The organism is Gordonia jacobaea, from assembly GCF_965344965.1.
GTDB lineage: Bacteria > Actinomycetota > Actinomycetes > Mycobacteriales > Mycobacteriaceae > Gordonia > Gordonia jacobaea.
This window is the reverse complement of record NZ_CBDRLS010000005.1, coordinates 57232-114902: the sequence shown is the minus strand read 5'-3', so window position 1 is coordinate 114902 and position 57671 is coordinate 57232. Positions and strand designations below refer to the sequence as shown.

38 protein-coding genes and 1 riboswitch (2 of these 39 only partly in view) are annotated in these 57671 nt (G+C 61.7%); of the genes, 20 read left to right on the top strand and 18 right to left on the bottom strand.

What is annotated here, in order from left to right; all coding sequences use genetic code 11:
• Positions 1 to 666, top strand: partial view of an NADP-dependent oxidoreductase gene (locus ACRVY7_RS17400; protein WP_431817971.1) — the 3' portion only. The gene continues 276 nt to the left of window position 1, outside the view; the window shows 666 of its 942 coding nt (coding positions 277–942); its start codon lies off the left edge, out of view; the stop codon is at positions 664 to 666.
• Between the two features lie 133 nt (positions 667 to 799).
• Positions 800 to 1192, top strand: a complete 393-nt coding sequence (locus tag ACRVY7_RS17395; RefSeq protein WP_431817970.1) for an excalibur calcium-binding domain-containing protein — start codon at positions 800 to 802, stop codon at positions 1190 to 1192.
• Between the two features lie 30 nt (positions 1193 to 1222).
• Here the strand turns inward: ACRVY7_RS17395 and ACRVY7_RS17390 are convergent, their stop codons facing one another.
• Together ACRVY7_RS17390 and ACRVY7_RS17385 are read right to left on the bottom strand one after the other, a co-directional pair.
• Positions 1223 to 2845, bottom strand: coding sequence for a long-chain fatty acid--CoA ligase (locus ACRVY7_RS17390; protein ID WP_431817969.1), 1623 nt, complete (start codon positions 2843 to 2845; stop codon positions 1223 to 1225).
• Between the two features lie 147 nt (positions 2846 to 2992).
• Positions 2993 to 4288, bottom strand: a complete 1296-nt coding sequence (locus tag ACRVY7_RS17385) for a hypothetical protein (protein ID WP_431817968.1) — start codon at positions 4286 to 4288, stop codon at positions 2993 to 2995.
• Between ACRVY7_RS17385 and ACRVY7_RS17380 the strand changes: the two genes are divergently transcribed.
• The 9 genes from ACRVY7_RS17380 to ACRVY7_RS17340 all read left to right on the top strand — a co-directional run bounded on the left by ACRVY7_RS17380 (position 4277) and on the right by ACRVY7_RS17340 (position 29623).
• Entirely contained in the window at positions 4277 to 4900 is a 624-nt protein-coding gene (locus tag ACRVY7_RS17380; protein WP_431817967.1) for a very short patch repair endonuclease, read from the top strand. The genes ACRVY7_RS17385 and ACRVY7_RS17380 overlap by 12 nt on opposite strands.
• A 194-nt stretch (positions 4901 to 5094) precedes the next feature.
• On the top strand, positions 5095 to 6906 hold the full coding sequence (locus ACRVY7_RS17375; protein WP_431817966.1) for a UvrD-helicase domain-containing protein: 1812 nt from the start codon (positions 5095 to 5097) through the stop codon (positions 6904 to 6906).
• Positions 6903 to 10088 carry a helicase-related protein gene (locus tag ACRVY7_RS17370; protein WP_431817965.1) on the top strand — a complete coding sequence of 1062 codons (3186 nt, stop codon included), beginning with the start codon at positions 6903 to 6905 and terminating at the stop codon, positions 10086 to 10088. Before ACRVY7_RS17375 ends, ACRVY7_RS17370 begins: the two co-directional genes overlap by 4 nt.
• A complete protein-coding gene (drmB, locus tag ACRVY7_RS17365; RefSeq protein WP_431817964.1) occupies positions 10085 to 11827 on the top strand; it encodes a DrmB family protein in 1743 nt (580 codons plus the stop codon). Before ACRVY7_RS17370 ends, drmB begins: the two co-directional genes overlap by 4 nt.
• Before the next feature lie 35 nt (positions 11828 to 11862).
• Positions 11863 to 14676, top strand: coding sequence for a DEAD/DEAH box helicase (locus tag ACRVY7_RS17360; RefSeq protein WP_431817963.1), 2814 nt, complete (start codon positions 11863 to 11865; stop codon positions 14674 to 14676).
• 4 nt (positions 14677 to 14680) lie between these two features.
• The gene (locus ACRVY7_RS17355; protein ID WP_431817962.1) at positions 14681 to 19426 is read left to right on the top strand and encodes an Eco57I restriction-modification methylase domain-containing protein; all 4746 of its coding nucleotides are present in this window, start codon (positions 14681 to 14683) and stop codon (positions 19424 to 19426) included.
• On the top strand, positions 19423 to 25671 hold the full coding sequence (locus ACRVY7_RS17350) for a DEAD/DEAH box helicase (RefSeq protein WP_431817961.1): 6249 nt from the start codon (positions 19423 to 19425) through the stop codon (positions 25669 to 25671). The genes ACRVY7_RS17355 and ACRVY7_RS17350 overlap by 4 nt, the downstream gene beginning before the upstream one ends.
• A complete protein-coding gene (locus tag ACRVY7_RS17345; protein WP_431817960.1) occupies positions 25668 to 27815 on the top strand; it encodes a UvrD-helicase domain-containing protein in 2148 nt (715 codons plus the stop codon). Before ACRVY7_RS17350 ends, ACRVY7_RS17345 begins: the two co-directional genes overlap by 4 nt.
• Complete coding sequence (locus ACRVY7_RS17340) at positions 27812 to 29623, top strand: UvrD-helicase domain-containing protein (RefSeq protein ID WP_431817959.1); 1812 nt, start codon at positions 27812 to 27814, stop codon at positions 29621 to 29623. Before ACRVY7_RS17345 ends, ACRVY7_RS17340 begins: the two co-directional genes overlap by 4 nt.
• Here ACRVY7_RS17340 and ACRVY7_RS17335 read toward each other — a convergent pair whose 3' ends face one another.
• Positions 29624 to 31933: a GmrSD restriction endonuclease domain-containing protein gene (locus ACRVY7_RS17335; RefSeq protein ID WP_431817958.1), complete on the bottom strand. Its 2310-nt coding sequence runs from the start codon at positions 31931 to 31933 to the stop codon at positions 29624 to 29626. It abuts the gene before it with no gap.
• Between the two features lie 294 nt (positions 31934 to 32227).
• On the opposite strand from ACRVY7_RS17335, the gene ACRVY7_RS17330 reads away from it, so the two are divergent.
• Positions 32228 to 34861 (top strand): DEAD/DEAH box helicase, encoded by a 2634-nt coding sequence (locus tag ACRVY7_RS17330; protein WP_431817957.1) that lies wholly within the window; start codon positions 32228 to 32230, stop codon positions 34859 to 34861.
• Here ACRVY7_RS17330 and ACRVY7_RS17325 read toward each other — a convergent pair.
• From ACRVY7_RS17325 to ACRVY7_RS17260, 14 genes are all read right to left on the bottom strand, one after another.
• Positions 34849 to 35967: a DNA cytosine methyltransferase gene (locus ACRVY7_RS17325; protein WP_431817956.1), complete on the bottom strand. Its 1119-nt coding sequence runs from the start codon at positions 35965 to 35967 to the stop codon at positions 34849 to 34851. The genes ACRVY7_RS17330 and ACRVY7_RS17325 overlap by 13 nt on opposite strands.
• A 118-nt stretch (positions 35968 to 36085) precedes the next feature.
• On the bottom strand, positions 36086 to 37237 hold the full coding sequence (locus ACRVY7_RS17320; RefSeq protein WP_431817955.1) for a hypothetical protein: 1152 nt from the start codon (positions 37235 to 37237) through the stop codon (positions 36086 to 36088).
• The gene (locus ACRVY7_RS17315) at positions 37234 to 37950 is read right to left on the bottom strand and encodes a hypothetical protein (RefSeq protein ID WP_431817954.1); all 717 of its coding nucleotides are present in this window, start codon (positions 37948 to 37950) and stop codon (positions 37234 to 37236) included. The genes ACRVY7_RS17320 and ACRVY7_RS17315 overlap by 4 nt, the downstream gene beginning before the upstream one ends.
• Positions 37947 to 38471, bottom strand: a complete 525-nt coding sequence (locus ACRVY7_RS17310; RefSeq protein WP_431817953.1) for a hypothetical protein — start codon at positions 38469 to 38471, stop codon at positions 37947 to 37949. Before ACRVY7_RS17310 ends, ACRVY7_RS17315 begins: the two co-directional genes overlap by 4 nt.
• Before the next feature lie 66 nt (positions 38472 to 38537).
• Complete coding sequence (locus ACRVY7_RS17305; RefSeq protein WP_431817952.1) at positions 38538 to 39083, bottom strand: hypothetical protein; 546 nt, start codon at positions 39081 to 39083, stop codon at positions 38538 to 38540.
• Between the two features lie 180 nt (positions 39084 to 39263).
• The gene (locus tag ACRVY7_RS17300; RefSeq protein WP_431817951.1) at positions 39264 to 39743 is read right to left on the bottom strand and encodes a hypothetical protein; all 480 of its coding nucleotides are present in this window, start codon (positions 39741 to 39743) and stop codon (positions 39264 to 39266) included.
• 11 nt (positions 39744 to 39754) lie between these two features.
• Positions 39755 to 40258: a hypothetical protein gene (locus tag ACRVY7_RS17295; RefSeq protein ID WP_431817950.1), complete on the bottom strand. Its 504-nt coding sequence runs from the start codon at positions 40256 to 40258 to the stop codon at positions 39755 to 39757.
• 416 nt (positions 40259 to 40674) lie between these two features.
• Positions 40675 to 41169, bottom strand: coding sequence for a hypothetical protein (locus ACRVY7_RS17290; protein WP_431817949.1), 495 nt, complete (start codon positions 41167 to 41169; stop codon positions 40675 to 40677).
• Positions 41166 to 41690, bottom strand: coding sequence for a hypothetical protein (locus tag ACRVY7_RS17285; protein WP_431817948.1), 525 nt, complete (start codon positions 41688 to 41690; stop codon positions 41166 to 41168). Before ACRVY7_RS17285 ends, ACRVY7_RS17290 begins: the two co-directional genes overlap by 4 nt.
• Positions 41687 to 43027 (bottom strand): hypothetical protein, encoded by a 1341-nt coding sequence (locus ACRVY7_RS17280; RefSeq protein WP_431817947.1) that lies wholly within the window; start codon positions 43025 to 43027, stop codon positions 41687 to 41689. Before ACRVY7_RS17280 ends, ACRVY7_RS17285 begins: the two co-directional genes overlap by 4 nt.
• Positions 43027 to 43317, bottom strand: coding sequence for a WXG100 family type VII secretion target (locus ACRVY7_RS17275; protein ID WP_431817946.1), 291 nt, complete (start codon positions 43315 to 43317; stop codon positions 43027 to 43029). The genes ACRVY7_RS17280 and ACRVY7_RS17275 overlap by 1 nt, the downstream gene beginning before the upstream one ends.
• Positions 43318 to 43327: 10 nt before the next feature.
• Positions 43328 to 43648 carry a WXG100 family type VII secretion target gene (locus ACRVY7_RS17270; protein WP_431817945.1) on the bottom strand — a complete coding sequence of 107 codons (321 nt, stop codon included), beginning with the start codon at positions 43646 to 43648 and terminating at the stop codon, positions 43328 to 43330.
• 96 nt (positions 43649 to 43744) lie between these two features.
• Positions 43745 to 44725 carry an ADP-ribosylglycohydrolase family protein gene (locus ACRVY7_RS17265; protein ID WP_431817944.1) on the bottom strand — a complete coding sequence of 327 codons (981 nt, stop codon included), beginning with the start codon at positions 44723 to 44725 and terminating at the stop codon, positions 43745 to 43747.
• 47 nt (positions 44726 to 44772) lie between these two features.
• Complete coding sequence (locus ACRVY7_RS17260; protein WP_431817943.1) at positions 44773 to 46035, bottom strand: vWA domain-containing protein; 1263 nt, start codon at positions 46033 to 46035, stop codon at positions 44773 to 44775.
• 96 nt (positions 46036 to 46131) lie between these two features.
• Here ACRVY7_RS17260 and ACRVY7_RS17255 point away from each other — a divergent pair, with 96 nt between their 5' ends.
• The 5 genes from ACRVY7_RS17255 (at position 46132) to ggt (ending at position 54400) form a co-directional block, all read left to right on the top strand.
• A complete protein-coding gene (locus tag ACRVY7_RS17255; RefSeq protein ID WP_431817942.1) occupies positions 46132 to 46842 on the top strand; it encodes an NUDIX hydrolase in 711 nt (236 codons plus the stop codon).
• Between the two features lie 513 nt (positions 46843 to 47355).
• Positions 47356 to 47616 carry a hypothetical protein gene (locus ACRVY7_RS17250; RefSeq protein ID WP_431817941.1) on the top strand — a complete coding sequence of 87 codons (261 nt, stop codon included), beginning with the start codon at positions 47356 to 47358 and terminating at the stop codon, positions 47614 to 47616.
• Positions 47617 to 47685: 69 nt separating this feature from the next.
• The gene (locus ACRVY7_RS17245) at positions 47686 to 50133 is read left to right on the top strand and encodes an ATP-binding protein (RefSeq protein ID WP_431817940.1); all 2448 of its coding nucleotides are present in this window, start codon (positions 47686 to 47688) and stop codon (positions 50131 to 50133) included.
• A gap of 398 nt (positions 50134 to 50531) precedes the next feature.
• The gene (locus tag ACRVY7_RS17240; RefSeq protein WP_431817939.1) at positions 50532 to 52355 is read left to right on the top strand and encodes a TerD family protein; all 1824 of its coding nucleotides are present in this window, start codon (positions 50532 to 50534) and stop codon (positions 52353 to 52355) included.
• Between the two features lie 83 nt (positions 52356 to 52438).
• A complete protein-coding gene (ggt, locus tag ACRVY7_RS17235) occupies positions 52439 to 54400 on the top strand; it encodes a gamma-glutamyltransferase (protein ID WP_431817938.1) in 1962 nt (653 codons plus the stop codon).
• 19 nt (positions 54401 to 54419) lie between these two features.
• On the opposite strand, the gene ACRVY7_RS17230 is transcribed toward ggt, so the two are convergent.
• Positions 54420 to 54881: an SRPBCC family protein gene (locus ACRVY7_RS17230; protein WP_431817937.1), complete on the bottom strand. Its 462-nt coding sequence runs from the start codon at positions 54879 to 54881 to the stop codon at positions 54420 to 54422.
• 150 nt (positions 54882 to 55031) lie between these two features.
• A riboswitch (SAM riboswitch) is annotated at positions 55032 to 55149 on the top strand.
• A gap of 22 nt (positions 55150 to 55171) precedes the next feature.
• On the opposite strand from ACRVY7_RS17230, the gene ACRVY7_RS17225 reads away from it, so the two are divergent.
• The 3 genes from ACRVY7_RS17225 to ACRVY7_RS17215 form a co-directional block, all read left to right on the top strand.
• Positions 55172 to 56170 (top strand): amino acid ABC transporter permease, encoded by a 999-nt coding sequence (locus tag ACRVY7_RS17225; RefSeq protein WP_431817936.1) that lies wholly within the window; start codon positions 55172 to 55174, stop codon positions 56168 to 56170.
• 35 nt (positions 56171 to 56205) lie between these two features.
• Positions 56206 to 56991, top strand: coding sequence for an amino acid ABC transporter ATP-binding protein (locus ACRVY7_RS17220; protein WP_431818241.1), 786 nt, complete (start codon positions 56206 to 56208; stop codon positions 56989 to 56991).
• A gap of 88 nt (positions 56992 to 57079) precedes the next feature.
• Positions 57080 to 57671 carry the 5' portion of a transporter substrate-binding domain-containing protein gene (locus ACRVY7_RS17215; RefSeq protein WP_431817935.1) on the top strand. Its footprint extends 347 nt past the window's final position, so only the first 592 of its 939 coding nucleotides appear in the window; its start codon is at positions 57080 to 57082; its stop codon lies off the right edge, out of view.

Genomic DNA, 57671 nt, shown 5'->3' with positions numbered 1-57671 from the left:
GCTGATGGTGCCGACGCTGAATACGTTGTGGTGCCTGCTGATTCACTCGTAGCTGCACCGACCACTATCCCGCTCGCCGACGCTGCCGGCCTACCGTCCGTGGCGCTCACCGCGTATCAGGCGCTGTTCGAGGCGGGGGAACTCAAGGCGGGCCAGCGGGTGCTGATCAACGGAGCCGGTGGTTCGGTCGGTGGATACGCCGTACAACTCGCGAAGCGTGCTGGTGCTCATGTCATCGCGACGGTGAGTCCGCGTAGCGCAGAGGCAGTGACGCGTGTCGGCGCCGACGAGATCGTCGACTACACAACCACTTCCATCCTCGACGTGGTGTCCGAACCGGTCGACGTTCTGCTGAACGTCGGGCCGATTACCGAGGAGGACTTCAAGGCGTTGGTGCCACTGGTTCGCGACAGGGGCGTCGTGGTGTCGACGACGCCGATGGTTCCCACTCCCGGCGACGACGAACGCGGAGTACGTGCGGTCACCATCTTCCTGCACCCCGACGCCGCAGTCCTCACCGAACTGGTGGCCCTGGTCGACACCGGGGATCTCAAAGTCGAGATCGCGCAGCGGGTTTCGTTGCCTGAGCTGATCAAGGTGCACGAAGAGGCCGAGGCGGGCCGGCTGCGGGGCAAGGTCGTCGTGGTTCCGTTGGGTGAGGGCTGAGCGTCGCGCTTCTGAAGTCAACATCGGCCAGTGCGTCAGCAAGATTCGTCTGTTCGGCCGACGCTTGAACCGCCGATGACCTGTTCGTCTTCCAGTACTGTCACTGATCGATATTCGAGAGATTGGGTGCGAGATGAACAAGAAGTACTCGGCCATCGCCGGGCTGGTTGCCGGAGGCGTCGCCGCAGGGTTGGTGGGGTTTGCCCCGGTTGCGTCGGCGGCTCCTGCGCCCACGCCGGTGGCGTACTACAAGAATTGCCAGGCGGCACGTGACGCGGGCGTCGCGCCGATCTACCAAGGCCAGGACGGATACCGCTCGGCACTTGATCGAGATGGCGACGGCGTCGCGTGTGAGACCGGGTCGCGATCAGCGCCGAAGCCCGCCCCGCAGGCGCAGCCCGCTCCCCAAGCCCAGCCCAAACCGCAGCCGAAACCTCAGGCCAAGCCCCAACCCAAGCCGAAGAAGAAGGCTCCGAAGTCGAAGCCGAATCGTGGGGGTTGGGGCTCGGTCGAGTTCTTCTCGTAGCTCGTCCCCGCGACGGAGGACTTGTGTCACCTACAACCGGGTGACGTCGAGTCCTCCGTCGTGGAACGTCGAGCGCAGGCGCTTCTTGTCGAACTTGCCGACGCTGGTCTTGGGAACCTCGCGAATGATGGTCCAGTTCTCGGGGAGCTGCCACTTTGCGACTTTGTCGGACAGGAACTCTCGCAGCGTTTCCGGCGTCGAGTCGGAACCGTCACGCAGCACGACGGCGACGAGGGGCCGCTCGTCCCACTTGGGATCGGGCACGCCGATGACGGCGGCTTCGAGGACGTCGGGGTGTCCCATGACGGCGTTTTCGAGGTCGACCGAGGAGATCCATTCGCCGCCCGACTTGATGATGTCCTTGGTTCGGTCGGTGAGCGTGAGGTAGCCGTCGGGGGTGATGGAGCCGACGTCGCCGGTGCGCAGCCAGCCGTCGTCGAATTTGTCGGCGGCGTCGACGCCGTAGTAGGCGCCGGTGATCCACGGCCCGCGGACCTCGAGTTCGCCGACGGTCTTGCCGTCGTGGGGGAGTGTTTCGCCGTTGTCGCCGATGAGTCGCGCTTCCACCGACGCCGGGAAACGACCCTGCGTGTAGCGGTAGTGCCAACGCTCGTCGCCTTCGGTGCCGGCGGGTGGTCGGGCGACGGAACCGAGAGGCGAGGTCTCGGTCATGCCCCATGCGTGCAGCACGGTGATGCCGTGGTCCTTCTCGAAGACGTGCATCAACGACGGCGGCACAGCCGATCCGCCGATGAGCACGTCCTTCATGGACGAGATGTCCTGCGGATGCTGCTCCAGGTACTGGTGCAGTCCCAGCCAGATGGTCGGGACCGCGGCCGCGAAGGTGGGCTGCTCGGCGGCGAGGAGCGCGGCGAGCGGTTCGGGCTGCAGGAAGCGGTCGGGCATGATGAGCGACGCCCCGATCATGAACGCCGCATACGGCAGACCCCACGACATCGCGTGGAACTGCGGTACGACGGCGAGCGCGCGGTCGCCCTGCTTGAGCGCAGGACCATCCGTCATGCACACCTGCATGGAGTGCAGATAGATCGAACGATGGCTGTACGCAACACCTTTCGGGTCGCCGGTGGTGCCGGAGGTGTAACACATCGCGGCGGCAGAACGCTCGTCGACCTCGGGCCACTCGAAGTCGACCGACTGCTCGGCGATCAGCGCTTCATACGCGTGCACCTGCACGCCGTCGAGAGCGTCGACGCCGTCGGTGGACTCGCCCGTCACGATGACGTGCTTGACCGTGGTCAGCTGCGGCAGTTGCGGATTGAGCAGCGGCAGCAGTGAGGGGTCGACGATGATGACCTGATCCTCGGCGTGGTTGGCCACGTGGATGAGCTGCTCGGGGAAGAGTCGGATGTTGAGGGTGTGCAGCACCGCGCCCATCGCGGGCACGGCGAGGTAGGCCTCGAGGTGCTCGGCGTTGTTCCACATGAACGTCGCGACGCGCTGGTCACCGTTGACGCCGAGGCCGCGCAGTGCGTGCGCCAACTGTGCGCAGCGTCGTCCGACCTCGGCATATGTTCGACGCCGCGAACCGTCTCCGGTCCAGGTCACTACCTCGGCGTCGCCGTGGACCGTGCTGCCGTGGCGCAGGATCTGCGCGATCTGCAGCGGGGCGTCTTGCATGGTGCTCTGCATGGGTGCTCCTGTGTCTCACGTGCCGGGCTGTGGCGCCCGCGGGGTCAGGGCGCCGTCGTGACGCCGGTCACGGTGTCGATTATGCAGGGTCGGGCGCGCGGGGCTGCTGGGTGTGTCCGATTTTGTGGCGAGAGGCTAAAGGCGGCGCTATGCGGCCCGAGCGGGCAGCACCACGAGGGATCCGTCTTTGTGCTGAGCGATGTCGATTGTCACGTCGGGCTGCTGCGAGGGCAACTGCGCGAACTCGCCAAGGCGCTGGAGGAGGCGCGACGTGTTCAGTAGTTTGTCCACCTCGCCGGCCGAGAATACGACGTCACGGATTCCGTGCGAGCGGTCCAACTGGATCGACGACAGGCGTAGAAGTACTGCGCGCAAGCGGTCTTCCAATCGCTCGACTTCTTTCTGCTCTACATCGAGGCTGTGCATGAAGCGTTCGAACGAGTTGCCTTCGTCCATCTGCGCGTGCTCTACCGCCTGAAGCACCAAAATGCGCCGCTTCATGGAAAAGGCAAGCCGTGCCAGCTGCAGGTGAACGTAGAACTCCCCGGAGGGATCGGCGATCGTCGGGATAGCCTTAACGAGATGACTGAACTCGATACGGTCGTCGTCCAGATCGCCTAATGCGTGCTCCCACTTCGCGATTCGTGAGCTGGCCTTCACTACCGCGGTGTCGATGGTGTGGGCGGCGGTGTCGAGGCCGAGTGAGATACCCAATTGGCCGCGGTCGAGAAGGATTGCGGTGGCCTTGGCGATTGAGCTCGCGCAGCCCTCCAGACCATGCTGTTCGTCGGCAAGCATGTTCGCGTCGATCTTCTCGAGCAGCTTGGTTATCCGCTCAAGTGCTTGCTGCCGCTGACGGTCGGCGTGTGCGCTGATCCCAACCGCTACCGCCATGAGCACAAGCGGCGCTGCGACTGTGAGTGCGCCGGCTCCGGCGGCGGCTATCCCTACGGTGCCAGCTGATCCACCGGCCGCGCCTGCGACTGCAGCCTTGCCCGCAACGGGTACAAACGTCGCCTGCGCCGCGATCTTCGAGCCGTTTGTCAGCGCGCTGTGGATGCCCCCGGAGACGGCTTTGGACGTCATCGGCGTGACAATGCCCCCGGTTACCTGCGCCGCGACCTTCGCCGGTACCACCATGCGATACAGCGTTTCACCTCCGTCTGAGACTACTTTCGGTGTCCGACTGACCAGCCTTGATAGCTCCATCGCCAGCGGGCTCAGGCTACCGAGGGGAATGCCCGCTGAACGATCAACGGCCTCAGGAAGGTGATGTGCCTCCAGCGTCGTCAGCGGTACGTCGCTCAGCGTGGCCAGTGCATCTCGCAGCCCGGCCAGCCGATCGGACGTCAGCTCGGTGGTCCCGCTCAAAACGTCGGGGACGTCTGTTTGCTCTGTGACCAATGTCCAGACGGGTACCTGCTGAAGTTCATGGTCGGTCATGTGATCCCCTCGAGCGTGCGCGATGTCGGACTGAATGTATCGGACGTCTCGGACATATTGGATCATCGGTCCGATCGGATGACACGCGGAAACGTCCACCGAGCGCCGCTCATTGCTTCAGGTAACAGTGGCGCCGGTTCGCGCGACAATCTGATGACTTATCCGCGCAGGGAGGCAACCTTGATGAGACCCCCAGCCTCATCCAACGCCGTCAGCGCCAGAATGAGCCGGCAACGATCCAGAGACACCGCGCCAGAAATCGCCGTTCGGAAGATTCTCCACCGAAGCGGCCTGCGATTCCGTACGGACGTCAAGCTCGAGTCTGACCTCCGCACCCGAGCAGATATCGCCTGGAGTGGCCAAAAGCTCGCAATCTTCATCGACGGATGCTTCTGGCACGGCTGCCCTGAGCATGCAACTCGCCCTACGGCCAATCAGCAGTGGTGGGCACAGAAGCTCGACGCGAACATCGCGCGGGATCGCCGAACCGACGCCGAGCTGGAGCGACGAGGCTGGACTGTTCGACGCTACTGGGAGCATCAGCCGCCCGAGGAAGTTGCTGCGGATATCGCGCGGGTCAAGGGACAGATTAGGGTGTCAAGCGAATGGTAGAAACGACCCGATCAACGGCATGGGACTGTGCGTCCCAGGTTGGTTGTGGGCTTGACCGGGCGAGCCCGAATCGTGTCCGATTTGCCGACTAATAAAGTAGAACTTCTGCAGGGTTCCTCGTCGCCGAGGTGGCATCGTCGCGAACCGTCCTGGCTCAGAGGAGCGGCAGAAACGGGAACTTGAACGGAGTGACGATGCCCGATGATGACGCGGTCGTCCCCGAGCTCGACGCCGCGCAGCTCCGGGTGGCACAAGCTCCGTCCGACGAGCGCCTCGTCGTCATTGCAGGTGCTGGTCAGGGGAAGACCGAGGTCGTCACCGGTCGGCTGAGAACACTGATCGAACGTGATCAATTGTCTGCTTCGGCCGAACTTCTCGTGCTCAGTTTCTCTCGAGCTGCCGTGCACGCGGTCAGAACCCGCCTCTCGGAACGAGAGATGGCAGAGGTCAACGTGCGCACATTCGATTCATTTGCGTCGGAGCTTCTGATCGAGGCGGACCAAGAACCCGCAAGCGGTTTCGAGGCGAGGATTCGCCAGGCGACCACGCTTCTTGCCGACGACGATACGATCGCCGAACCCATCGAGGGCCTCCAGCACGTCATCGTCGACGAGGTCCAGGACCTGATTGGTGACCGCGCCGACTTCGTGATGGAGATACTCCGGCACCTTCCTCGGGATGCAGGGTTCACTGTGCTGGGCGACCCACTCCAGGGGATCTACGACTTCGTGCTGGAAGCATCTGCGGGCAAGACCCAATCCGGGGACTTCCTGGATCACATCGTCACTGACCTGGGCGCGACCACGGTCACCCTGGAGAAGAACTACCGGGCGCGAGGGAACGATTGTCTTCGCGCGGCCGGCCTCGGGGCACGCCTCAGAGAAGCGAGCGATGCGATCGATGCTCAATCACAGTTGGATGTGTTCCGGGGCACCCTGCCTCGCATCGATCCCGGGGATTGGGACTTCCTTCGGCATGTCGTCGGATGCTCCGCCGTGCTTTGCCGGACCAACGCCGACGTACTCCGTATCTCGCGGCAACTCGTGGACCACGATATCCGCCACGCCGTCCGTCGCCCTGCCCAATCATTCGGCGCTGCCCGGTGGCTCGCGCCTGTTCTCGGCGGCTTGAATGGGCCAATAGTGCCCCGATCAGAAGTCGAAACACAGCTCGCGCAAGTTCTGGCCAGCGAGGAAGCCGAGGACGCGTGGTACCTGCTGAAGTCGGTCGAAGGACGGGGGCGGAGTTCTGAGCAAATCGACCTCGAGCGGATTCGACGGCGTGTCATGGCAGGGAGCATTCCTCTGACGCTCACCCAGGACGACGCCTCCGACATCATCGTGTCCACGATCCACCGCGCCAAGGGACTGGAGTTCGACAACGTATACATCGTCGAACCCGCGAACTACTACGCCCCTGACGGCGACCCGTGGACCCAGATTCGGCTGGAGTACGTGGCGCTGACCCGAGCGCGGGACACTATCACCCTCGTGAAGGCGCTGCGGACGCGTTCCGCGGTGGCGGAGTTCGGATGGCTGCCCGGCAGATTGCAGGAGCGCGTCGGACGGCAGGGAAGCACTCGCGCAGGATCGATAGAAATCGGAAGTTCTGATTCGTATGCGGCCCGACCTGCCGCAATGGACGGCTGCGATGCGGTCGAGATCCAGCACGCCCTCGGCACCGCTGCGGTCGGGTGTGGGGTCGACGCGGAGCTCGACCTGGAGCACTCCACTCGCGAGCGCCCGATATATGCGTTGACCGTCGACGGCACGCCGATCGGGCGCACGACCGACGACTTCGGCCAGGCGTTTGCGACCGCGTTCAATATCCGTGGAGGACAGTGGCCGGCTGAGCTGGCCGACATGGTTCTGGTGTCGGTGGAAACGACGGCGGGCGACCCGCGTGCAGTCGAGAATGAGGGAATCGGTCCCGGCGGGTTCTGGCTTGTTCCCAGGGTTGCGGGTCTCGCGCGACCGCTGTGGGATGTGATGGAGAAAGTGGGATGAACGTGCAAGATAGTCTGGCCGAGAAATACCGGTTCCGCGAGGAGATGGTCGATGCGCTGAAAGCCGATCTCTTCGGTCCAGGTGACGGCGAACATGAAGTCATCGCAGAAGCGCCGTTGAACCGGTATATTCTTGGCACCCTTTGGCCTAGGCCCGCGGACGAGGAGGATGCCGAGGCCGTTGAGCAAGAAGTCGAGAGTGAACCCACAGGGGCCGAGTCGGATGGCGAAACGGATGAGGGGAGCCCGGTTGCCCAGGCGCGCATGAGGTTTCCATCCTCGGTGGGCATGACATTCTCGGTGCGTGCATCGGCGGAATCTGTCACTATCACGCCAAGCGCGGCTTGGTATCAAGAAGTGATCGACAAGGACGAGGCCGCGCTCGGTTGGCGGCGAATTCCGTTGCACGAGATCGCGGTCAGTCAACAGCTCCAGCGCCCAGGCGTGTATAGGAGCGAAGTCGGCCCTGGGCTCGAACTGTATCGCTACGTCAGGCCGGAACGGGACGGAATCGTGACGGTCACGGTCGCCCTGAACAATAAGGCCCAAGCGGTCAAAGGTGATATGCGCGATGCTATTTCGTGGTTCCAAGTGGGCTTGAGCGCGCGGACGCAGCACTCGGACATCGTTGACAGGTCAATAGCCCACAACATCGGCATGGACGACGATCTCGACACCGCAGCGTTGATGTACCGAAACGCCCATGCGTTTGCCATCGGGCACGGGTGCGCCGCCGACTGGGATCTCGACGCAGTGAAGGACGGGACGGTCGCCGAGGTATCGACTACCTTCATCCCGACACATGAGGTGCATCGCGCGAAGCCCGGTAAGGTCAAGGATCTCGATCTTCGGATGGCAACATTGGCCGATGCTCCAATCGATGTGATCAGCACCAACCTGCGAGGTCTCACCGCCCACTACCGAGCGTGGATTGATGCCATCGAATCCGATGTCCGCAGTGGTGTTGCCATTGCCGACGATGACCTCAAACCCGTTGCAGCCCGGCATATCAGAGACATGCGCACGGCCGCCGACCGGATCGAAGCCGGGATTGGACTCCTTGAGCGCAGCCCAGATGAACTGCGCGCCTTCCGGTTGGCCAACCGTGCGATGCAGTTGCAGCGAGCGCGTCAGGACTGGGTGCGCAGCGGGGCCAAGGGGGCAGTTGGGGATGGGTCTGATGCTGAATGGCGCCCATTCCAGATTGCTTACGTTCTGCTGAATCTGCCAGGAATCGCCGATGCGTCCCATGATGACCGAGAAGTGGCAGACCTCCTCTGGTTCCCCACTGGTGGTGGAAAGACCGAGGCGTACCTCGGGCTCGTTGCATTCGTGATCCTTCTGCGTAGAATTCGGGACTCGTCGGCGATGGGTGTCGCAGTGATCATGCGATACACGTTGCGGCTCTTGACGATTCAACAGTTCGAGCGCGCATCGATGCTCATGTGCTCATTGGAGACGGTGCGAAAGGACAATCCGGATCTGGGCAATCGGTCATTCTCTATTGGATTGTGGGTGGGTGCAGGTGCGACCCCCAACTCGGTCGCGGAGGCCCGCACTTCTCTGAAGAAGCTGGCGATGGGGCAAGACCTTCAGGAGAAGAATCCTGTGCAGCTCACCCAATGCCCCTGGTGCGGAACATTTCTTGATCACGAGAAGTACTCCGCGGAGAAACGTCCGTTCGACCACCTCGTGATTGCATGCGGGACTCCGTCATGTGACTTCAGGGCAGGGCTCCCGGTTCACCTGGTCGACGAGGACGTGTATCGCGAACGTCCTGAACTCATCCTCGGGACCGTCGACAAGTTCGCGATGATGGCCTGGAACGAGAATGTGGGCAAGCTCTTTGCTCGCGACGGAAAAGGTACGCCGCCCGAGTTGATCATTCAGGACGAACTCCACCTGATCTCCGGGCCGCTGGGTTCAATGGTGGGACTCTACGAAACTGCAGTTGACGCGGCTTGCTCGGTGCCTTCCCTGGGGGATGAGTCCAACCGCGCCAAGCCCAAGGTGATCGCGTCGACAGCAACAATTCGTCGTGCAGAAGAGCAGATCGAGGCCGTATTTGCCCGTTCGGCAGCACTTTTCCCGCCACCGGGAATCGATCCAGATCAGTCCTTCTTCGCCGAACCATCGGGTCGAGATGAACTCGGCACGAGGCAGTACGTAGGGGTGATGGCATCGGGAACAAGTCACGCAACGTTGATGGTGCGCGTCTACGCGGCGCTTCTGCAGGCGGCAAAAGACATCAATGGTGACGATGCGACGAGAGACCCATACTGGACTTTGTTGGGGTACTTCAACAGTCTTCGCGTCTTGGGAAGCGCGTATCTGCAGGTGCAGGGTGACGTGGTGGAGAGGCTCGGCGTGGTGGCCAAGCGAAGTGACACCACGACTCGTGGTCCGATCCGCGTCAACGAGTTGACCAGTCGTGTCCCGTCGTCGGAGATTCCACTGAGTCTCAAGTCATTGGAACGAAGATTGGGCGGTAGTAACGCGCCTGACGACGTCGTTTTGGCCACGAACATGATTTCTGTGGGTGTGGATATCGACCGGCTCGGTTTGATGACGGTCATGGGCCAACCTCAGGCCAGCGCTGAGTACATTCAGGCGACCAGTCGTGTCGGACGTCAGCATCCTGGGCTGGTGGTGACCATATTCAACTCTGCGCGCTCACGAGACCGGTCCCACTACGAGAGTTTCCGGCCCTTCCACCAATCGCTGTATCGCGCGGTCGAGGCCACCAGCGCTACGCCTTTCGCGGCCCGAGCGCGTGATCGTGGCCTCCACGGTGTTCTGATCTCGATGGCTCGGCTTCTGATTGGAGCACTCTCTGGCAACGGGTCGGCACACCTGGCGTCGAACGAGTGGGATGAGCTGGTGGAAGTCGCGCGTTTGATCGTCGACCGTGTTCGAAAGGTTGCACCTGACGAGGTGGCGGCCACCGACGATCAACTGGCCGCACTGCTCGAGGTGTGGGCCAACGCGGGCGACGAACGCGAGAATATGAAATACCAAAACAAGAACCTGGAAGCGGCTCTGATGGTGCGTCCCGAAGACGCCCTCACCAATGAGGCAATCGACTACTCGCAACGCGAGGTGCCCTGGCCGACGTTGCAGAGCATGCGTGACGTAGATGCCGAAAGCAGTCTCTACCAGATCCCGATGAGGAGGAAGAAGTGAAAACTGCCAACGTCAAGGCCCGGCGCAGCCAACTCCTCAGTACATATGGCATCGGCGGTCTGTTTCCCTCGGAAACAACAAGTTTCATGATCGTAGGGCTGCACGAGTGGCACGAGGATCGATCACCGGTCGTCAGTGAACCGCGCCTCGCGCGGTCGCTCGGGGTAAATGAACTGAAATCGCCGCCCGCGGGTGGGAAGCGTGATGTGCCGGTCGTGAGGTTTCCCGAGACACAGATCTGCCCTTCCTGCCGCCGCGTCGGCACCACAGCCCAACTCGGGGGCGATTGGAACGCAACGAATTGTCTTTGCAAAGACGGCCGTGTAGGAGCGCCGCTGTCACCGTTCCGACTCATCACCGCCTGCACGCGCGGCCATATCGACGAATTCCCGTTCTTCCAATGGCTCCATCAGGGACACAACGGTTCCGCCGACTCTCGGCACGAAATGAGTATGAAATCGCTTGGCCGCACATCTTCGCTGGATGACCTCGTCCTCGAATGCACCTGCGGCGTGAAGAGTCGAAGCCTTGATGGCGCGACGGGACCGGCAGCCATGAAGGGGGTTATTCGCTGCAAGGGATCGCGACCATGGCTTGGAGCCGACTACTCCGAGGATTGTGCGGAGACACCCCGGGTGGTCCAGCGCGGTGCGTCCAATGTGTGGTTCCCGGCCGTGAGGTCCGCGATCTCCATCCCGCCCTACTCGGAGGCCCTCTCCAAGTTCGTCAATCGGTACTGGGCTGCACTCGAGGACCCCGCCGCAGTCAACGACGCCCTGCTGCGAAACATCGCAAAGCAGTCTCGCGGGCGCTTCACCGTCGACCAGATCGTGGCCGAGGTCGAGCGACGCCGAGGCGAGGAGAAGTCCGAGGACATCGACGAAGCGCAGCTGCGTCGTCAAGAGTTCAGGGCCTTGATGGACGGCCGTGAGGAAAGCAAGGACGAGTCCGATTTCGTGTGCGAGAAATCGGTGACCAACGGACAGTTCCCGGACGACGTGCCAGATATCTTCACCGATCTGCGCAAGGTGACTCGGCTGCGAGAAGTCCGCGCGCTGTACGGGTTCTCAAGACTCAACGGAACGGTTGACCCGGATCATCTCTGTAAGCTTTCGCCAGAGCCCTTGTACTGGCTTCCGGCGATCGAGGTCATCGGTGAGGGAATCTTCCTTGCGCTCGACCGTGCCGAACTCACCGAGTGGGCATCCGCGCCCTTCGCAGACGGTCGACGACGCACCTTGCAGGAGGCTGCGAACAAAGAAGCGCAGGCGTTCAAGCGAGGTCCGATCACAGTCGACATCGCCAAGGTCGCGTTGCACACTCTGGCGCACGTCCTCATCGATCAACTCTCGCTGGACGCCGGATACCCCGCGTCCTCGCTGCGGGAACGACTTTTCGTCGACGAGGACATGGCGGGCATCCTCATCTACACGGCGAGCTCTGACTCGGCCGGGAGCCTGGGAGGGGTCGCGTCCCAAGCTGATCCCGACAAGTTTGCTGCCGCGATCAAGGAGGGCCTCACCAGGCTGTCGTGGTGTTCGTCGGATCCCGTGTGCATCGAGTCGCCGGCGTCGGGAACCGATGCGCTGAACATGGCCGCGTGCCATGCGTGCGTGCTCGCTCCGGAGACCTCATGCGAGCTGAACAACACGCTGCTGGACCGTGCGTTGTTGTTCGGCACCCACGAGCCCGGCGAAGAGGACGCGGGCCTGTTCAGCGCCTATCTCGCGCAGGCATAGGCTGCGGATCGGGCAGTATTTCGAGGAGGCTGGGCATGGCTGATATCGCAGCAGGTGAGCGCGTTATCGTTCGCGACGAGGAGTGGCTGGTGCGTTCGGTGCGGACCACCGAACTTGATGGCACGCGCGTCGAGGCGACTGGGGTGAGCGAGTTGGTCCGCGATCAAGACGCTGTGTTCTTCGATCACCCCGATCTCGACACCATTGACCGCCTCGACCCGCGGCAGGGACGACTGGTCGCAGATGTGTCTCCTGGATTCCGCCGTACACGTCTGTGGCTGGAGTCCGTCCGCCGCGGCAGTCCCGTGCCTGCCGCCGACACCCGCATCGCGGTCGGCCACCAGGCGTTGCTCGACCGCATGGACTATCAGTTGCGGCCGGCAGCGCAGGCATTGGAGAACCTCCGTCCTCGTATCTTGATCGGCGACGCCGTCGGACTCGGCAAGACCCTGGAAATCGGCATCCTGCTCTCTGAACTGATTCGACGTGGCCGTGGTGAACGAATCCTGGTCGTCACACCTCGCGCAGTCCTTGAGCAGTTCCAGCAGGAACTCTGGACACGCTTCGCGATCCCGCTGATTCGTCTCGACTCGGCGGGAATCCAAAAGGTCAAACAGACCCTGCCCAGTTCGCGAAACCCGTTCAGCTACTACAAGCGCGTCATCGTCTCGATCGACACCCTCAAGAACCCGGCTCGCTACAAGCATCATCTGAAGAATCAGCACTGGGACGCCGTGGTCATCGACGAATGCCACAACCTGATCAATCGCGGCACCCAGAACAATGAACTCGCCAGACTGCTTGCAGAGCAGTCGGATTCCCTGATTCTGGCCAGCGCAACGCCACACAACGGCAAGCAGGAGTCCTTTGCAGAGCTGATCGCGATGCTGGACCCCACCGCAATCGTCGACCCCAAAGAGTATTCGGCCAAAGACATCAAGCATCTGTATGTGCGCCGCCACCGCAATTCGCCCGACGTCAAGCTCGACGTTGCTGACAAGTGGAAAGCCAGACTGAAACCCGACGTCATCGGTGTCGAACCAAATGCTGCAGAACTCGCCGTCCTGCGGGAACTGGAAGATGTGTGGCTTCATCCCAAGTCGAATCCGGTCATCGAAGGCAATGGGCGACAACTGTTTCCGTGGACCTTGTACAAGGCATTCCTGTCCTCGCCACGTGCTCTGCGAGCGAGCATCGGGCGGCGACTGAAGACCATCGGAGATGAGCGCAACCGCGAGGCTGTGGCGCTGCTTCAGCTGGACGAGCTCGCCTCGAGAGCCGAGAACACATCACCGGCGAAGCTCGACAAGCTGGTCGAGTACCTGGGTTCGATCGGCGTGGGCAAGGGCTCCGACACCCGAGTGGTGATCTTCTCCGAACGTATCGACACCCTCGATTGGCTTCAAACGCAGCTTCAGAAGAAGCTCAAGTTCCCCGCGAGAGCAGTCAACGGCGTCCTGCCCGTTGAGGTCCTACATGCCGGTCTCTCCGACGAGAAGATCCAAGGCGTCGTGGAAGGATTCGGCCAGAAGGCCTCTGCGATAAGGGTTCTCATCGCCTCGGACATGGCATCCGAGGGATTGAACCTACACAAGGAATGCCACCACCTGGTCCACTACGACCTGCCGTGGTCGTTCATCCGTATCCAGCAGCGCAATGGACGGATCGACCGGTACGGGCAACTCCATTCACCTCAGATCACCGCGATGGCATTGACAACCGATGAGGACGTGACCGACGACCTCAACGTCGTCACTAAACTGCTCCTCAAAGAGGACGAGGCCAACCGGGCGCTCGGCGACGCCGAAGTCCTTCTTGATCTGCACGACGCGAAGATCGAGGAAGAAACGGTCATGGAGGTCATCCGTAGCGGACAGGATCTGGATGAGACGATTCCCGATCCGACGTCGGAGAAGCTGAATCCCTTTGCCCGACTGATGATCAAAGGGGGTGAGCACGAGAATGAGCCGGCCCCCGAGACCTCGGCCAGGCTGTCGTTCTTCGATGACGACGACAACTACCTGACCGCGGAGCTCGCCGACATCTCCACCGACAAGGGCGCCAACAGGCTCGATGTCCATCGCGAGGACGACAAGGACCTGATTGCGTTCACCCCACCCGACGACCTGATCACTCGCTTCCGCGATCTACCACCGGACTATCGCAGCGAACAAGGAATCGAAGATCGACTGCGCCTCACCGGAAGTACCGACTTCGCCAGGGAACGCCTCGCCCGCGCGCAGAAGTCCGAGGACACCTCATGGCCCGACGTTCACTTTCTCAGCCCCATCCACCCGGTGCTCGACTGGGCGGGAGATCGCGCCGTCGGCCGCTTTGGCCGCGATGAGATCCCCGTGGTCACCGGTTCGGTCGACCGAGTGTATTTCCTGACGCAGGCGGTGTGGTCCAACGCCGCGGGCCGGCCGGCGATCGCCCACTGGGGCGCGGTCACCGGATTGCCCAGCGCTCCCGAGGTCGACGACTTCGAGACAATCGTCGAGATCTCAGGGCTGAGCGAAAGTGCCACCAATGCCGGCCTGCACGACGACGAACTGTCCGAACTGCAAGGCTTGGTGCCTCTCGCCGTCGATGCCGCACGGGCACATATTCAGGAACGTCGCGATGACTTCGAACGTGATCTGATCAATCGTGTCGATCGCTATCGCTCGGGGCTGAAGCTCTGGGAGCAGGCGGCCATGCAGATCGCCGACGTCGGCAGTCGCAAAGGCGGCAAACTCGAAGTGCAGACCACGTCGGGCAATTGGTCCGCCATCATCGACTCACTTGCTGCGTCCGGGGATCCATTCGTTCGCGTAGTTGGCGTCATCGTGCCCAAGCAGAAGGGGTGAGTTGATGTTCGACTCCATCCACAACGTCAACGACTTTCTCTCCGAGCACTGGCTCGCCGAGGTCTTTCCCTCATCCCTCAAGAAGCTGAGTGGTCAATGGAAGGAATGGGCCGAACAAGGAAAATCGACGCCGGTCAAAGGGCTCTCGGCAATTGCCGCCGGCTACATCCGCGACCTCGGAGATCTCCCGGACCCTGCGCTCGATACCGCGCCTACACGGGTTACCGAGCTGCACACGACCCTGCTCGAAGCCGTTGGACTGAAGGCTGAGCCAGTCAGACTTGCGACCAGCCAAGCCGATATCGAGATCGACGTTCCGTTGATCGCGCGGTACCCGAGCGCGACAGCAACGGATTCCTTGCACATCTTGCAGGCGTACCCGGTTGACAGCGCCGACGCATTGTTCGGAAACGCCGACGCGACGTTCGGACGAACAGGCACATTGGTTGAGCCGCTGACCATCCATGTGAACAGCGAAAAGACCAATCCGGTATTCGGCGTCAGCGAAGCCATCACCCAGATCTTCGTGAGCGACAACGCCCCTCGATACCTGATGGTCGTTGCGGGCAGCATCGTCCTTCTGACCGATGTCGCACGCTGGTCCGAGGGGCGCTATCTGGCCTTCGACGTCGCGACGGCGCTGGATCGTCGTGATGACAAGGCAAATGGCGAACTCGCCTGGCACGCCGGTCTGTGGTCGGCCAACGCGCTATTGCCCGATGAGGATGACGGCAAGGCCGAGCTCGACCGATATACCGAGAGCTCCGAGAAGCATGCAGTCGGCGTCAGCGAGGACCTTCGTGAGGGCCTGAGGATCTCGATAGAGAAGATCGCCAATGAGGTTCTCACCAAGAGACGTGACCAGGACCTGGCAGTCGAGGGCATCCCCGACCTTCCCCGCGACCTCACCACGCAGTCATTGCGGTTCCTCTATCGGATTCTCTTCCTGCTCTTTGCGGAAGCCCGGCCAGAACTCGGCGTACTTCCGGTGGGCACACCAGAATACGAATCCGGCTATGGACTCGACCGCCTCCGCGAACTCGTGCAGGTCCCGCTCACCGGGCGATCCGCAGACGGAACCCACCTCCACGACTCCCTCGAGCTTCTCTTCCGACTCGTCAACACCGGCCACAACCGCGGCGTACACGACTCCGACGGTCTGGTTTTCGAACCGCTACGCTCGGATCTGTTCGACCCAGCCAAGACCCCGCTCATCGATGGCAAGGGTATGCGGATCAGCAACCGCGTCCTCCAAGAGGTGCTGAACCTGCTGCTGCTCTCGAAACCGTCCAAGCGCAAGGGATCTCAGCGCGGATACATCTCCTATGCCCAACTCGGCATCAACCAGCTGGGCGCCGTGTATGAGGGCCTGATGTCCTACAGCGGTCTGATCGCCACCGATGACATGGTGGAGGTTGCCAAGGACGGAAACGCCGACAAGGGCTCGTGGCTGGTCCCTTCCAGCAAGTCCCGTGACTACGACGAGAGCATCGTCTGGCGAGAAGATCGCCTCACCGGCCGCAACGATATTGTCCGACACCCCAAGGGAAGCTTTGTCTTTCGCCTGTCGGGCCGCGACCGTCAACGCAGCGCCTCCTACTACACGCCCGAGGTGCTGACGAAGTGCGTGGTGAAGCATGCTCTGGCTGAACTGATCACCGAGGGCACTCGTGCACAGGACATCCTCGACTACAGGATCTGCGAGCCGGCCCTGGGCAGTGGCGCGTTCCTCAACGAAGCCATCAATCAGCTCTCGGCCGAGTATCTCAAACGGCGTCAGGACGAGCTGGAAGAACCTATCAAGCCCGAGGAGTACGCAACCGAACTTCAAAAGGTGAAGGCATACCTCGCGCTGCATCGCGCCTACGGCGTGGATTTGAACTCCACTGCTGTCGAACTGGCCGAGGTGTCATTGTGGCTCAACGTGATGCACCGGGGGCTCCAAGCGCCGTGGTTCGGACTTCATCTCCGGCGCGGCAACTCGCTCATCGGGGCCAGGCGCGCCACATACGACCTGACTGCTTTGGGCCGCGCCAAGAAGAGCTGGCTCAAAACCCCGCCCGTGGACAGACCACTCGCGGAGGGCGCTATCGGTGACGGGGAGATCCATCACTTCTTGCTGCCCGCCGACGGGTGGGCAGCGGTCGCCGACGCGAAGCAGGCCAAGGAGCTCGCACCCGATGCCGCTGCCGCGCTTCGAGAGTGGCGCAAGAGCGTCACCAAGAAGCCGAGCCAGAAGCAGGCCGACCGTCTGCGAGCGCTCGCCACACGCGTGGAACGCTTGTGGGCGTTGGTCTTACGCCGCATGGAGATCAGCGAGCAGCAGATCTCACGGCACATCGACGTTTGGGGAGCGGACGTACCGGCGGTCGAGGATGCAGTCTCGCGCGAACGGGTCGAAAAGGAACTGCACGATCCCGAAGGCCCATACGAACGCTTACGCCTGGCAATGGATGCGTGGTGTGCGCTGTGGTTCTGGCCGCTCACCGGATCGGTAGTCGATGCAGACGACGGACACCCAGGTCCGCCGGACCTGGACGAGTGGTTGGTGACTCTGGAAGAGCTTCTTGGAGCGGCAGGAATCAAGAAGGTCGGCAGAGGTCAGGGGTCATTCCAGGACCTCGCCGAGGGGTTCGAGGAGCTGGCTCAGATTGATGACCAGGATCGCCAGTTCTCGGGAATGAGGTCCATCCCTGATCTTCTGCTTCGCCATCAGTGGCTGGGCACGGCCCGTGAGATCGCCCAGGAACAGGGATTCTTCCATTGGGAGTTGGACTTCGCGCAGGTCTTCCAGCGTGGAGGGTTTGATCTGCAGGTGGGAAATCCGCCATGGGTTCGGCCGAAGTGGCTCGAAGATACTGTCCTTTCCGAATTCGATCCGTACTTTTCTCTAAAAGACAAGATCCCGGCACCAGAGTTCGTGAGGCGTCGTTCGAAACTTCTCGATCTTCCTGCAGTAACGGCGAGTTATCTCTTCGATTTGGCCGCGTGGGCTGGAACGTCGGCTTCGTTGGGCTCTCCAGTTGATCACGCCGTGCTGGCTGGGATCCAGACTAACTTGTATGCCAACTTCATGGAGCTCGTCTGGCGAGCTTCAAATCGGTGGGGCGTTGCTGGGCTACTGCACCCGGAGGGGCATTTCAGTGATCCAAGCGCGGGTATCTTGAGGGCAGAGGCCTACAAGAGGTTAAGGCGACATTGGCAGTTTGTGAACGAGTTAATGCTATTTAAGGAAATTGGGCATCCTGTAATATACGGAATCCACATCTACGGCGTTCCTTCTGTGATTTCGTTCCTGCAGATGTCTTCCCTTTTGACTCCGGTCACCGTGGACAACTCAGTAAGTGCTCACGGTGTAGATGTCGGACAGATTCCAGGGATTCAGTATCCATGGGGAGGATGGGATTTTCGAGGGCATCCTTCGCGAGTGGAAACAATTACCCGGGACGTTCTCGGCGATTGGGCAAAACTGTTTGATCCTCCAGGAACCCCTGCCGAACAGGCCAGACTACTTCGGCCCGTGACCAAGGAGCACGTGGACGTTCTATCGGTCTTGGCTCATCAGCCTAGCCGAATGTCAGATCTGGACTATCGATGGACTCGATGTTTCGACGAAGATAAGGGAAAGAAGGAAGGCTACATTCAATGGTCCACATCCTACCCGCCAAGTTGGCAAGAGGTAGTGCTCCAGGGGCCGCATTTCACCGTCGCAACACCCTTCGCTAAAGAGCCGAACGAAAATTGCCAGAGTAAAGGCGATTACACCACGTGGGACCTCGAATCCCTTCCGGAATCGGTGATCCCGCGAACCAACTACCAGCGCGCATGCGATCGCGAAACCTACGACGCCGGCATTCCGAAGTGGGGGGACCGGCCCGCGACGGACTACTGGCGGGTGGCATGGCGAAATATGACCCAACCGGGGTCGGCGAGATCGCTCCATGCGGCACTTGTGCCACCGGGGGCAGCACATGTAAACACAGTCAACTCGTTGACTGTGTGTACATGTGCTAGCCCCTGTAAACAGTTGTCGAGCCCTGACGGGCTTTCCGACGTCCGAAAGACCGCCTTGGTAGCGGGTATGTGGGCATCGCTTCCGTTTGACTACCTGGTCAAGGTCAGTGGACGCCCCCACGTTCAAACCGAGGTTGTCGATCGCTTCCCGGCCCCGGTAGATCATCCGGCAGCCGGGTACCTTCTGCTGCGGACGCTCCGATTGAACTGCCTGACAAGAGATTTCGCTGAGTTGTGGGAGGCGTTGTACGACAGCGGTTTCGTAGACGACTCGTGGACGACCCCCTTTGCCGAGCTGCTGAACCCGCTCTCGGTCAAGGCACACGACTGGTCCATGAAGACACCGCTGCGCACCGACTTCGAGCGTAGAGCCGCGCTCGTCGAGATCGACGCATTGTCTGCGTTGATGCTCGGGCTTACCGCAGAGCACCTGGCGTTGATGTTCCGAGCGCAGTTCCCGGTGCTTCGCAAGTACGAGTACGAGATGTACTTCGACGCCAATGGTCGCAAGATCGCGAAGGATCATCACGCGCAGGGTGTTCGCCAGCAGAAAGACGACTTCAAACTTCTGCAGGCGTGGATGAACGGCGAAGACCACGGCGACTTGCTTGATCGCTACACGCCGTTCGAGCCCGACTCCGACCACGACGAGCCGTGGTTCTACAAGCCCGATCGCGAGGCCGAGATGCGCGCAGCGTACGCAGAGTTCGAGCAGCGATTGGCCGGCAACGGATGACCGCACCGAATCCGAGTCTTCCCTCGCTGCTTGCGATGGAGACGCAAGAGTCGATCGTGGAGTACCTGTCCACCACGTTCGCCCTCTCGGATCCCGAAGCGCAGCAGTCGCTCCGGGCATTCCTGTCGAATCCTGAGACAGGGATCTTCCGTGGCCCCTACCTCAAAATCAGGACGCCGTATCGGCCGGTCGGGACCGGATGGGTATCGCCCCTGGAGTGGATGCCCCAGGGGTTCAAACCTTTTCAGCATCAGGCCGAGGCGTTCCGGCGGTTGTCCACGAATGGCAAACCGTCGCAACCGACCATCGTCACAACGGGCACGGGATCGGGCAAGACCGAATCGTTCCTGATTCCCTTGCTGGATCACTGTCGACGCGCGGTCGCTCGCGGTGACAAGGGCATCAAAGCGATCATTCTGTATCCAATGAACGCGCTCGTCACCGACCAGGCCCGCCGCCTCGCGGAGTACATCCACGACGACTCCCGGCTTGCCGACGTCACAGCGGGTGTCTACATCGGTGGCAGTGGCAAGAGGAAGCGGGCAAGTCGCCACGCGCTCATCGATCATCGAGATACTCTGCGCGACAACCCGCCTGACATCCTGCTCACCAACTACCGGATGCTCGATCTGCTCTTGCTACGGCAAGCAGACGCGGGTCTCTGGGCCAACGTGGCGCTGAGCCTGCAGTACCTCGTGCTCGATGAGTTTCACACCTACGACGGCGCGCAGGGCACAGATGTCGCCATGCTCATCCGTCGTCTCGGCGCCCGGGTCGGCGTTGCAGGAGCAGGCGGCCCGCTCGGAAGGGTCACGCCAGTGGCAACCTCCGCAACCCTGGGCGGCGCAACGCAGGGCACGGTTCTCCGAGAGTTCGCCGAGACCATTTTCGGTAGCGAGTTCACCCGGGATTCCCTTGTCGGAGAGACATCTCTGGCCGCTACCGACGTCGTGCCCGTAGTCGACTTCACCCTCGACATCCCCACAGTAGATGACATTCTGGCGACCCCCGCGCCAGTCAGTGACGATCCGTCAACGTGGGTCCCGCTCGCAAGTGCAGTCCTCGGAGGAGCGGGAGCCGAGCTCGGCGACCTGACCGATCCGGTGATCATCGGGGAAGCACTTCGACGCCACTTCCTGACCCGTGTGGTCATCGATGTTCTCGGTGGCAACCCGATGACCGTGGCCGACGCCGTGAACGGTGTCGCCCAGGCCGGCATCCTTCCGTGGGGAGTCCACAACTCCGCCAATCCCACTGAGGCGCAGGCCGCGTTCCTCCGATTCCTTGCTCTCATCTCCATCGCGCGAACACGAGACGGCTCCGGCGCGCTTCGGCCACTGGTCAACCTCCAAGTCCAGACCTGGGTCCGCGAACTGAGCCGAATGCTCCGCATCGTCGGCCATGCACCAGAATTTCACTGGTGGCACGACGGACCGATTGAGGGACGACGACTGCTCCCGGCCACGTACTGCCGGGTCTGCGGCAGATCCGGATGGATGGCCGCCACCACCGAACTCGGTGACAATCTCGCCGGCGAGCCCGCAACCATCTGGCGTAACAGTGCGCGACATGGCAGTCGTGCCAAGACCCGGACCCTTCTCGCTGCAGCCACCGATGAGGCCGGCGTCCGACATCTCGACCCGGAAACGCTCGAAGTGCACGCGGCACCAGGCGAAAACACCGTCGCCGTCCACATGTCGGCAACCGATGAGGACGCGGCCAACGAGGTCTGCCCGTCGTGCGGTGCTCGAAACGCGATCCGTTACATGGGGTCGAGTGTCGCGACGCTGTTGAGTGTCGGTCTCACAACAGAATTCGGGTCCAGGGTGCTTCCCGACGACGAGAAGAAGACCCTCGTCTTCACTGATTCTGTGCAGGACGCGGCCCACCGTGCAGCATTCATCGAGGGAAGGGCTTTCGCTTTCAACTTTCGATCGGCGCTCTTCCGTGCACTCGGCGACTCTCGTCAGAGCCTGGCTGCCGCGGCCGATGCGCTGGTGTCGGCCGCTTCAACCGAAGACCTCTACGCACTCACCCCGCCGGACTTCACCCGACGTCTGACCACTGACGCCGACTGGCTTGATCACGACCCCGGCGTCCTGCGATCGTTGCTCGCTACCCGATTGGCCTTCCAGTCACACATGGAGGTGGGCCTGGGCGCTCGAACCGGTCGCACACTCGAACTCACCTCCTCCGTGGCAGTCGACATCGATGTCGATCTAAATGTCTATGGAGACATCGTTCGTGACATCCATCAGAACCTGCCACAGCTGAGCCTGGATGGGCCTCTCGAAGGAAGTGGCTATGGCCCTTGGCTTTTCGGTATCCTCGAGCATCTCCGGATCGGCGGCGGCATCATCCACCCGTGGCTCGCCCGCTACGTGAAAGAGGAAGGCAAACGCTGGTCGATCTGGGGCGGGAGTGCTGACGGCATGCCCAAATTCCCCCGCGGCCGTCCGGCACCGTCGTTCTATACAACCGGACTTGCAGGCCACACCGACTTCCAATCGGTCAATCCGCGCGGTGAGTCATGGCTCACCGATTGGACAAAGAGGTGCCTTGGAGTCGGCGGCGGCGAAGCCCGAGCCCTCCTCGGCAGTGCGCTCGATCAGTTGGCTGCCGAGCCCGGTCCACTTGCTCGGAGATCGGGGGAGAAGGGTTCACAGATCTTCGGGCTCACTCCGGAATCGATCCTCCTCGACGCCGCGGGAATTGCCCGCCTCGATTGTCCGACCTGCCATCACGTGCAACCGGCATCACAGAACCGAGTAGACCTCTGGGAGGGTGCGCCGTGTCCGCGAATGCGGTGTACCGGGCGACTTCAGGTCGGGGGCATCGAAGAAGCGAACTTCTATCGGACCATGTACCGCAGCGGGCGCATCCGTCGCATCGTGAGTGCTGAGCACACCGGACTTCTCGACCGCACAGAGCGCGAGGAAGTCGAGACCCGCTTCAAGGTCGGCGGGTCAGCATCTGACCCCAACATCCTGGCATGCACACCGACGCTCGAACTCGGCATCGACATCGGCGACCTCAGCACCGTCGCTCTCGCCTCTCTGCCGCGATCGACGGCCAACTATCTCCAGCGCGTCGGGCGTGCAGGCCGTTCCACCGGGAACGCCTTTGTCCTTGCCGCCGTACCCACTTCACCTCGCGACCTGTACTACTTCTCTCAACCCGACAACCTCATCGCCGGAGAGGTTCGGCCGCCCGGTGCCTATCTGGAGGCCACCGAACTCCTGCAGCGCCAGTACTTCGCCTTCTGCCTCGACAAGATCGCCGGCGGTCACCTGCACATCTCAGAGCCCATGCCGCCCAAATTGAGCGTGTGCCTTGATGGCGGAATGAACGACGGCGCCTGGTTGCGGACTGTCGTCGACACGTGCATCGAGAACGCCGAATCCCTCGCCACAGAGTTCGCGGAGTTGTTCGCCACCAACATCTCTGATGACGCCCGCCTTCACCTGCGAGCATTTGCCGGTGACGGGATGCGAACACTCGTCGCCGCGGCCTCAGCTCGCTGGGTGTCCGAGAGCGATGAGATCCGGACCCGGATGAGCGGCCTCTCCGAAACGATCGCCGCCATTGACAAGCACGGGCACCTCGACGACGCCCAGAAAGAAGACCGCAAGCGGTGCGGAGGTGAGTTCAGAGCCCTGAGCGAGCAACTGTACGAGCGAGGAAGCATCGAAACACTGACCGGACTGTCAGGCGTCGGGCTGCTGCCGAACTACAACCTGCTCGACGACGCAACGACTCTGGACGTCCACCTCTGGTGGACCGTCGGAGATGCCGGTGGCAAACCACAAACGGAGGCGCTCGACCTCAGCTACGAACGTGGGAGCGCGACCGCGCTCACCGAACTCGCGCCGGGAGCCTTCTTCTACGCCGGCGGTAAGCGGGTCGAGATCGATGCGATGGACATCGGGCCGTCTGCCAAACCTCACTGGCGCAGGACGCGGCTGTGTCCCGACTGCGGTTGGGGCACAACCACATCGAATCCCGTACAGATGTGCCCGCGGTGTCATTCGACAGCCGTGGCCGATTCCGGAGCGGTGCACAATGTGCTGGCGTTGCGGAAGGTGTCGGCGGTTCACAGACTCGACGACGTTCTCATCGACGAGGAAGCAGAGGATCGCACGCGTACCTTCTTCGGTACCGTCGGCGGCGTCGACATCGAACCTCAGGACATCGCACAGGCGTGGCGCTTGCGTGGAGCAATATTCGGTGCGGAGTACGCCAAGTCGGCGACCATTCGAACCGTCAACACCGGATTCGGCGACGCACCGGGCGAGACGATCACCATCGCGGGGGACCAACGCAACGCTCCGGGATTCACCACCTGTGAACACTGCGGCGTGGTTGCCTCACGGAACACACCGATCGCCGACGTCCGCCACCGCGGCTATTGCGTCACCCGACGGGGTGGCGACGAGAAGTGGACACGTCTACTGCTCTCGCACGAGCTGCGTACGCAAGCGGTGAGGCTGCTGCTCCCGGTGTCATTGTTGAACTTCGAGACAACGCTGGCGTCGTTCAAGGGGGCGCTTCTGCTGGGTCTGCGCAAGGATTTCGGAGGAGACCCGCAGCACCTCTCTGTGGTGGCGTCGAGCATGACCGACGCAGAGGGCGCCACCCGCCGGTTTCTGGTGTTGCACGACACCGTGCCGGGCGGTACCGGCTACCTGGATCGCTTCGGCGAACCCGAACGCATGCGACGCATCCTCACCCTCGCGCGCGACACATTGGCCGAATGTCCCTGTCGCACTGAAGAACTCCGTGCCTGCCATCGATGCCTCTACGGGGTTCTCCCTGCACGGGACATGACCCACGCATCCCGGGAATCCGCATTGGCCCTGCTCGACGACTTCCTCGGACAGTGGGACGTCGAGCGGATCGGAACGGTCACCGGGATCGACATCGGCAAGGTTCAACTCAGCGAGTTGGAGATCCGCTTCCGAGAGTTGATGAAAACACTGATCGACGCTCGGCCCGGTTCGTCGTATGAGATCACGCTCGGCAGCAACGGCGAAGAGCTCGACATACGGATACCCGGACCCGATGGTCAACCCCGTAGGTGGCGGATGCGGCCACTCGTGCAAGTGGTGGCCTCCGGGGTCGCCACCGAGCCGGACTTCTTGTTCACCAGGGTCGACGCGCAAACGGCGGATGTCGCAATCTACTTGGACGGCAAGCAGTTCCATGCGAGCGTTGACCACAATCGCACGGCCGATGACGCGCGAAAACGCGATGCGCTACGTCGGGCGGACGCCAGGGTCTGGTCCATCTCGTGGGAGGACGTCACCGCCGTCGAGACCGGCAACGCGAAAAATAGATCGCAGGACATGGTCCACCAGCACGTCAAAAGCACTGCGGCCGAGCAGGTGAGTGATCCTCGACTGAAGTACCTGTGGGACAACCCGGTTGATCTTCTGGTCGAATACCTCGCCGACCCCGACGCCGATGTCTGGTCGACAGGTGCCGTTGCCACCGTGCTGGCCCTGGTGAATCCCTCTGTCAAGCACGGCACCGGCAACCCGATCATGACCGGCACGGCAGATCTTGGGCAGACACTCGCAGCGGCCGCCACCGGAGAAGAATCGCCGTCCGAGCCGGGTTCCATCGTCGTTGTGCCTCGGCAAGGATTGAGTGGATTGCCCATCGTCATCTGCGCCGACCCCGAAGATTTCGAGCCCACACTCGGAATCCTCACCGTCCTCGACGATTCCGATGAGGCAGTCGGCGGCAAGGTCCATGATCAACGATGGCGCGATTGGCTGAGATGGGCGAATGTGCTCCAGTTCGTGTCGTTGCCGCACTTCGGGGATCTGCTACCGCAACGAATGGCTGCAATCTGGACGACGCAATCGCTCGCCGACTTCTCGGCACTCCCGGTGCCGTTGTCAACTGCGTCGACCGAACGCACCGACATAGTCGTCCCGCTGTCCGGAGAGTGGAAGATCGTTCACGAGTACGCAGATCCTTCGATGTCCGGCCTGGTGGAATCGTTGGCGGATGCCCACGCCGCGGTTCCCGAGGTGGGAATGGAACTCGGTCCGGAGCAGTCGATATGGCAGGTAGAACTCGGGTGGGAACAGCCGCGTGTCGCCGTCGTCACCGATTCTGACGAGGACCGCGACGAGTGGCTTGAGCAGAACGGCTGGCGGGTATTCCGGATCGCTGATGGAGAGGGATCGGTCCTGGCGGACGACATCATCAACGCACTGGCAGGAGAGCGCGCGTGAAGAGACGAGTGCAGATGCACGAGATGTTCGAGGAGTCCTACGACAAACTCGACGGCAGCATCAAGGGCAAGGTCCTCAACTTCATGGTCAAGCTCCAGCAGGATCCGGATGCTACCGGGCTGGACTTCAAGAAGCCGAAAGGCGCTGCAAACAAGTACATCAGGACCGCCCGGGTCAACGACAACTATCGGGCCGTGCTCGTCGACCCGGGCGCCGACTCGGCGCTCTACCTCGTCTCGGTGCTGCCCCACGATGACGCGTATGAGTTCGCCGGAAAGGTGACGCTGCAGGTCAACACGAAGACCGGTGCCGCAGAGTTGTTCGACCCCTCCGCGCTGCAGAAGGCGATCGACAAGGCGCCGGTGACGGCGGGTGGATCTTCCACGCCATTCATGCCCGCCACGGTCAGAGTCATCGACCTCGAACGCTTCGGCGTCGAACCGGAACTCGCGGACAAACTGACCAAGGTGGAAGGGGAGAAGGCGTTCCTCGGGATCGCCGAGGCCCTACCGAACACGCAGGCAAACGCCGTGCTGGACCTCGCATTCGGGAAGAGCCCTGACGACGTGTGGCGGGACTACGGGATCGATGAGCCCGGGCCCGTTGATCCCGACGACATTCAAAAGGCATTGAAGCGTTCGATCTCGCAACTGAACTTCACTGCCGCGGCCGGTGAGAACGAGGCCGAGCTACGCGCGGTGCTCGAAGGCGATTTCGCAAAGTGGCGGGTATGGCTGCATCCGCTCCAAAGGCAGCTCGCCACGCATGACGGGTGGAACGGCCCCTTCCGTGTCACCGGTGGCGCCGGAACCGGGAAGACGGTCACCGCGCTGCACCGGGCCCGACACCTGGCCGCACGCCTGGATGCCGAAGGCGGCGGGGCCAAGGTTCTGCTCACCACCTATACGCGAAACCTGGTCCGTGCCATCGAAGCCCAGCTGATTGAACTCGCCGGAAAGGACATCACCCAGCGGGTCGAGGTGCTCAACGTCGATGCACTCGCCCGCAAGGTGGTCGCGTCGACCGACAGCGGTCGTGCACTCGTTGGTTCCTCGACGCTCGTGCACGACGGTGATTCGCGCGTAAAGCAACTGTGGTCGGTCGCCGCGCAACAATCCCCGGAGGGGTTCACTCCGGCGTTTCTCGCCGACGAATGGTCGCTCGTGGTGCTCGGCAACTCGATCGAAACCGAGACCGCATATCTCCGCGTGGCCAGAAGTGGGCGAACGCAACGACTGTCGCGCCCTCAGCGCGCGGAGGTCTGGAAGGTGGTCGAACACTTCCAGCGGTTGATGCGGGCCGAGGGACTGATCACATTCACCGAGCTGGCGGCGCGCGCAGCCACATCCCTGGCCACGGATTTGACGCTACGTGATCGCTTCGGCTATCGATTCGCCATCGTCGACGAGGCACAAGACCTGCACCCCGCTCACTGGAAGATGTTGCGGGCGTTGATAGCTCCGGCAACCGACGACCTCTTCATCGTCGGCGACGCCCATCAACGAATCTATGGGCGGCCGACCCCGTTGTCGCGCTACGGTATCGAGACTCGTGGGCGAAGTCGACGACTGACCATCAACTACCGCACGAGCCGCGAGATCCTGCGGTGGACCCTCCATGTTGCCGATCCCGACGTCGACGATCTCGACTTGGAGCCCGAGAATCTGCAGGGCGCCCGGTCGGTATTCGGCGGTCCGGCCCCGGAGATGCTCGGATTCGACAGTGATGCAGCAGAACTCAAAGGCATCTCGGCGCTCGTCGAGCAGTGGGAAGTTGAGGGGTTGAACGCCGCCGACATCGCAGTCTTCTCCTACGAGAAGCGGCATCTCGACGGCATCGTCAGAGCTCTCGATTCAGGGGGAATCAAGGCATCGGTGGTCGGCTCGAACACTGCGGAGGAGAAACTCGGTGACGTGGTCCGTGTCATGACCATGCACCGCGCGAAGGGGCTGGAGTATCGCGGAGTGATACTGGCGGGATTGGGAGCCAACGATTTTCCACCCACCTACCTCGCACGAAAGAAGCAGGACGATCTCGTCCGCGAGCTCGCCAAGTTGCGAAGCGTGCTGTATGTCGCGGGTTCTCGTGCTCGAGAACGCCTGGCCGTCACCTATGTCGGGGAACCGTCGGAGATGCTGAGATGAGTCCAACCACTGACGGAACGATGACCGAACGACTCGAGCTCGACGACTCGCAACGCGCTGTCGTCGCGGCGGGCGCGGACGCTCGTCTTCTCGTGATCGCCGGAGCCGGACAGGGCAAGACCGAAGTGGTCGCATCGCGTATTGCCTACCTCGTCGAGGAAGAGGAACTCTCGGCGTCGTCGGAAATGATGGTGCTCAGCTTTTCACGTGCTGCCGTCCACGTGGTGCGCACTCGTCTCGAGGCGCGTGAGGTCGCACGGGTGGACGTGCGGACGTTCGATTCGCTTGCGTCCTACATCTTGGCGCAATGCGGCGTCGAGCCCGTCGGTGACTTCGCCAGCCGTGTGCGGCAGGCCACCGGCCTTCTGGCGGACCAGGACAACGAACTGGATGAGATCGAGAACATCGGGCACCTGATCTTGGATGAAGTTCAGGATCTGGTCGGCGACCGTGCGGAGATGACGCTGGCGCTTCTCGACCGATTGGATGAGTCGGCGGGGTTTACCGCGCTAGGTGACCCGCTCCAAGGGATCTACGACTTCACCCTCGAGAAATCCACGAGCAAGATGACTTCAGCGGAGTTTCTCGATCGACTCGTCAGTGTTTACGGGGCAACACGGGTCGCGCTGCAACACAATTATCGCGCTCGAGGTGCGTTTCCCCGCAACGTGATTCAGCTGGGGGAGAGTCTTCGGAGCGAGTCCGAATCCGAGGCGGCAAACACCCTGGTCGACTTCGAATACAGCTTGCCCCATTCGGGCGAGATCACCGACTGGGGTTTCCTCAATGACGCGGATACCGGACGAACAGCCATTCTCTGTGCCACGAACGGCGAGGTTTTGAGAGTCTCACGATTCCTGACCTCGCAATCGGTTGATCACGTCGTGCGCAGACAAGCACGGGACTTCGGAGCTGCTCGCTGGGTTGCGGAGGTTTTTGAAGACTTTGCGGGACCAGAGGTCCCGCGGGTGGATGTCGAATCGGCGATACAACGAGAGTTGGATGGCGCGCTCCGGGATGAGGCGTGGTACCTGTTGAAGGGCGCCGAGGGCCGGACACGCACTATGAACCAGCTCAACCTTCCCCGGCTCCGAAGCCTTATCGCGTCGGGCTCTGTGCCCCTCACCCTCACCGAACCCGACACGGCACAGGTGATCGTCTCCACCATTCACAAGGCCAAGGGACTCGAGTTCGAGCGCGCCTATCTCGTCCACCCCAACGGCCCTGCCGGCGATCATCGCGACTGGCGAGTCCTCCGTGAGAAGTACGTTGCGTTCAGCCGTGCCCGTGACGAAGTGGCCATGCTCGACATCCCCAACGGCTGGTCAAAGTTCGAGAACCGGAACGGCAGGCAACGCGAACGGAAGCGGTCCAAGTCGGGTAAGTGGTACACGGCTGCAATCGAATTCGGGACCACTGACTCTCGAGATTCGGCCCCCACGCCAGGTGACACTCTTCGTGCGCGCAATGTGCAACGTCATCTCCGGGACGCGAAGCCGGGCGAAGTGATCACTGCGCACCATGACGCTGCACTGTCCGACATTGCAGGCGAGCTGCTGTTCGTTCTGTGCGACGCCGCGGGCAACGAGTTGGGGATCACGGACACCTGGTTTGGGAACGCGCTTCGATATGACTTCGACTATTGGTTCCGGGAAGGCTGGGGCGGCGTCACAATCGATGGGCTCCGGCTGACCGCGGTGGACACCGTAGCGTGCGATCCACGACTCACGGACGCTGCCGGTTTGGGAGAATCGGGCTTGTGGTTGGTGCCGCGTGCTTTCGGCCTCGTTACGCCGAACCAGGACTGATCAGCCATTGCGGCCGCGTTGAAAACGCTCCCGGATCTGTTCGAGGGTTTCCCCGGTGCGTTCCAATCGCCAGTCACGCCAGCCGTTCCTGCTTGAGCCGACGAGTTCTGACAATGCCGTTGAAGGACTGGTGAATTCACGGCCACCGGCGATGATGTTGCCTGCGCCCGTGATCCTCGCCGCAAACGATCGGCCCTTCCGCAGTTGTTCGTGGTAGACGCGGTCGCCTTCATTGATGAGGCCCGCCGCGATGAGGTCGCTGATGCTCTCTCCGTTGACTGTTCGCTTCGACACTTCGGTTTCAGCGAATTTTTCGGACGAAGGGCGGGGGAGCGGTTCGACGTTCGGTGATGTCGGTACGTCTGCCACTTTCTCGATGTAGATGGTCCCACCGATCTCTCGCAATGCGTATCCAGGCGCGGCCTCGTGGACCCGAACGGCCGTTCCGCCGTCGTGTCGTAACCTATCGGGAATTCGGTCCTCGACACGTGAGACCGACCCAACCGGCAACCCCGAAAAGTACTCCCGGATGTCGGCCCATACGTGCCCGAGTCGATCCTCGATGGAGTGTGACGCTGCCGGCGGTTCTACGGGTTTGTCGGCCTCGCTCGTGTGGCCGGTCGGCGATTCCGGATGGGGCCAGGTCTTACAGAAGGCCGCTGCGAGTCGGGCACCGCGAATGCTTATCTGAACATCGGATATCGACTGCGGCAGATCAGCATTGATCAGAAGGGGGGACTCAGCGAGTAGTGGACGTCGAGCGTCCCATTTGGTGGCCCTCGTCAGACGTCGCGGGTTGGCGACCAAACTGATGTTGCCCAGTGCGGCACGGGCATCGTCGTCGACAGGGTCATCTTGGCCGGCGAGGACAACGTGATCCAATGACTCGAGCTCATCAATCGGATCACCTGAATCGTGAAGCCCGCGTTCGCAACCGCGAAGGACCAGGCGCAAGCGTGCGCGAGTGAGGCTATTGAAAATCGGAGTGGAGACGAGAGTCTCCTTGATCTCGTCATCTGTCGGCCAGCGGCCGGACTCGGATGTGTTGTCCAAGAAGAAGTCTCGCACTGTGTCGGCATAGGGTGCCTGCCCGTTCCTGAGAACCTTCAGCAGTTCGAGCAGCATGCGGTTGTAGTTCTTGCTCGTCGACCGAAGAACTGCGCGTCGCACCAGCCAGGATTCGATATAGCCGAACGCTTCTGTTCGGTCGTCGGGTGCGGCTTCGGTACTCAGATACAGCACCACAGGCGAGAGCACCGTTGTGTCAAGGATTTCCGCTGTGTCGAGGAGCCGAATGTGCGCGCTCGCGCCGGTCTTTTCGGCCATCTCACGGTACACATCACTGGATGAAGCGATCTCTTCCGTCAGCGAGGTGAGATCGTCTCCCGACATGGCGAGCGTGATTTCTTTGAAACGGTTGAAGAGCCCTGTGGTGAGTACTTCTTCTCCGGTGCGCATCGTGAGGAAGTGCGAGAAGAAGGTGTCCACCCTGCTTCTGAACAGCCGGCCCTGCCGAACCTGCTCTTGCCAGAACGGTGTCTCCAGTCGGCGCCAGTGATCCTCGAATATCTGCTCGACATCTGCGCCGACGCGTTCGAGCTGTTGGAAGAGCGAGTTCTTGATCAGGTCACTGGGCAAGAGTGGCGTGCCCCGATCGTTGAGGCTCTCGAAGATGACCTGGGCATTGTCTTTGGCGTCGATCTCGATGACCACGAGTTGGAGGCCGCGACGAAGGCCTTCGACCAGCGATGTGGCGAGGCGTGGATCAGACTCGTGCTCGCCGAGCCATGTCAGGGTCTCCTCGTAGAAGTATTCGTATGCATCGTAGAGGCGGGAGTCTGCTGCCGTATCGCGATCGGAACCGCTGACTATCGATTTGAACGCGGCCCTGTCCCGGAGCGTCGGCCACACCTTGAAGTCCGAGAACTCCTTCGTCGACAGCTGGTCTTCGTTGACTGTGAGTCGGTTGAGGGTCCGCGCCAGCTTCACATCCGCGTTGGCGGTGGTCAACGCGTCGCGGACACTGCACAAGACGATCTGTAGCGTCGTGATTCGTTGCTGGCCGTCGATCACCTGTCGAACGCTGATATCGGCGGAATCTTTTTCGGTGCAATCCAGGACGACGGCGCCGAGAAAGTGCGGTTCAGCTGATGAGTCGTCGTGAATCGCCTCGGCCACTGCGAGGATGTCGGTCCACAGGGGCTCCCAGTTCCGGGTCCGGTCCCAAACGTAAGGTCGCTGGAATACGGGGACCACCAAACACTGCTCGCCCTCGAACAGTTCGCGGACTCGCTGGGCCCTGGCTTCCATCTCGGTTCACTCCGTCGGTGGCAGTTGATCTAATACCTTGAGTCAACCTAGCGGATGTCAATGACAGGAGAGCGAGCGATGGAGCCCCTCGGAAGAATGATCCTGGATTGGCTCGCGGCAGCTGGTCCTCTCACCTCCGTCGCGCTCGCGAATCGCCTGTCAGTGAACGTCACCGATGTCCAGGATGCGCTCCTTCGAAACGACCAAGTGTTCGGCCCGCCCACTGGTGGGGAGGAAGAGTGGAGTCTTCTGTCTCCTGCGGACCTTGCCGAAAAGTTGGGAATGCGACGAGCCATGCGGCCTTGGCAGGTCGAGGCATTTCAAAGGTGGGCGGCCTCGGGCAAGTCCGGGGTCATCGAGGCGGTCACCGGTGCAGGCAAGACCGAAGCGGGCCTCGCCGCCGTCGCCGACGCGCGCCGGAGGGGTGTTCCTGCGCTGATACTCGTGCCTGACGAGGGGTTGGTCGACCAGTGGCGAGAAGCTGTCGAGAGTGCATTTCCCGGGGTTCGGGTGGGTCTGCCAGATCGGTCTCGGGCACTCACAGCTCCTGAGCAGATCGTCGTATGCACTGCTGAAGGACTGGGGAAGAAGCGTCTGAGCGCTTTTCGTGACAGGGGGCTCCTCGTCGCTGACGAGATTCAGAGGCTCGCCGTTTCCGATCTCGCCGACGTCGTGTTCCCCAGAACCGAGATAACCGAGAAGCTCGGCCTCACCGCCTCGTACGAGTGGGCCAGCGTTCAGGTCGAGCGCACTTTGCGGCCGTACTTCGGCGAAATGATCCAGGGCTGCGGGTACCGGCGAGCGGTCGACGAAGGCATACTCGCTAAGCCGCTCGTTGTCACGGTGGGTGTCAGTTTCTCGGGCAAAGAACGCGATGAGTACGACGCACTGTCCAAACGAATTGACCGGGCCGAGCAGAAACTGCGCGAAACCGGAGTGGACCTGAGTGAAGGGATCTACGAATCGGCGCGTGCGATCGATTCCGGATCGCTGGCCGGCGAGATCAAGTACCTGGCGCACGAGTACCTCGAGGCCGTCGACGGCCGGCGGTGGGTGATGTCGGAGTGTACGTCGAAGGTCGGTGCGGTTGAGTTGCTGGCGGCTGGATTGCGCGATGTGCGGCGCACCACGGTGTTCACGATTTCGGACAATATGTCGTTGGGAGTCGTCCGTGCGGCCAAGGGCGCCGGTCTGCGGGCAAACGCAATCCTGGAGAACGATGAGCCCGGTCCTGTGCTCCGTGGGTTCTCGAGCGGGTCGATCGATCTGGTGGCCACCTCCCGCCTTCTCAATGAGGGAGTGGCGGTACCCACATCGCAGATAGGGATTGCAACTGCCGCGGCGCGCAGCCGCGCCCAGATGCTCCAGCGAATGGGAAGAGTCATTCATCCGGTTGATTGGGCCGACCGTACTGCCTTCGTCGTCGTGTACGTGAATTCCACGATCGAAGACCCCTTCGTCGGATCGAGAGCCGAGACCCATCTCGATGAACTGTTCGCAGTAGCTGCCGAACGCCACGACGTCGGTCCCGCGGAGGCTGCGGCGCTCTTGGCCGACTGGACTGGGCGTGTCGCCGATCGCGACGACGCCGACGAGAACGAGGACACGGAGCCGGCTGATCCGCCGCACAGCATCGAGGACGACTGGAATCCGGAAGACGCGATTCTCGACATCGTCGACGAGTATGAGGGCATTCTCACCTGGCGGGAGCTCCGCGAAGTACTACCAGACCTGGTTGTCGAGGAAGCCCTCATGCAGGGTGTTGGTGGGCTCTCATGGATGGCCGTCGGAGAGTCGTTGGTGGGGATCGGGGGACGGCGATCGGCCGGAGTCGAGGATCGCATTCGTACGCTCGACATGTTGGCCCAATTGTTCGTGTCCTACCCCCACGAAATATCGACCGATTGGCTGAACACGGTGATCGCCAGTGCTCTGCCCGACGGACGGGTGATGTCATCGGAGCGAATCAAGCAGCTTTGGGATGTGATCATCGCGGAGAACACCGGGCAGTCGGTGGTAGCGGTGACCCCCGATCCGGGTGAGGATGTCAGCGAGTCCGACGTTCTCGTGGCAAGCGGTGAGACCGATCGAGTGAAGCCCGAAACCCGGACACCGGTGAAGTCTTTCGTCGGTGCCGCGGATAATCGCGTTGTCCGAGCTGTTGTCGATCGCATCGAAGCAATGGGCGGGCAGGTGGATGCCGACCCGAGCGGTTCGACGTCTACGGTGCTGGTCACCGCTCCCGACGGGCGGACCTCTCTAATCACCATTCGTGGTGGCGCTTGGGGGCATTGGCGTGTGCCGAAGGCGGACCGCACGATTGCAGATGGCGCATCGGAACGAGACGCAGTTGTCCTGGTTGCGGACGAGCCGGGGTCGCAGTCGTTCTACATCATCCCGGTGGGACCGTATAGCGCCCGCATCAGAAGCGTGATGGGCGCCCATCCGACTCTCTACCGACCGCGCGACAATGCGCCCATCGATATCGAGACGTGGGTCATCAAGGACGGTCTCGAGCGTTGGGGCCTGATCGGATTGGCACCGACCGCCAGTTCGCAACCAGGTTCGTCGACGCAGTCTGTTGAAGGACAGCGTTCAGTTGAGACGGCGCGGTCTCTAGACCCGGCCGTGGTCGAACGAGTGCCCAGGCCCTTGGATCTTGTCTGGTCGCAGGAGGGAGAACTGAGGGTGGTGCTCGACTACGACGGCACCCAAACCGTCGGGTTCTTCAATCCTGACACGGCGAAGTTGCGCATCGACAGCGCGCCGGGCGCAAAGGTGTTGTCGGGTAAGACATTCCGAAATCCGGCCGTGGCGGCAGCCACCCTGAAGTCGAAGGTAAAGCATCGGACCGTATTCAGCGTTGGGTACGACGATTGGCTTGTCGACGAGAACACGCGTCAGACGCTGGCCGACTACCTGGGCTGATCGGTGGTGTGGGGTGCAATGCCTGCGTTGACCTCAGCCTTCTTGGGAGTGGTCGGTATGCAACCGAACGAGCCGTCCCATTTGCGTTTCACGGCTGAATCCAGGTCACAGGTTTTGAATTCAAGCCCCAGTGCAGAAGCGAGCAGGTGGACACCCATGCGCGGTGGAATCGCATTGCCAACTTGTTGGGATTGGTTGCGGCCCGACCACGGGTAGTCGATCGGAAAGGTCTGGAATAGGCCGGCGTCGGAAACGGAGAGGTTGCCGTGATTTGCGCCTTGAATGCTCTCGATGCGATTGCGAGTCGCTTTGCCGGTGATGGTGAACGACGGTGACGAGGAGTGTCGGATTCCTCGCTTGCTCGGGTCGCCCCCGGACCCATAGTTCGAGACTAGATTGAAATGCTCGACACCGTACCCCCTGCCCACTCCCGACAGTGCGTCGCTCATCGAGACACATTCAGGTAGAGAGCCGTCAAGGGGCTGATTGCTGGAGTTGCGTCGGTATGCCACGTGCGTTGGGTTCAAGGGTGCCATGGGGCCAATGTCTTTGCGCCGGGCGATCATTACGGCCCTGCGACGTGTTTGTGGGACCCCATACTGTTCGACCTTCACGACAGTCGTGAAGGTGTCGTACCCGGCATCTTCGAGAGCATCGGACATGGCAGTCCATATGGGTAATACCGCCGGAACCTGTTCGAAAACAAGAGAATCGTAGGGGCCGCCAGCGTAGTATGCGTCGAATGCCCAACGAAAGGGCTCGAGAACCAGACCGGATCGCTCGTCGGACAGTTCTTTGATCTGTGCGGAAACGTCGTCGCCATGTGCGATCTGTTTGACGATCAGTCGGATTGTGCCGAGCAATTCCCGGCCCTTTCCGGTTCCCGCGACGGTAAATGTTTGACAAGGCGGCCCCGCTGCCAGAACAGACGCGGCGACGGTTGTGTAATCGAACGCGCGGACATCGCCGTGAAGGGTGGTGAGGTCCGCGGCATCTCGTGTAGCGCAGGCGTCGTCATCCCACTCGATCCCGGTTGCGTGCAGCCCTAGCCAGTGTGCCGCCACATCGAGACCGCCCGGGCCCGCGAACAAGTCAACGACATGCATACCAAGATCCTGCACGATAACCCCCTGTGCGTCGAGAATACAGGGTGCGTGTTGCGCAGCACCAAGCGATTCCGCGTCCAGCCGTTGAGTAGTTCGGCGCGCAGGTGGTGCTCACCACTCAGTTCGAAGACTCGGGCAGGCTGTGTGCGCTTGGTGTTGAGTTCAGTGCGGACTCAGCTGCCTCACTGACATAGTCAGCGTCGCCCTCGTCCGGTCGGTACCCCAGCGCCGTGGCGACACGTTCCGCTGCCTCAAGAGTGAAGTCGTTGAGTCGAGGTGTGGCGGTGATCAGGACTCCGGTGTACCAGGGCGCGGACCTCATTATGGTGCCGCTTATGTCGGCTGCAGGGAAGTGAAGACGGTCCGCGACGTAGGTGAGCCAGCCGGGTGTGACCGGCGTGTTCAGGTCTCGGTTGCTGCGGGGATCGGGAGGGTAGACGGCAGTTGCATCGACGGCCGTCCACGTCGACGCGGTGGCAGTGTCGGGATCAACTGTGGTGACCAGGATTTCGAAGATCGTCGCGAGAATCGATTCAATTTGGCCCGAGGATGTGCCGTTCTCAAACGCAGGCTCTTCGAGGTTGACCGTCATTTCCACGGCGTAGACGATCCCGCGCAGAGTCTGAATGCTGATGACGACTTCGACGGCTCCGCTCGGAAGTCGAGACTGATCGCAGTTGATCACGCGAAGTGTGCGAGCGGCGGTCGCGTTGTCGCTCATTGCATATCCGGGGTTAACCCACGCGAAGGCGTCGCGGATTTCGGCGGGGCCAGTTAGGTCGATGGGCTGGCCCTCGTCGTAGAACCTGGCGATGGGCGACCATTCGGCGATGCCGAGCACGTCACTGTGCTGGAACGCCACGAATACGTCAGAGAGTGACCTGTAGATGTCGTTCATGGTTGTGGCGCTGTTATTTTCGCTGCGCGCGCGTACCCAATACAGGCCGCGGTTCGACGACCGGAGTTCGCGTTGGTGGGTGTGGAAGTACTCGAGTTCGCGGGAACCGCGCAGGTCGGCGACTGCAGCCGAATCGGGCAGTGCGGGCTCGTTTCCACTGAGAAAGCCCTCGAGCCAGCCACGTGCATAGTCGGTGATGGCGACGATCTCGCGAGGAAATACGGCGATCCCGTATCCCTCGGCCAGGTTGTAGAGCTCGACGCGTCCACGGTAGGTGTGCGCGTTGCCGCCGATGACGTATAGCTCGTCGGAGCTGTTGAGCCGCACGATGAGTCGCTTGTCTGCCCACTCGGGGAGTGGTCCGATGGTCATGGGTGCGGCCTCGCTGTTCTCATTCGAGGTCCTTTGGCGAAGATCGCACCCTGTGATTCGAGGATGTCGAGTAGGCGTCGACGGTAGGGGCCCGACGCAGCGCGCACTTGTGGACCGTGTGGCTCCCAACTTCTCGCGAGGCTCTCGACAAAGCCGACCGCGATGAGGCCCTTCACGTCGATGTGCTCCTGAGGGTAGCGGCCGTCGAGGAAGTCGAGGATCGCGACGGCCTCATCTGAATCTTCGATGTGGGTGCTGACCCAGTTCGCTACGTCCGCGAGGATGAGCTGATCGGGGATAGCAAGACCGTCGGCAGTGAAGTCTGCAGCGTAGTCATCAAATACCCTTCTGACAGAACGGAATTGGTCAGCCAACCGCCGAACGAACTCGATCTTGGCGGTCTCAGTTGCCACTGGGTTGGCCCCTCGGTCTTGATGGTCGTATGCCCAGCGACTCTGCCCGGTCCAATTGCTCATTGGCGTTTGGCCGAGCGTGTCACCCGATGCCTGGGTGATCGGGGTGATTTCGAACCGAATCGCAGACTCATGCTCTCGCAGCCAGGCGAGCATCGGTCCCAGTTCGTATCTTCCAGAAAAGAAGACGTTCTCGGTATTGGGTGCATCGGCGTACCCGACGAGTCGTAGTTGTCCCTGTTTGGACGTTTGCAGTCGTAGTCGAACGGTTGTCAGCTCTGCGCCTCTGTCTCTTCTCATTGCTCGTCCTCGACGGGTAGGTTGCGGTAGAAGTCGTCGATGTCGAAGAGGTATCGCCAGGCTGTGTCGTGAGCGATGTCGTCGATCCAGTTGGCGATCTCGTGTCCGCTGCCTGATCGTCCGATCATGATGTTGGGAAAGTCTGCCATGCCAACCGCGCCGATTGCGATGTTGTGGGTTTGGTTGTAGGCAGACACTGAAGCGATTGCTAGGTCAAATACATCGCCTGGGAGGTCATCGGTGACGGCGTCGTAGGCTCGAGCCAACGTCTGTCCCAGTGTCTCGCCCGAGGCTTGAGTGATGGGTGGAGGGTTCTGGCGGATGTTGCGTTCACATTCGTGGAGCCAATCGAGAATTCCCGCCAACTCCCAGTTTCCCCTAAAGAAGACAATGTTTTCGGAACCATCCTCTGGTATCCCAACTAGTGCGAGGTCTTCGTACCAATCACAATGGCTGCCTTCGCCCTCATGCCGGGGGCCGGTCTCAAATCGAAGCTTGACCTTCTGAACAGTTTTGCTCATTTTCGTTTCCTGGATCAAGTTGGTCGGACGAATACTGCCTCGGAGAGTCTGTGAGTGCATTGCTCATCATCCGGCCGGAAGGTTGCTGAAGAAGTCATCTGGGTCGAAGAGATACCGCCATGCGGTGTCGTGGTCGAGATCGTCGATCCAGTTACAGACTTCGTGACCGCCTGATCCTTTGCCGAGCAGCAGCCTCGGTATTTCCATTCCGGGGGCACCGAATACAACGTTGTGATGAAAGTTGTATTGGTAAAGCGCCTCGCTGGCAATGTCTATGACGTCTATCGGTAGATCATCCGACACGGCATCGTAAGATCGGGCTAACGTCTGCCCGATTGTCTCACCTGCAGTCTGGGAAATCAGCGGCTCCTGGTGACGGATCTTTGATTCGCATTCGCGCAGCCATTCGAGCATCAACTTGGGGTCGTACTCACCCTTAAATAAGACATGCTCTTGCACGGTGCCTTCAGGATATGCAAGTAGGGACAGCGCGACGTCGTCTCTCAACTCGAGACGTAGACGTATCGCCGTCGTTGTGCTCATTTCCCATTTTCGTAGTTTGTTGAATGCGGCGTTAGCGATGTCGCCACGCTCTCGGAACTCTTTCAGCACCTGCGCGGGTACATCCCATGTCGTGTCGGCCGGGTAGCCGTGACAGCCTCCAGGGTTGTCAGTTAGCTTGGGCGACTTGTCTGGCTCATCGTCAATCGTCTGCGCCGTCAGCGTCGCGATGTGCGAGTACTCCCGCGGCGGTGATGCCGTCGACCTGGCCGAACGCCGCAGATTCTGGTTTCAGCATTCGGTTGGGAGGTTGCTGAAGAAGTCATCGGGATCGAAGAGGTACCGCCAGGCCTCGTCGTGCTCGACGTCGTTGATGTAGTTGGAGATTTCGTGTTCGTCGTTTCCTCTGCCTAAGAGAAGCTGAGGGATGTCGGTGCCGGGAGCGCCGAACGCAATGTTGTGGCTTCTGCTGTAGAGCGCGATCGATTTGTTGGCGAGATTGATGATATCGGTGGGCAGGTCGTCGGTGACGGCGTTGCGTGCTCGAGCGAGTGTTTGGCCGAGCGTGTCACCCGATGCCTGGGTGATCGGGGTGATTTCGAGCCGAATCGCCGACTCATGCTCTCGCAGCCAGGCGAGCATCGGTCCCAGTTCGTATCTTCCAGAAAAAAAGACGTTCTCCGTATTGGGTGCATCGGCGTACCCGATGAGTCGTAGTTGTCCCTGGTCGGACGCTTGCAGTCGTAGTTGAACGGCGGTCGGCTCTGCCATGCTGTCTCTTCTCACTGTTCGTTTTCGACGGGTAGGTTGCGGTAGAAGTCGTCGATGTCGAAGAAGTATCGCCAGGCCGTGTCGTGCTCAAGGTCTTGAATCCAGTTGCAGATCTCGTAACCTTCCTCGGAGCGGCCGATCAACAGGCGGGGAAATTCTGCCATCCCAGAGGCGCCGGCACTGATGTTGTGTGTAATGTTGTAGCGGCCGACTTCTGTAATCGCGAGATCGATGACATCTTGCGGAAGATCATCAGTAACAAGGTCGTAGGAGCGTGTGAGTGTTTGGCCGAGTGTTTCGTTCGGCAGTTGGGGTATCACCGGGTCATCATTGCGGATCTGTTCTTCACACTCCGTGAGCCATTCGAGAATTCCCGCGAGTTCCCAATTTCCCTTGAAGAACGTTATCTCTTCCCCCGTCGCGGGGTTCGTGCCAACGAGTTTCAAACCTTCGTACCAGTCGGGCCATACGCCTCCAGGGTGGCGCGGGCCATCAGCGGCGATTCTCAGTTTCATGAGAGTTGTTGAACTCATTTTCCTTTCACCAGCTTATTTTACTGACTATTTGTGAGGTCTCCACGATCGTGGAGGTCACGGAGTATTTTGGGCGGTAACGTCTGAGTATTTTCCCCTGGATACCCGTGATAGCCTACCGTGTTGTCGGGCTGAAATACGTAGATCTTTCCATCCTTTGTGCCATAGCGCTGCTTGCCGTCTTCTATGGACCGGTCCAGTACCTCTTGAGCTTCCTCGTCAATCGGCATCCCTTGTCGAACGCGGTCTGGCATCGACGTGTCATGCTTGGGACTGGGGACAAACTTAGGCGACTTGTCTGGCTCCTCTTCAACAGTCTGCCGTCAGCATCACGATGTGCGAGAGTGCTCTCGTGGCGGTGAGGCCGTCGACCCTGCCGAACGCCGCGGATGGGGGTCTCAGCAATCGGTTGGAAGATTGCTGAAGAAGTCATCGGGATCGAAGCGGTACCGCCAGGCTGTGTCGTGCTCGAGATCGTTGATGTAGTTGCAGATTTCGTGTTCGTCGTTTCCTCTGCCTAAGAGAAGCTGAGGGATGTCGGTGCCGGGAGCGCCGAACGCAATGTTGTGTTTTCTGTTGTAGTGGGCAAGCGATTTGTTGGCGAGATCGATGATGTTGGTGGGTAAGTCGTCGGTGACGGCGTCGCGTGCTCGTGCGAAGGTTTGGCCGAGTGTCTCACCTGAGGCCTGGATGACCAGAGCGAAGCCGAGTCGGATCGCGGACTCATTCGCGTGAAGCCAGGCGAGCATCGGTCCTAGTTTGTATCTTCCTGCGAAGAAGACATGCTCGGGTTCGGGGGCGTCGGTGTATCCGACGAGTCGTAGTTGTCCCTGGTCGGACGTTTGCAGTCGTAGTCGAACGGTTGTCGGCTCTGCGCCGCTGTCTCGTCTCATTGCTCGTCCTCGACGGGAAGGTTGCGGTAGAAGTCATCGATGTCGAAGAGGTATCGCCAGGCTGTGCTGTGCTCGGTGTCGTCGATCCAGTTGCTGATCTCGTGGCCGTCCGCGGAACGGCCGAGCAAGAGATCGGGAAATTGGTCCATGCGACTCGCGCCGATGGCGAGGTTGTGTGTGAGGTTGTAGCGGTTCACTTCCGATATCGCGAGATCAAAAACCTCATCGGGTAGGTCCTCGGTAACAATCTCGTAGGAGCGTGCGAGCGTTTGGCCGATTGTCTCTCCTGGCAATTGGGGGATGACGGGGCTGTCACCGCGGATTTGTTCTTCACATTTCTTGAGCCAGTCGAGAATGCCTTGCAGTTCCCAATTGCCCTTGAAGAAGGTTATCTCTTCCCCGGTCGTGGAGTTGATGCCAACGAGTCTTAGGCCCTCATACCAGTCGGGCCATACGCCTCCAGGATGACGCGGGCCGTCGGTGCGTATTCTCAACTTAAAAGTGTTCGCGCTCGAATTCATTTTCCATTCACCAGCTTATTGTACTGACTCTTTGTGAGATCGCCTTGTTTGAGAAATTCTCGGAGAACCTCCGTAGGAACTCTCTCGCCCTTAGGCAAGGGATACCCATGGTAGCTTCCGGTGTTATCGGGTTGGAATTCGTACACTTTTCCATCCTTCACGCCGTAGCGTTGCTTGCCATCTTCAGTTCTGACGGATTCGTCGAGCAACTTCTGGGCCTCCTCGTCGGAGAGGTCCATGGGTGTTCCTTGAACGCCATGATGGGGCATTGACGTGTCGTGCTTGGGATTCGGGGCATACTTGGGTGACTCGTCCGCCTCGTCAATCGTCTGCGCCGTCAGCATCGCGATGTGCGAGAGCGCTGCCGTGGCGGTGAGGCCGTCGACCTTGCCGAACGCCGCGGTTGCCGCCGCGGCTCCGCCCACGGTCAATACAGCGGTCACCAATCGACTGGTGGTTATCAGGTCGCGGATGGCTGTGCCCGTCCGCGCGATCAGTAGCGCGGCGGCAGAGGCTGATTCGCCGGTTATCGCGAGGGATGCGCCGCCGGTGAACGCGACGACGGCGATGCTGATGATGACTGCGGCGGTGGCTATTCCGAGGGCGATGACGAGTTCGTGTGTGTCGTGTTTGACGTCTGTCCGTAGATCTTGGAGCGCGCTTTGGTGGGAGTTAACCGGTCCAGACATCGCCGTCGAGTAGCTGCTTAGCGCGGTGACGGCACCCTTGAGAGTGGCGAGGTGCGCTTGTATGTGTTGCGCGTCGTCGGTGGTTACGTGGGAGAAGCCGTCGTGCATGGTCTGCAGCGTGCGGTCGGCCTCGCTGACGTGTTCGTTGCTCCCGAAGTTGCGCCAGGCGGTGGCTGCTGACGCCAGTTTGCTGGCATCGCCGTCAGGCACTGGGATGCCGATCTTTGCGAGCAGTCCCGGTATGTCGGTGTCGAGGCCGTCCCCGTTGGAGCCTTTGGCGCTCGGCGGTGGGGCTGCGCAGCCGGCGGTGAATCGACCGAGCGACTGCGCGGGCCGAACCGGTGGCGCGCCCTTGTTGGGATTGGAATTGCTGTTGTGGTTGGCCAGATCCCAGTTGTATCCGGCGGCGTTGACGACGTCGCCGAAATTGGCGAGTGCGTTAATCACCGATTCGGCGTTGGAGAGGAAGTCAGTGGTTTTCGAGTCGTAGGTGGATGCCCAGCTGGCGACGTCGGCGTAGTCGCCCGCCATCGATCCGCATGAGTTGAGTGTTCCCCGCAGGGTGCCAAGTTGTTCCTTCAGGTGCCCGGCCATTTCCTGGCACGCCCGTCCGGCGTCGTAGTAGGGCTTGGTGTCGACGTCGACCATTACCGCAGCATGTTCACGTTGGTGGTCTGAGCCTTGGTGTACTGCCCATGCGCATGGCGCGCTACATTGCGCATCTCTTGGACGCCATCGTTGAACTGCGTGGCCGACTGTGCCCAATGGGCGTGGGCTTCGGCGTGTGCTGCTGCGGCGATACCTGACCACGAGCTCGAATCTAGTTGCTTCACTTGGGAATCGATCGAAGCCAGCTCGTCAGTGAGGATCGTTGCCAATGCGGTCAGTCGGCTGATCACGTGGTCGAGTTCGTCGAGGTTCACCCTGAACGCCGTCATCGCGGGAAGCTCATAGGTTGAGTGCCTTGTCGATCGTCTCGGCCGATGCTGTGTCGGCGTCGCCGTACTCGTCGCTGGCGACGTGGAGTTTGCGAGCCAACGTCTCGAGTGTGCGGAGAATGTCGGTGCCAGCCTTGTTGGACTCCGACCAGCCATGCGCAAACGCCCGACCGGCATCGCCGGTCCATTCGCCCCTGGTCAGGCTGTCGACATCGCGCGCGGTGACGTCGAGTGCCTGGCGCAGCAATCGGTGGATGCCGGCAATCGTTTGGCCCAGGTGAATCACGTCATCAGGAATGACCTCAACACTCTGTGCGTCCCCCTTGTCCATGACGCTGATGCTATCGACCGGAATGACCGCTGAAAAGAACGTAATTCGTGGTTGTGGATAACTCAGTAGCGGCGCATTAGGAACTCCGCGTAGGCACTATCGCTCGACGACGCGTCGCGCAGCCTGCTCCCCGGTGACCGGCCCTGAAGGCGACCATCCGTGCACCGCTTGACGCCACTCGTCGGCGATAGCGTCGGCGCCCCATCGTGCGCCGAGAAGTGCCCCGGCGATGGCGGCAACGGTGTCTGTGTCGTGGCCGATCCGGATCGCGGTGAACAGTCCGTCTCGGATGTGTTCGTCCGGTTCGACGTCGGGTGTCAGGGTGTGCAGGATCGACGATGCAGCCGCCTGCAGCGCGCTGACGGTGAAACCGTTGGGGTTGAACATCTCTGGTTCTTGTGCGGCGGCGTCGTCGAGCCAAGCCGCCCATTGGTCGACTCGGTCACGGGGTAGGAGGTCGAGTCCGGCGGTGACGTCGATCCGTTGCTCGACGACCGCGATGCGGATCGCTTCGCACCACAGGACGCAGGAATCGCCTGCGAGGTCGCCAGCGTGTGTCAGACCTGCGGTGGCCCTCGCTGTTTCGGCCAAGGCCTCTCGGTCGTCGAGGTATGCCAGCGCGACCGGTCCGGTGCGCATGAGCGCGCCGTTGCCTGCCGAGCGGGGATTTCTCGCCGTGTACGCCAAGGATTCCTCGCGCATGACGGTGCCCGGCGCGGCGTCGGGTTCGGCATCCAGGCGCCGACGTGTCGCGCTGAGGACTGCGCTGGTCTGATTTCCGACGTCAGCGGGGACGGATGCGTACCACTGGAGGAAGTTGGCCGCTACCACGTCTTGACCCGCGGGCGAGCCCAGGTCTGTCCCGGAGGCGATGACGTCGAGGATGGCCATTGCCATGTCGGTGTCGTCGCTCCATTGTCCGGGCGCGAAGCTGCCGAGTCCGCCGCCGAGCATCTGCGGTTCTACGGAGTCGTACAGTGCGCGCGTCTCGAACTCGTAGGGCACTCCGAGCGCGTCGCCGACCGCACCGCCGAGGATGGTGCCGGCGATGCGGTCGGATCGATCTGTGATTGTCACGTGTTATAAGGCCTCTCGTCTTGGGGTTGGCATTGGCATCGAATCCGTCACTCTCGCCCGCGTTTCCGGTTGTTCCGGTGGTAGGAGTCACGTGTCATCTTCGACGCGTAGCCGGCGCCGGCCTCTCCGGCAACCGACATGACGTCGTTGATCTCATCTATCTCAACGCGCATCGCCGACCGAATCGGCGCCGGTGCGATGTCCATGGCTGAACCCAGAAGCTGTTGTGAATCAAGCAGATACGACGCGCCGGCATCGAGATCACCCGACTCGTAGGCCCGCGACGCCCGCAGCTTCGCTGCCTGGCCCTCCTGATACAGCTTCTCCGACTGCACAACTGGGTCGGGTACCCGGCCAGCAGTCTCGTCGCCGGGCACCACGTTCACGGTCACCGGGAGCGTCACCGTGTGCTCGGTCAGCGTTGCCGACTCGACATACCTCAGCTCGAGCTCGGCGATCTGCGCGACTCCCAACCCCGACATTCCGTCAACAGCCAACTTGAGCAACAGCTTTCGTGCCTCAGACCCGTAGAGGTCACCCAATTCGATCGACACTTCGCCGTCGGCGACCTGGTGTGCGGGAAGGTCGTTGTACAGGCTCAGCTGCACTTCCGGAACGAACCGCACCGTGAGTGTCACGGCCTGTACCGCCTTGGACAGCAGACCCTCCACCTCGCCGGAGATTGCAGACCCGGCGGCGTCGGGATTCTCGGCGAACACGTGATTCCCGTTGCCGGAGCGTGCGATTGCCGACAGCAGCGTCTCGTCGTATCCGGCGCCGTAACCGAGCGTCGAGGTGACGATCCCGTCGGATGCAGCCTTCGATGTCAGCGAGGCGAACTCGTCGACCTCGCAGATCCCGCTGTTGACGTGCCCGTCACTGACGACAAGCACTGTGCCGCCGCGAATTTTGGATGCTTTGGAGGCGCGACGCAGTTCCTGTAGGCCGCGCAGGTATCCCGAGGACAGATCGGTCATGCCGCCCGCGAAGATTGCGTCGACAAGTTGAGTAGCCTGCTGCTTGTCGGACAGTGGGCCGGCGGGCACGGCGACTTCAGCGTGGTCGTCGAACGTGACGACGCCGAAGACATCCTGCGGGTCGAGTCGTGCGATCACGTCCGCAAGCGCCTTCTTAGCGCCATCGAGTGGGGCGCCGTTCATCGATCCACTGCGATCCAGAACGATCTGCAGCGCGGACCGCGCGCGGTCGACGACTGGCGCGTCAGGCGCCTCGAGTTCGATGAGAACGGAAACCTCGTCGGCGGACTCATGCGCGACAACATCGACATCGAGGGCGGTGGAGAACTTCATGATCTACTCCTGATTCCCGCCCGGGTGAACAACCAAGGCGACTTTGCGCGGAAGTGCGATTAGTAGTTTGCGCGAAATTTCGAATAGTGTCAAGGAGTGGCTACCGGCTCCGACTCGCGCCTTGCGGACTACCCGCGCCCGAACGTGGCCGTCGACATCGCGGTCCTGACCGTCGTCGACGGACAGTTACACGTTGTGGTGCAACGAGATTCAGACTCCGGGCAGTTATCGCTACCTGGGCGTTTTATCCGGGAACGACGCACCGTCGACCAGACTGTGCGTGAGGTCCTTGAACTCAAGCTGGGGCTTTCACCCGATCACGTTCGACCCCACCTGCTCGCGGTCTTCAGTGATCCTGATCGGGATCCCCGCGGGTGGACGATCTCGATCGCACATGCCGTCGCGCTTCCTGCTTCAGCGCTGACGGACGTCGTCGGAGAGCTTGCTCCGCTCGACGCCGATGGGCGTCTCGCGTCGGGGGAGCGGTTGCTCTACGACCATGACGAGATCATTGCATCTGCCACTGACAATCTCCGCGAGCGATATGAGGACCGCCCGGACCCCGACAGTCTGCTTCCCGAGCCGTACACGTTGTCGGACCTGCGCGAACTGCACGAGGCGATCCTTGGTCGACGCCTCATGCGTGACTCGTTCAATCGGCGCGTGCAGCCGTTGTTGGAACCCAAGGTCGACGGCCTGGGCGTTCCGGAGACGCGCCTCGGTGGTGGACGGCCAGCGAGGTTGTTCATGAAGAGTGCGCCGCCATCAGCGACGTTCGGATGGAAGCTGCCGAGCAAGGACGAGTGATCGGTGGCCGGTCCGACTCCATCGGATTCAGGTGAACAGCTGAGCGTCGAAGCCCGGCGCTGGCGACTCGAGTGAACCCGATGTTCGCCCGAATGGCCGATACCGAATCAACCGTGCGGGGGCGAAGATGACGACCAACGTGACCTTCGGCTGAGCGGATGACCCACCATGAATTCCAAACCCCGGGCCTCGACAATTCCCCTTTGTGCGGTGTTGACAGCATTCGCGTTGGCAGCGTGTGGCTCACGCAACGACGCTCCCAATACCGCGGCTTCCGGGACTTCGACTGTGAGTTCATCAACGACACCGTCCACCGTCTCGCCGACGACCACAGCAACCGAAGCCACCACGCTGCAGTCCACCGAGTCTGAATCGACGCCAGCAACTTCCGCGCCTGAGACCAATAGCGCAGGAGTCGTGACCGACCCACCGCACACGGGAACAATGGCAGACGGGTCCCTGATGTGCGGGGATTACACGATCCCAGCCAACCAGACGACGTGGACTCTGGTCGTGAACACCGGCGACGTCAGCTGTGCCACCGCGCGCAGCGTCCTCGAAGACTTCGACGCGGGCAAAGGGACGCCCACTGCCCGCAACGCCGCAAGCATCGACGGATTTGTCTGCGCAGGAAACCCTGCAGGCGCGATAGACGAAACGGATGTCGCGGAGTACTGCGAGGATCCTGCAACCGCGCAAGCCATTCAGAGCTACACGATTTCGGACTGGCACCAGGCGGCGCACCCAACCCACTTCGAACTCGAAATGTCCTGATTCCTGCACAACTCGATCCGCCTGTCAGCCCCGTATGCCAGAGTCATCCTGCACGCGGAAGGGGTAGCTATGACGCAGACGATCGACACCATTGGGCAGAAGCCGCTCGCGGAGACGGTGTGGGAACTCCTCGACGACGACACTGATATCAACGACGAGGCCAAGTACGTCGTGATCGCGGCAATGGAGAGCGAGCAGGCTCTTGCCGAACAACTTGGTGGCAAGGCGTCGCCCCAACAGCGACCCGAGCCGACCGAGACCGAAGCCGAGCCCGCGGGTGCATTCCTGCGCCGCATCATCGTGTCGGGCTTCCGAGGCATCGGGCCCGAAGCGTCGTTGGATATCACCCCGTTTCCGGGGATCACAATCGTCAGCGGCCGCAACGGTTCGGGCAAGTCGAGCTTCGCCGAAGCCCTCGAATACGCGCTCACAGGCGAGAGCTACCGTTGGCGGGCCAAGAAGTCGCAACTGTGGGCGGACAGCTGGCGAAATCTGCACCACGGCAACCCCTGTGAGGTCCAGGTCGACTTCACCGTCGAAGACGGACCGTCGACGTCGATCGGAGCGTCCTGGTCGGCGGAGGCGAATCTCGACGACGCCAAACGCTGGTCGCAGCGCAAGGGCGAGAAACGCCAGACCGGCGTCGATGCCCTGGGATGGTCGACGGCCGTCGAGATCCACCGACCAATCCTCAGCTACGACGAGATCGGCGGACTTCTTGAACAGGAGCCGTCGAAGCTCTACGACGCGCTCGACAAGCTTCTCGCGCTCGACGAGGTTCTCGACGCCGAGACACGACTGACCGCCGAATACACGGCACGACGCCAGGCGAGAAAGACGGCGAACGACGCGCGTGCTGGTCTGAAGAAGGCCGTGGTCGGGATCGACGATCCGGCTGTCGTGGCGCTGGCAAAGATCTTGCGTCCCAATAAGTATGACCTCGATGCGATCGCCAACTTGGTGTCCGGAGTCAGTGGACAACATGGCGGTGTCGACGCGCTACGGGCGATCGTCGAACATCAACAACCCGACGTCGAGGCATCGGCACTGGCCGCTCAACTGCGTGACGCCCTCGTCAATCTGCGCACACTGGCCGACAGCACGCTCGAACGTGCCGAGCAGCGCACACAATTGCTGTCGGCCGCATTGGAGTTCCGAACGGCATCGGGGACCGGCTCAGTCACGTGCCCGGTCTGCGAGCAAGGTGTCCTCGATGCGCAGTGGGAAGCACACGCACGCGAGGTCATCGATCAAGAGAATGAGCAGCTGGCGCTGTATCGCGAAGCGCGACAATCCATCCAACAGCTCGAACGCTCAGCGCGAAACCTGCTGAGTTCGCTCCCCGACATCGCTCCTCTCGACGACGTCGAACTGGCGTCCCTCGATGCGTATCGGGCCGCGCGTGCGGAGGCTGTCGAAGCCGTTGCGGTTGAGGAACTTCCGCTCTATCTCGAAGAGAAACTCCCAGCTGTGCAGGCTGCTCTGGGCGCAGTGCAGGCAGAGGCAGCGGCCGCGCTCGACGAACACCAGAGCGTCTGGGCGCCGATGGCCGAGCGCACGATGGAATGGGTTGCGCTGGAACGCACCGCGAGGGAGACCGACGACATCGTCGCGATCCTCGACACTGCGAAAAAGTGGGTGAGCAACAACGCTCAACTGTTGCGCGAGCAACGACTCGAGCCGATCGCCGAAGGCGCACGGGCGATTTGGGCTCAGCTGCGCCAGGAGAGTGACGTCGACGTCTCCACGATTACGCTGGAAGGTAAGCGCACGCACCGCAAGGCGATTCTGCAGGGAACCGTTGACGGCGAACCTGCAGGCGCGCTGTCGGTGATGAGTCAGGGTGAACTGCATGCGCTCGCCCTCGCGCTGTTCTTGCCGCGCGCTACGGCGTCGTCGAGTCCATTCCGATTCATCGTGCTCGACGATCCGATCCAGGCGATGGACCCCGCCAAGATCGACGGATTCCTCAATGTGCTCAGGGATCTCGCAAAGACTCGGCAGATCATCGTGTTTTCGCACGACGACCGCCTGGCCACCGCGATTCGTCAGCAATCCATCGAAGCGCATCTGATCGAGGTGTCACGCGAGTCCGGTTCGAGGCTGGTGGTGAAGCCGGCCGAAGATCCTGCGCGCCGCTACGTCGAAGACGCGTACGCGGTGGTCGTCGACGACAATGTTCCCGACGACGTGAAGCAACGGGCATGCCCGGCGCTCTTCCGTCTTGCAATTGAATCTGCTGCGCGACAACGCTTCTTCACGTGCCGCAATGCGGAAGGAGAGTCTCAGCGCGAGTCCGAGAAGCTCTGGAGCGACTTCACCAAGATGAATCAACGCGTGGCACTTGCTCTCGAGGGAGACGCCGGCGCAAACATCTCGGGTTGGCGGTCGTGGCGCGACTACCGCGGACCCGCACTGTTCATTGCAAACAAGGGCACTCACGAAGGTGCGGTCGTCACCCAGGACAACATACGGGATCTGCGGAAGACCGTCGCCGACCTCTTGGAGGGGAAGTGACCCCGGTCGAGTTGCTCGCCTACGCGCAGCAACTCCTTGTAGGACAAAGTAGTTCGACGTCCGGCAACTCGTCGAGGCTGGCCGCGGTCGTGGCGCGACAGGCCGTCGAAGAGTGCGTCAACCAGCGATGTATAGCCGTCGGAGCCCCGTGTGAGCGCGCGACAATGCGCTCGCGCCTGGCACTACTCAAAGCGCTCGACGACCCGCAGCGTGCTGACCAGTTGGCCTCGCTGTGGCATCAACTCAGCGCCTGCTGCCACCAACACGCGTACGAACTGTCACCGACGGTCGGCGAGGTCAGGGCTCTGTGCGAAGGCGTTGGGGCGGTGGTTGTGGGGAGTTCCTGCAGTTGATGTTGGCTAGGTATAAGAAACTCTCCGGCAGTGGAAGTGGTGTACATGACTCGGGCAGTACAAGAGATCGGACGCGAGGCATTGGTGCGTGGCGCGACGGGATGGGTCCTGGTCGATGTTGAGACGTCAGGTACCAGTGCTCGCAGAGACCGCGTCCTGAGTCTTGCGGCTCTCACGTTGGATCCGTCGGGTCGTGTAGAGGATGAGTACTCGACACTGCTAAACCCGGGCTGCGACCCCGGGCCCGTCCATATTCACAACCTCACACCCGCTCGTCTTCGTGGCGCACCTACGTTCGACGCAGCGGTGCCTCACCTCAACCAGATGCTGGCCGGGCGCACCCTAGTCGCACACAATGCGACCTTCGACCACGGTTTCCTTGTTGAGGAGGCTGGGCGACTCGGCGCGAGCCTTCCTATAGCGCAACGCCTTTGCACCGTGACACTGGCGCGCCGCTTGCAACTCGACGTGCCCAACGTGAAGCTTGGCACTCTTGCCGCGTACTGGGGAATTAGGCAGCAAACCGCCCACGACGCCCTGGATGATGTGCGGACCCTCGCGGAGGTTTTTCGACGCAGCGTCGACCTCGCAGGTGAGTTGGAGCTGGCGTTGCCAATCGTTGCGTGTTCGGCGATGTCGCGGGCATACCCCGACAAGGTCACACGCGTCCCGTGCCCATGGCGTGATCCCGGTCGATACGACCCGGCCGTTGGTTTGATCCAAGGAACGAAGGTGGTCATAACTGGCGAGACAGCGCTTCCTCGGCAGGCGTTGGCGCGGCGACTTGCGGATGCCGGCCTTGACGTGATGAATGCGGCAAGCGGCAAGACCGGATTGCTCGTCGCCAACCGTGGTGCGCCTGATTCACGAAAGCTTCGTCGGGCAAGGGAATTGGGGATACCAGTTGTCGACGAAGCCTCTGTGCTCGACCTCGCGCGGCGCATCGTTGGTGGTGTACCGAAGTCGGCCCCGGAATCCATTGAGGTTGTTACTGTCATTGGCGCGCCAACGACACCAACACCCAAAAGATCCGTCGGAGCCAATCAATCTGGGCCTTGGGTTGGTCGGCGGGTACTGGTAATGGGTGGTAGTCACCTCGAGGCCACGATGATGCGTTCACGCGTGACGCAGTTGGGTGCAGCGGTCGCGATCAACTTGACCGCAGGTGTCACCGATGTGCTGATCCTCGACGGCGGGGAGGGTGACCCGCGTATGGGAAAGGTCCGCGAGCGGTCATTGACGACACTCGGGATGCATGAGGTCAACGCCGCGCTTGACGTGAAGCGCGACGTCGTTAAGGCTCTCGAACCGGCGCAAAGTGCTCTTGGGCAGGATCAGGAAAGGTCACAAGTAGCGATGGTGCCGGGAGCCGTGATCGACCTACCGACAGGCCTCGGGCGGTTCACCGTCAACGTGTCGTGGAGTTCCGCGCGAGTCACAGCGCCCGAAGTCGACGTGGTTGCGTTCGAGTTAGGGACAGACGAGAAGGTCACTTCTGACGACGAGTTTGTGTTCTTCAATCAACCCGCAAGTCCTGACGGCGCTCTAACTCTCTCCATCGACGGCGATCGCGAGCAAGGAATATCGGTCGACCTCCGAGTCGTACCCGAAGACGTTTCACGGATTACTGTGGGTGCCGCGATCGAGGACAAGACTTTCGGCGAACTTGGCGCGCTAGCAGTAGAAGTCACTACACCTGACGCAGGGATTGCGAGCGCGGTACTCGATGCAGCGACCACTGAGAGGTCGATGATCATCGCCGAGATCTATCGACGACGTGAAGTCTGGCGGTTGCGGATGGTCGGACAGGGTTACGACGACGATCTCGCTGGCTTTGCAACTCGGCACGGCGTCGAGGTCGAGGACTGACCGACCCGCATCGACTCGGGCGGTACACGTGATGGACTCGTTCGTCCTTCAATCGCGACCGGATGCTTCTACCCTTGACCCGTATGCGCCGTCCACCGCACCCCCGTCCGCTCCTCCGCGCCGCAGCGTTGGCCATCGCGCCAGCGCTGATCCTCGCGGCCTGCTCGTCGACAAACGACGACGCTGCCCAACCGTCCGTCACCTGCGGCGAGATCCCGACGGGCACGCAGATCGACTCCAGCGCGGCGCCAAAGTCGTCGCAGGACATCTCGACGCGACCCGAAGCTGCCACCGGCTATCGCACCGGGATGCAGCCGGTGCAGACCAACACCTACGCCGCGGCGACGGCCAACCCGCTGGCCACCAAGGCGGCGTGTGAGACGCTGCGGGACGGCGGTACCGCAGCCGACGCGCTCGTCGCAGCGCAGATGGTGCTCGGCCTGGTCGAACCGCAGTCGTCGGGCATCGGTGGCGGGTCTTTCGCTCTCTACTACGACGCCGCCAAACACAAGGTCACCGCTTTCGACGGCCGCGAGACCGCTCCGGCGGCAGCCACCGAGGACTACCTGCGCTACATCAGTCCCACCGATCAACGTGCACCTATCCCGAGCGCGCGTGCATCCGGGCGCTCCATCGGTGTCCCCGGCGCCGTGCGCATGCTCGAGGAGATCCACAACGAACATGGCCGCACCGCCTGGAAGAACCTCTTCGATCCCGCAGTCAGCCTGTCCGACAACGGCTTCGACATTTCGCCGCGACTCGCCACCGCGATCTCCGAATCGGCCGACGACCTCAAGGCCGACGACGACGCGCGCTCGTACTTCCTCAATCCGGACGGCACGCCGAAGACCGCCGGAACACGACTGACCAACCCCGCGTACGCGAAAACGTTGGGCGCGTTGGGAACCGACGGCGCACAAGCCCTGTACACCGGAGCCATCGCCGACGCGATCGTCGCGAAGGCCGGCTCGACGTCGAACGGTATGACGCCGAGTCTGCTCACCACCGACGACCTCAAGAACTACAAGGCCATGCGGCGCGAACCAGTCTCCACCGAGTATCGAGGCCACCGCATTGTTGCGATGCCCGGACCGTCGTCGGGCGGCATCACTGTCGCCGCGACGATGGGCATCCTCTCCAACTTCGACATTCCGTCGATGGGGCCGACCGGCGTCGACCGCGACGGCGGGCACCCGAATCCCGAAGCGGTGCATCTGGTCAACGAGGCCGAGCGCCTCGCCTACGCCGACCGCGACAAGTACATCGCCGACCCCGACTTCATCCCGTTGCCGGGCAAGGGTGTTGCGACGATGCTCGATCCGACCTACCTGAAACAGCGTGCGGCACTGATCAAACCGAACACGTCGCTCGGTAAGGCACAACCCGGAGATCTCGGTGAGGTCCCGCTCGGTTCCTACACAGGCACAGAACACGGAACCAGCCACATCACCGTCGCCGACAAGTACGGCAACGTGGCGTCGATGACGACCACCGTCGAATCGGCGTTCGGCAGCTTCCACATGGTCGACGGCTTCATCCTCAACAACCAGCTCACCGACTTCTCCGCAGAGCCGCGCGACGAGACCGGGGCGCTTCTCGCCAACCGGGTTTCGCCGGGCAAGCGCCCGCGATCATCGATGGCACCGACCCTCGTCATGCAGCCAGGAGCCAACGGTGAGCCGGACACCCTGACGGCCGCGCTCGGATCGCCCGGCGGCTCCGTGATCATCCAGTTCGTCGTCAAAACACTTGTCGGAATGCTGGATTGGAACCTGAACCCGCAGCAGGCGGTATCGATGATCGACTTCGGCACAGCCAACACCCCGACGTCGAATGTCGGTGGCGAACACCCACTGGTCAACACCGCCAACGACGGCGCCGACGATCCACTCGTCAAGGGACTGCGCGAACGCGGAGAACAGGTGTCGGTCGACGATCAGTCGAGCGGGCTCAGCGCACTGCAGCGCTCAGGTAACGGCTGGCTTGGCGGGGCGGATCCTCGCCGGGAGGGCGCCGTGATGGGCGACGACGCGTCGTTGAAGTGAGGTCGACGTCGGCGGGACGCTAACGATTCTCAACCGTCCGCGCCAGAATCCCGAGCGTCGCGCGCAGCCCGGCCTCGGGGATGATCGGGAACCGGCCCTTGATGTCCTCGTTGGTCACGCGGCTCCAGTCGTAGTACGACGTGACGAGCGTGCCGTCGTCAGTCGGTTCGAGCCGGTAGCCGTAGCGATGATCGAGTGGCGGTCGAACGGTTCCGATGATCGTCCATTCGATCCACCGGTCCTTCTCGAAGGCCGTGATGATCACCCGTACGTCGTACTTGCCCATCGGGAGGTCGTTGAGCGACTCGCGATCCATGTGGACGACGAACTCGTCGTCCACAGCGCTGACGGGCGATCCTTCCGCACTTTGCAACATGCCTGAGCTGTCGATGGCGACGTGGCCTTCTGGCGTGGTCAGAAGCTCAAAGATCGCCGACGGTTCGGCGTAGATCAGACGGGTGATCTCGAATAGCTCGGCCATCAGGTCTCCTCGTGTCGACGTTGTGCCCACGATATGTGTTGCACCAGAGTCGACGCCTCCGCGAACAACCCGACCTACCACTTCGCGACCCTAAGAATCTCGCAGATTCATACCCTCGGCGCGTCTGCGACCTGGCACTAACGTGGCGTCGGTTATGAGTGTCAGCGCCCAGCCCTGGCTTGCTGGCCAGCAACCCTCCGTCGTGGTGGGGTGCTCCAGGTGACAACCCGACGGAAGCAGGCACTCGCCGCTGCCGTAACAACGACACCGAGGAACGAAGACCGATACCTGTGACAGCTGAACTTTCCGCTGCGCACTCGCGTCCGCTGACCAGCGAACCGCGTGACGCAGAACTGCTTTCGGCCAAGCTGGTCAAGGCGCGTAAGGCCGGCCAGTGGGTGAGTAGCGCCGTCTTCCTGGTTCTCGCAGCGATGCTGGTGCACACGCTCCTGACCAACCCGCGGTTCCAGTGGGATGTGGTCGGCGACTACTTCTTCCATGCATCAATCCTGCGCGGCCTCGGCCTGACCTTGTGGCTGACTGCGTCAGTCATGGTGTGCGGCTTCGCATTGGGGATTCTGCTCGCCGTGATGCGCCTGTCGTCGAATCGCATTTTGTCGACGCTGAGCGCGGGCTACGTCTGGTTGATCCGATCGATTCCGCCGCTTGTCCAGTTGCTCTTCTGGTACGAGCTGGCCTCGCTGTATCCGCAACTGTCACTGGGGATTCCGTTCGGTCCGGAGTTCGTCAAAGCCGATACGGCGCACTTGTTCTCGGGCGTGCTCGCTGCGTTCGTCGCATTGACCCTAGATGTCGCGGCGTTCGCAGCCGAGATCGTGCGGGGAGGCATCTTGTCCGTCGACCGTGGTCAGGCCGAGGCGGCAGAAGCTTTGGGGCTGAGTCGGTATCGCATCTTCCGTCGAATCATCTTGCCGCAGGCCATGCCGGCGATCGTCCCGGCGTCGGGCAATCTGCTCATCGGACTGCTCAAGGCGACATCGATCGTCAGTGTGATCGCCGTCCAAGACCTGCTCTACTCCGTGCAATTGATCTACCAGCAGAACTACCTGATCCTGCCACTGCTGCTGGTCGCGACCATCTGGTACATCATCGTCACCAGTGTGCTCTCCGTCGGGCAGTACTTCGTCGAACGTCACTACTCGCGCGGCAATCGCCGACCGCAACAAGGGTTCTGGACGACGGTCCGCGAGAACCTTCCGCTGTTCGGGCGGGTGCGCACCGACCTTCGCAGGTTTGATCGTCGTAACGAAGGTGCGGTGGGTGCGTGAGCTTTTCGACGACGCGCCGCGGGAAAACCGCAGCCCTGCGTGACGATACAGAGTACGACGAGACGCTACCCCTAGTCCGAATCCGAGGACTGCGCAAGAGCTTCGGACTCCACAAAGTCCTCGACGGCATCGACGTCGACGTCCCGAGGGGCACTGTGACGGTGTTGCTCGGACCGTCGGGCTCGGGTAAGTCGACGCTGCTGCGCTGCATCAACCACCTCGAGAAGCCCGACAGCGGCTTCGTCGAGGTCGGTGGTGAGATCATCGGATACCGGCCTTCGTCGGGAAAGCTGCACGAACTGTCCCATCGTGAGATCGCGCGTCAGCGTTCCACGATCGGGATGGTCTTCCAGCAGTTCAACCTCTTCGGTCATATGACGGTGCAGCAGAACGTAATCGAAGGACCGTTGGCCGCGGGCATCCCACGCGGCGAAGCCGTCGCACGAGCCGACGATCTGCTCGAACGTGTCGGCATGGCCGGACGCGAAAGTGCCTACCCGCGCCAGCTCTCCGGCGGTCAGCAGCAACGAGTCGCCATCGCACGAGCCTTGGCGCTCAAGCCACGCCTCATGCTGTTCGACGAACCGACAAGCGCGCTCGATCCTGAACTCGTCGGCGAGGTCCTGGCCGTGATCCGTGATCTCGCACGCAGCGGCATGACCATGGTGATCGTCACGCACGAGATCGGATTCGCCCGCGAAGTCGCCGACCAGGCGATCTTCCTCGACGGCGGGCGCATCGTCGAATCCGGCGCTCCCGCAGAGATTCTCGACGACCCGCAGCATGAGCGCACGAAAGCGTTTCTCTCCGCGGTGCTGTGAGCCCGCGCGAGGCCGGTTACGGCAGAGCCATTTCCTCCTGCCGTAACCAGTTACCAGACAGAAGAATTCAGACAAGGGGACCAGAACGATGAAGCACCGCCCACGTATCCTCGCCCTGTTGGCCGCCAGTGCGGTGGTCGGGAGCATTGCGCTGAGTGGTTGTGGATCGTCGTCGGACGACACAGTGAACTCCGCAGAGGCGTCGGCCGTTCCGACACAGGACATCACCAGCAAGATCGTCAAGGACGATGTGATCAGCGCTGAGCTGCCGGAGAGCGTGCGCTCTGCTGGAACCCTGACCGTCGGCACCACACAGACTCCCGGGACGTCGAGCCTGCCGCACGGCGGTGTTGTCGACGACAAGAACGTCGGACTCGATCTGGACTTGCGTGACGCGATCGGCAAGGTCCTCGGTGTCAACTGGAACGTGGAGTACGGAACGTTCGCCTCGATCATCCCCGGCGTCCAGAACGGGAAATATGAAGTAGGACAAGCGAATTTCGGAGTCACCGCCGAACGCGAGAAGGTCCTCGACTTCTCGACCTACCTCAACGACGGCCAGGGCTTCCTCGGCTCGAAACGCGTTGACCTACAGAAGGTCTCGACCATCACCGATGTGTGCGGTTACACCATCGCCACCACGCCCGGTTCGACCTTCCAGACGCTGCTGAGCTCGCACG

Bases quoted from the DNA above. Each gene is read 5' to 3' on its own strand.
- ACRVY7_RS17325 (WP_431817956.1), bottom strand. From the start codon at position 35,967: ATGCATGTCGTTGACTTGTTCGCGGGCCCGGGCGGTCTCGATGTGGCG.
- ACRVY7_RS17300 (WP_431817951.1), bottom strand. From the start codon at position 39,743: ATGGCAGAGCCGACCGCCGTTCAACTACGACTGCAAGCGTCCGACCAG.
- ACRVY7_RS17275 (WP_431817946.1), bottom strand. From the start codon at position 43,317: ATGACGGCGTTCAGGGTGAACCTCGACGAACTCGACCACGTGATCAGC.
- ACRVY7_RS17385 (WP_431817968.1), bottom strand. From the start codon at position 4,288: ATGACCGACCATGAACTTCAGCAGGTACCCGTCTGGACATTGGTCACA.
- ACRVY7_RS17370 (WP_431817965.1), top strand. From the start codon at position 6,903: ATGAACGTGCAAGATAGTCTGGCCGAGAAATACCGGTTCCGCGAGGAG.
- ACRVY7_RS17395 (WP_431817970.1), top strand. From the start codon at position 800: ATGAACAAGAAGTACTCGGCCATCGCCGGGCTGGTTGCCGGAGGCGTC.
- ACRVY7_RS17335 (WP_431817958.1), bottom strand. From the start codon at position 31,933: ATGGAAGCCAGGGCCCAGCGAGTCCGCGAACTGTTCGAGGGCGAGCAG.
- ACRVY7_RS17230 (WP_431817937.1), bottom strand. From the start codon at position 54,881: ATGGCCGAGCTATTCGAGATCACCCGTCTGATCTACGCCGAACCGTCG.
- ACRVY7_RS17240 (WP_431817939.1), top strand. From the start codon at position 50,532: ATGACTCGGGCAGTACAAGAGATCGGACGCGAGGCATTGGTGCGTGGC.
- ACRVY7_RS17360 (WP_431817963.1), top strand. From the start codon at position 11,863: ATGGCTGATATCGCAGCAGGTGAGCGCGTTATCGTTCGCGACGAGGAG.
- ACRVY7_RS17295 (WP_431817950.1), bottom strand. From the start codon at position 40,258: ATGAAACTGAGAATCGCCGCTGATGGCCCGCGCCACCCTGGAGGCGTA.
- ACRVY7_RS17310 (WP_431817953.1), bottom strand. From the start codon at position 38,471: ATGAGCAAAACTGTTCAGAAGGTCAAGCTTCGATTTGAGACCGGCCCC.
- ACRVY7_RS17355 (WP_431817962.1), top strand. From the start codon at position 14,681: ATGTTCGACTCCATCCACAACGTCAACGACTTTCTCTCCGAGCACTGG.
- ACRVY7_RS17285 (WP_431817948.1), bottom strand. From the start codon at position 41,690: ATGAATTCGAGCGCGAACACTTTTAAGTTGAGAATACGCACCGACGGC.
- ACRVY7_RS17270 (WP_431817945.1), bottom strand. From the start codon at position 43,648: ATGGACAAGGGGGACGCACAGAGTGTTGAGGTCATTCCTGATGACGTG.
- ACRVY7_RS17390 (WP_431817969.1), bottom strand. From the start codon at position 2,845: ATGCAGAGCACCATGCAAGACGCCCCGCTGCAGATCGCGCAGATCCTG.
- ACRVY7_RS17375 (WP_431817966.1), top strand. From the start codon at position 5,095: ATGCCCGATGATGACGCGGTCGTCCCCGAGCTCGACGCCGCGCAGCTC.
- ggt (WP_431817938.1), top strand. From the start codon at position 52,439: ATGCGCCGTCCACCGCACCCCCGTCCGCTCCTCCGCGCCGCAGCGTTG.
- ACRVY7_RS17260 (WP_431817943.1), bottom strand. From the start codon at position 46,035: ATGAAGTTCTCCACCGCCCTCGATGTCGATGTTGTCGCGCATGAGTCC.
- ACRVY7_RS17315 (WP_431817954.1), bottom strand. From the start codon at position 37,950: ATGAGAAGAGACAGAGGCGCAGAGCTGACAACCGTTCGACTACGACTG.
- ACRVY7_RS17340 (WP_431817959.1), top strand. From the start codon at position 27,812: ATGAGTCCAACCACTGACGGAACGATGACCGAACGACTCGAGCTCGAC.
- ACRVY7_RS17380 (WP_431817967.1), top strand. From the start codon at position 4,277: ATGGTCGGTCATGTGATCCCCTCGAGCGTGCGCGATGTCGGACTGAAT.
- ACRVY7_RS17330 (WP_431817957.1), top strand. From the start codon at position 32,228: ATGCGGCCTTGGCAGGTCGAGGCATTTCAAAGGTGGGCGGCCTCGGGC.
- ACRVY7_RS17280 (WP_431817947.1), bottom strand. From the start codon at position 43,027: ATGGTCGACGTCGACACCAAGCCCTACTACGACGCCGGACGGGCGTGC.
- ACRVY7_RS17245 (WP_431817940.1), top strand. From the start codon at position 47,686: ATGACGCAGACGATCGACACCATTGGGCAGAAGCCGCTCGCGGAGACG.
- ACRVY7_RS17320 (WP_431817955.1), bottom strand. From the start codon at position 37,237: ATGACCATCGGACCACTCCCCGAGTGGGCAGACAAGCGACTCATCGTG.
- ACRVY7_RS17350 (WP_431817961.1), top strand. From the start codon at position 19,423: ATGACCGCACCGAATCCGAGTCTTCCCTCGCTGCTTGCGATGGAGACG.
- ACRVY7_RS17290 (WP_431817949.1), bottom strand. From the start codon at position 41,169: ATGAGACGAGACAGCGGCGCAGAGCCGACAACCGTTCGACTACGACTG.